This window comes from Nonomuraea sp. B1E8 (assembly GCF_039871515.1).
In the GTDB taxonomy this organism is placed as follows: domain Bacteria; phylum Actinomycetota; class Actinomycetes; order Streptosporangiales; family Streptosporangiaceae; genus Nonomuraea.
On record NZ_JBDPLS010000004.1, the window covers coordinates 113,386 to 170,147 of the forward strand.

Annotated in this window: 51 protein-coding genes (2 of these 51 only partly in view); 24 read left to right on the forward strand and 27 right to left on the reverse strand. The window is 71.3% G+C overall.

The window, feature by feature from the left end; translation table 11 throughout:
- From ABGA98_RS15490 to ABGA98_RS15505, 4 genes are all read left to right on the forward strand, one after another.
- Positions 1-48, forward strand: the end of a protein-coding gene (locus tag ABGA98_RS15490) for a glycoside hydrolase family 13 protein (protein ID WP_347618978.1). 1,422 nt of this gene lie to the left of the window's left edge; 48 of the gene's 1,470 nt are visible here — the last part of the coding sequence; its start codon lies beyond the left edge, outside the window; the stop codon is at positions 46-48.
- Entirely contained in the window at positions 45-1,070 is a 1,026-nt protein-coding gene (locus tag ABGA98_RS15495; RefSeq protein WP_347618979.1) for a LacI family DNA-binding transcriptional regulator, read from the forward strand. The genes ABGA98_RS15490 and ABGA98_RS15495 overlap by 4 nt, the downstream gene beginning before the upstream one ends.
- The gene (locus ABGA98_RS15500) at positions 1,067-1,933 is read left to right on the forward strand and encodes a PfkB family carbohydrate kinase (protein ID WP_347618980.1); all 867 of its coding nucleotides are present in this window, start codon (positions 1,067-1,069) and stop codon (positions 1,931-1,933) included. Before ABGA98_RS15495 ends, ABGA98_RS15500 begins: the two co-directional genes overlap by 4 nt.
- A gap of 138 nt (positions 1,934-2,071) precedes the next feature.
- The gene (locus ABGA98_RS15505) at positions 2,072-2,977 is read left to right on the forward strand and encodes a D-isomer specific 2-hydroxyacid dehydrogenase family protein (protein WP_347618981.1); all 906 of its coding nucleotides are present in this window, start codon (positions 2,072-2,074) and stop codon (positions 2,975-2,977) included.
- Positions 2,978-3,059: 82 nt separating this feature from the next.
- Here the strand turns inward: ABGA98_RS15505 and ABGA98_RS15510 are convergent, their stop codons facing one another.
- From ABGA98_RS15510 to zwf, 7 genes are all read right to left on the reverse strand, one after another.
- On the reverse strand, positions 3,060-5,087 hold the full coding sequence (locus tag ABGA98_RS15510; protein ID WP_347618982.1) for a protein kinase: 2,028 nt from the start codon (positions 5,085-5,087) through the stop codon (positions 3,060-3,062).
- Between the two features lie 151 nt (positions 5,088-5,238).
- Positions 5,239-6,384, reverse strand: a complete 1,146-nt coding sequence (locus ABGA98_RS15515; protein ID WP_347618983.1) for a cytochrome P450 — start codon at positions 6,382-6,384, stop codon at positions 5,239-5,241.
- 558 nt (positions 6,385-6,942) lie between these two features.
- Positions 6,943-7,761, reverse strand: coding sequence for an IclR family transcriptional regulator (locus tag ABGA98_RS15520; RefSeq protein ID WP_347618984.1), 819 nt, complete (start codon positions 7,759-7,761; stop codon positions 6,943-6,945).
- A gap of 194 nt (positions 7,762-7,955) precedes the next feature.
- Positions 7,956-8,570, reverse strand: coding sequence for a bifunctional 4-hydroxy-2-oxoglutarate aldolase/2-dehydro-3-deoxy-phosphogluconate aldolase (eda, locus tag ABGA98_RS15525; RefSeq protein WP_347618985.1), 615 nt, complete (start codon positions 8,568-8,570; stop codon positions 7,956-7,958).
- A gap of 97 nt (positions 8,571-8,667) precedes the next feature.
- On the reverse strand, positions 8,668-9,633 hold the full coding sequence (locus tag ABGA98_RS15530; RefSeq protein ID WP_347618986.1) for a glucokinase: 966 nt from the start codon (positions 9,631-9,633) through the stop codon (positions 8,668-8,670).
- Between the two features lie 132 nt (positions 9,634-9,765).
- On the reverse strand, positions 9,766-11,709 hold the full coding sequence (gene edd, locus ABGA98_RS15535; RefSeq protein WP_347618987.1) for a phosphogluconate dehydratase: 1,944 nt from the start codon (positions 11,707-11,709) through the stop codon (positions 9,766-9,768).
- Positions 11,710-11,800: 91 nt separating this feature from the next.
- Positions 11,801-13,336: a glucose-6-phosphate dehydrogenase gene (gene zwf, locus ABGA98_RS15540; RefSeq protein ID WP_347618988.1), complete on the reverse strand. Its 1,536-nt coding sequence runs from the start codon at positions 13,334-13,336 to the stop codon at positions 11,801-11,803.
- 141 nt (positions 13,337-13,477) lie between these two features.
- On the opposite strand from zwf, the gene ABGA98_RS15545 reads away from it, so the two are divergent.
- Positions 13,478-14,683: an ROK family transcriptional regulator gene (locus tag ABGA98_RS15545; protein WP_347618989.1), complete on the forward strand. Its 1,206-nt coding sequence runs from the start codon at positions 13,478-13,480 to the stop codon at positions 14,681-14,683.
- Between the two features lie 308 nt (positions 14,684-14,991).
- Here ABGA98_RS15545 and ABGA98_RS15550 read toward each other — a convergent pair whose 3' ends face one another.
- Together ABGA98_RS15550 and ABGA98_RS15555 are read right to left on the reverse strand one after the other, a co-directional pair.
- Positions 14,992-15,909 carry a hypothetical protein gene (locus tag ABGA98_RS15550; protein ID WP_347618990.1) on the reverse strand — a complete coding sequence of 306 codons (918 nt, stop codon included), beginning with the start codon at positions 15,907-15,909 and terminating at the stop codon, positions 14,992-14,994.
- 83 nt (positions 15,910-15,992) lie between these two features.
- Positions 15,993-16,694: a DUF2470 domain-containing protein gene (locus ABGA98_RS15555; RefSeq protein WP_347618991.1), complete on the reverse strand. Its 702-nt coding sequence runs from the start codon at positions 16,692-16,694 to the stop codon at positions 15,993-15,995.
- A gap of 79 nt (positions 16,695-16,773) precedes the next feature.
- Here ABGA98_RS15555 and rpsD point away from each other — a divergent pair, with 79 nt between their 5' ends.
- Positions 16,774-17,388 carry a 30S ribosomal protein S4 gene (gene rpsD / locus ABGA98_RS15560; RefSeq protein ID WP_347619455.1) on the forward strand — a complete coding sequence of 205 codons (615 nt, stop codon included), beginning with the start codon at positions 16,774-16,776 and terminating at the stop codon, positions 17,386-17,388.
- Here rpsD and ABGA98_RS15565 read toward each other — a convergent pair.
- The gene (locus ABGA98_RS15565) at positions 17,376-18,179 is read right to left on the reverse strand and encodes an ion transporter (protein WP_347618992.1); all 804 of its coding nucleotides are present in this window, start codon (positions 18,177-18,179) and stop codon (positions 17,376-17,378) included. The two genes, rpsD and ABGA98_RS15565, sit on opposite strands and share 13 nt — an antisense overlap.
- A gap of 113 nt (positions 18,180-18,292) precedes the next feature.
- Between ABGA98_RS15565 and ABGA98_RS15570 the strand changes: the two genes are divergently transcribed.
- Positions 18,293-18,595 (forward strand): DUF4190 domain-containing protein, encoded by a 303-nt coding sequence (locus ABGA98_RS15570; RefSeq protein ID WP_347618993.1) that lies wholly within the window; start codon positions 18,293-18,295, stop codon positions 18,593-18,595.
- Here ABGA98_RS15570 and ABGA98_RS15575 read toward each other — a convergent pair.
- Positions 18,592-19,227, reverse strand: coding sequence for a TetR/AcrR family transcriptional regulator (locus ABGA98_RS15575; protein ID WP_347618994.1), 636 nt, complete (start codon positions 19,225-19,227; stop codon positions 18,592-18,594). The genes ABGA98_RS15570 and ABGA98_RS15575 overlap by 4 nt on opposite strands.
- A 66-nt stretch (positions 19,228-19,293) precedes the next feature.
- Here ABGA98_RS15575 and ABGA98_RS15580 point away from each other — a divergent pair, with 66 nt between their 5' ends.
- The gene (locus ABGA98_RS15580) at positions 19,294-20,049 is read left to right on the forward strand and encodes an ATP-binding cassette domain-containing protein (protein WP_347618995.1); all 756 of its coding nucleotides are present in this window, start codon (positions 19,294-19,296) and stop codon (positions 20,047-20,049) included.
- On the forward strand, positions 20,049-20,774 hold the full coding sequence (locus ABGA98_RS15585) for an ABC transporter permease (protein ID WP_347618996.1): 726 nt from the start codon (positions 20,049-20,051) through the stop codon (positions 20,772-20,774). Before ABGA98_RS15580 ends, ABGA98_RS15585 begins: the two co-directional genes overlap by 1 nt.
- A 42-nt stretch (positions 20,775-20,816) precedes the next feature.
- Here ABGA98_RS15585 and ABGA98_RS15590 read toward each other — a convergent pair whose 3' ends face one another.
- Entirely contained in the window at positions 20,817-22,175 is a 1,359-nt protein-coding gene (locus ABGA98_RS15590) for a S8 family serine peptidase (protein WP_347618997.1), read from the reverse strand.
- Between the two features lie 183 nt (positions 22,176-22,358).
- Between ABGA98_RS15590 and ABGA98_RS15595 the strand changes: the two genes are divergently transcribed.
- The gene (locus ABGA98_RS15595; RefSeq protein WP_347618998.1) at positions 22,359-24,398 is read left to right on the forward strand and encodes a spermidine synthase; all 2,040 of its coding nucleotides are present in this window, start codon (positions 22,359-22,361) and stop codon (positions 24,396-24,398) included.
- Positions 24,399-24,628: 230 nt separating this feature from the next.
- On the opposite strand, the gene ABGA98_RS15600 is transcribed toward ABGA98_RS15595, so the two are convergent.
- On the reverse strand, positions 24,629-26,035 hold the full coding sequence (locus ABGA98_RS15600) for an LCP family protein (RefSeq protein ID WP_347618999.1): 1,407 nt from the start codon (positions 26,033-26,035) through the stop codon (positions 24,629-24,631).
- Positions 26,036-26,345: 310 nt separating this feature from the next.
- Positions 26,346-27,371, reverse strand: coding sequence for a neutral zinc metallopeptidase (locus tag ABGA98_RS15605; protein ID WP_347619000.1), 1,026 nt, complete (start codon positions 27,369-27,371; stop codon positions 26,346-26,348).
- Positions 27,372-27,960: 589 nt separating this feature from the next.
- Here ABGA98_RS15605 and ABGA98_RS15610 point away from each other — a divergent pair.
- Positions 27,961-28,830 carry a LysR family transcriptional regulator gene (locus ABGA98_RS15610; protein WP_347619001.1) on the forward strand — a complete coding sequence of 290 codons (870 nt, stop codon included), beginning with the start codon at positions 27,961-27,963 and terminating at the stop codon, positions 28,828-28,830.
- A gap of 339 nt (positions 28,831-29,169) precedes the next feature.
- On the opposite strand, the gene ABGA98_RS15615 is transcribed toward ABGA98_RS15610, so the two are convergent.
- Both ABGA98_RS15615 and ABGA98_RS15620 read right to left on the reverse strand, forming a co-directional pair.
- Positions 29,170-30,516 carry an ATP-binding protein gene (locus ABGA98_RS15615; RefSeq protein ID WP_347619002.1) on the reverse strand — a complete coding sequence of 449 codons (1,347 nt, stop codon included), beginning with the start codon at positions 30,514-30,516 and terminating at the stop codon, positions 29,170-29,172.
- Positions 30,509-31,183 (reverse strand): response regulator transcription factor, encoded by a 675-nt coding sequence (locus tag ABGA98_RS15620; RefSeq protein ID WP_347619003.1) that lies wholly within the window; start codon positions 31,181-31,183, stop codon positions 30,509-30,511. The genes ABGA98_RS15615 and ABGA98_RS15620 overlap by 8 nt, the downstream gene beginning before the upstream one ends.
- Before the next feature lie 126 nt (positions 31,184-31,309).
- Between ABGA98_RS15620 and ABGA98_RS15625 the strand changes: the two genes are divergently transcribed.
- The 3 genes from ABGA98_RS15625 to ABGA98_RS15635 are packed head-to-tail and all read left to right on the forward strand — an operon-like array spanning position 31,310 to position 34,453.
- Positions 31,310-32,464 (forward strand): DUF2092 domain-containing protein, encoded by a 1,155-nt coding sequence (locus ABGA98_RS15625; protein ID WP_347619004.1) that lies wholly within the window; start codon positions 31,310-31,312, stop codon positions 32,462-32,464.
- On the forward strand, positions 32,461-33,447 hold the full coding sequence (locus tag ABGA98_RS15630; protein ID WP_347619005.1) for an ABC transporter ATP-binding protein: 987 nt from the start codon (positions 32,461-32,463) through the stop codon (positions 33,445-33,447). The genes ABGA98_RS15625 and ABGA98_RS15630 overlap by 4 nt, the downstream gene beginning before the upstream one ends.
- Positions 33,434-34,453 (forward strand): ABC transporter permease, encoded by a 1,020-nt coding sequence (locus ABGA98_RS15635; RefSeq protein ID WP_347619006.1) that lies wholly within the window; start codon positions 33,434-33,436, stop codon positions 34,451-34,453. Before ABGA98_RS15630 ends, ABGA98_RS15635 begins: the two co-directional genes overlap by 14 nt.
- A gap of 99 nt (positions 34,454-34,552) precedes the next feature.
- Here the strand turns inward: ABGA98_RS15635 and ABGA98_RS15640 are convergent, their stop codons facing one another.
- Positions 34,553-35,281 (reverse strand): YcnI family protein, encoded by a 729-nt coding sequence (locus ABGA98_RS15640; RefSeq protein WP_347619007.1) that lies wholly within the window; start codon positions 35,279-35,281, stop codon positions 34,553-34,555.
- A 43-nt stretch (positions 35,282-35,324) separates the two neighbouring features.
- Positions 35,325-35,864: an MFS transporter gene (locus tag ABGA98_RS15645; RefSeq protein ID WP_347619008.1), complete on the reverse strand. Its 540-nt coding sequence runs from the start codon at positions 35,862-35,864 to the stop codon at positions 35,325-35,327.
- Positions 35,865-36,003: 139 nt separating this feature from the next.
- Between ABGA98_RS15645 and ABGA98_RS15650 the strand changes: the two genes are divergently transcribed.
- Positions 36,004-36,468 carry a hypothetical protein gene (locus tag ABGA98_RS15650; protein ID WP_347619009.1) on the forward strand — a complete coding sequence of 155 codons (465 nt, stop codon included), beginning with the start codon at positions 36,004-36,006 and terminating at the stop codon, positions 36,466-36,468.
- Here ABGA98_RS15650 and ABGA98_RS15655 read toward each other — a convergent pair.
- Genes ABGA98_RS15655 through ABGA98_RS15665 form a run of 3 tightly spaced genes read right to left on the reverse strand, consistent with a single transcriptional unit; the run spans position 36,465 to position 38,837 of the window.
- Positions 36,465-37,214 (reverse strand): ATP-binding cassette domain-containing protein, encoded by a 750-nt coding sequence (locus ABGA98_RS15655; protein ID WP_347619010.1) that lies wholly within the window; start codon positions 37,212-37,214, stop codon positions 36,465-36,467. The genes ABGA98_RS15650 and ABGA98_RS15655 overlap by 4 nt on opposite strands.
- Before the next feature lie 2 nt (positions 37,215-37,216).
- Positions 37,217-38,005 (reverse strand): ABC-2 family transporter protein, encoded by a 789-nt coding sequence (locus ABGA98_RS15660; protein WP_347619011.1) that lies wholly within the window; start codon positions 38,003-38,005, stop codon positions 37,217-37,219.
- Positions 37,998-38,837, reverse strand: a complete 840-nt coding sequence (locus tag ABGA98_RS15665; protein WP_347619012.1) for an ABC-2 family transporter protein — start codon at positions 38,835-38,837, stop codon at positions 37,998-38,000. Before ABGA98_RS15665 ends, ABGA98_RS15660 begins: the two co-directional genes overlap by 8 nt.
- Positions 38,838-38,979: 142 nt before the next feature.
- Between ABGA98_RS15665 and ABGA98_RS15670 the strand changes: the two genes are divergently transcribed.
- From ABGA98_RS15670 to ABGA98_RS15680, 3 genes are all read left to right on the forward strand, one after another.
- Positions 38,980-39,957: an alpha/beta hydrolase gene (locus ABGA98_RS15670; protein WP_347619013.1), complete on the forward strand. Its 978-nt coding sequence runs from the start codon at positions 38,980-38,982 to the stop codon at positions 39,955-39,957.
- A 97-nt stretch (positions 39,958-40,054) separates the two neighbouring features.
- Positions 40,055-40,891, forward strand: coding sequence for a siderophore-interacting protein (locus tag ABGA98_RS15675; RefSeq protein ID WP_347619014.1), 837 nt, complete (start codon positions 40,055-40,057; stop codon positions 40,889-40,891).
- A gap of 192 nt (positions 40,892-41,083) precedes the next feature.
- The gene (locus tag ABGA98_RS15680) at positions 41,084-42,631 is read left to right on the forward strand and encodes a protein kinase (protein ID WP_347619015.1); all 1,548 of its coding nucleotides are present in this window, start codon (positions 41,084-41,086) and stop codon (positions 42,629-42,631) included.
- 99 nt (positions 42,632-42,730) lie between these two features.
- Here ABGA98_RS15680 and aceA read toward each other — a convergent pair whose 3' ends face one another.
- Both aceA and ABGA98_RS15690 read right to left on the reverse strand, forming a co-directional pair.
- A complete protein-coding gene (aceA, locus tag ABGA98_RS15685; RefSeq protein ID WP_347619016.1) occupies positions 42,731-44,014 on the reverse strand; it encodes an isocitrate lyase in 1,284 nt (427 codons plus the stop codon).
- Between the two features lie 261 nt (positions 44,015-44,275).
- A complete protein-coding gene (locus ABGA98_RS15690; protein ID WP_347619017.1) occupies positions 44,276-46,210 on the reverse strand; it encodes a hypothetical protein in 1,935 nt (644 codons plus the stop codon).
- 150 nt (positions 46,211-46,360) lie between these two features.
- Between ABGA98_RS15690 and ABGA98_RS15695 the strand changes: the two genes are divergently transcribed.
- From ABGA98_RS15695 to ABGA98_RS15710, 4 genes are all read left to right on the forward strand, one after another.
- Positions 46,361-48,343: a hypothetical protein gene (locus tag ABGA98_RS15695; protein WP_347619018.1), complete on the forward strand. Its 1,983-nt coding sequence runs from the start codon at positions 46,361-46,363 to the stop codon at positions 48,341-48,343.
- A gap of 181 nt (positions 48,344-48,524) precedes the next feature.
- Complete coding sequence (locus ABGA98_RS15700) at positions 48,525-49,964, forward strand: helix-turn-helix domain-containing protein (RefSeq protein WP_347619456.1); 1,440 nt, start codon at positions 48,525-48,527, stop codon at positions 49,962-49,964.
- 33 nt (positions 49,965-49,997) lie between these two features.
- Positions 49,998-50,924 carry a glucosyl-3-phosphoglycerate synthase gene (locus ABGA98_RS15705; RefSeq protein WP_347619019.1) on the forward strand — a complete coding sequence of 309 codons (927 nt, stop codon included), beginning with the start codon at positions 49,998-50,000 and terminating at the stop codon, positions 50,922-50,924.
- Between the two features lie 75 nt (positions 50,925-50,999).
- Positions 51,000-52,208 (forward strand): acyl-CoA dehydrogenase family protein, encoded by a 1,209-nt coding sequence (locus tag ABGA98_RS15710; RefSeq protein WP_347619020.1) that lies wholly within the window; start codon positions 51,000-51,002, stop codon positions 52,206-52,208.
- 110 nt (positions 52,209-52,318) lie between these two features.
- On the opposite strand, the gene ABGA98_RS15715 is transcribed toward ABGA98_RS15710, so the two are convergent.
- From ABGA98_RS15715 to ABGA98_RS15730, 4 genes are all read right to left on the reverse strand, one after another.
- A complete protein-coding gene (locus ABGA98_RS15715; RefSeq protein ID WP_347619021.1) occupies positions 52,319-53,035 on the reverse strand; it encodes a site-specific integrase in 717 nt (238 codons plus the stop codon).
- Between the two features lie 40 nt (positions 53,036-53,075).
- Entirely contained in the window at positions 53,076-53,327 is a 252-nt protein-coding gene (locus ABGA98_RS15720; protein ID WP_347619022.1) for a transposase, read from the reverse strand.
- Positions 53,328-53,376: 49 nt separating this feature from the next.
- Complete coding sequence (locus ABGA98_RS15725; protein WP_347619023.1) at positions 53,377-53,856, reverse strand: CAP domain-containing protein; 480 nt, start codon at positions 53,854-53,856, stop codon at positions 53,377-53,379.
- A gap of 1,661 nt (positions 53,857-55,517) precedes the next feature.
- Positions 55,518-55,778: a hypothetical protein gene (locus tag ABGA98_RS15730; protein ID WP_347619024.1), complete on the reverse strand. Its 261-nt coding sequence runs from the start codon at positions 55,776-55,778 to the stop codon at positions 55,518-55,520.
- A 150-nt stretch (positions 55,779-55,928) separates the two neighbouring features.
- Here ABGA98_RS15730 and ABGA98_RS15735 point away from each other — a divergent pair, with 150 nt between their 5' ends.
- Positions 55,929-56,237: a hypothetical protein gene (locus tag ABGA98_RS15735; RefSeq protein WP_347619025.1), complete on the forward strand. Its 309-nt coding sequence runs from the start codon at positions 55,929-55,931 to the stop codon at positions 56,235-56,237.
- Between the two features lie 406 nt (positions 56,238-56,643).
- Positions 56,644-56,762 carry the 5' end (the start) of a hypothetical protein gene (locus tag ABGA98_RS15740; RefSeq protein ID WP_347619026.1) on the forward strand. It continues 484 nt past the right edge of the window, so 119 of the gene's 603 nt are visible here — the first part of the coding sequence; it begins with the start codon at positions 56,644-56,646; its stop codon lies off the right edge, out of view.

Genomic DNA, 56,762 nt, shown 5'->3' on the forward strand with positions numbered 1-56,762 from the left:
GGCGCAGCCGATTCGGCGGCGTGGTGGAAAGTAAAGTGTGTGGCATGAACGGTCACGCTCGCCTAGCCGACATCGCCGCCCAGGCCGGGGTGAGTGAGGCCACGGTCAGCCGGGTGCTCAACGGCAAACCCGGCGTCTCGGCCGCCACCCGCCAGGCGGTCATGACGGCGCTCGACCTCATGGGCTACGAGCGGCCGCCCCGGCTTCGGCAGCGCAGCAACGGGCTGATCGGCCTCGTGACGCCCGAGCTGGACAATCCGATCTTCCCCGCGTTCGCCCAGGCCATCGAGAAGGCGCTGACCCAGCACGGCTACACGCCGGTGTTGTGCACGCAGCTGCCGGGCGGCGCCCCCGAGGACGAGTTCACCGAGCTGCTCGTGGATCGCGGGGTCAGCGGCATCGTGTTCGTGTCGGGCCTGCACGCCGACACCACCGCGCGGATGGACCGATACACCCGCCTCACCGACCGCGGCCTGCCGATCGTGCTGGTCGACGGCTACAGCGAGCACATCGACGCCCCCTTCATCTCGCCCGACGACCGCCTGGCCGCGCGGCTGGCCGTCCAGCACCTGGTCGACCTGGGCCACGAGCGCATCGGCATCGCGCTGGGGCCCCACCGGTTCGTCCCCGTGATCAGGAAGATCGAGGGCTACAAGCAGGCCATGGCGCAGTTGCTCGCCACCTCCGACGTCGACGAGCTGATCGCGCACTCGCTGTTCTCCGTCGAGGGCGGGCAGGCGGCCGCCACCCAACTGCTGACCCGCGGCTGCACCGGCATCGTGTGCGCGAGCGACCTGATGGCGCTGGGCGCGATCCGAGCCTGCCGGCAGAAGGGGCTGTCGGTGCCGGGTGAGGTGTCCGTGGTGGGGTTCGACGACTCGCCGCTGATCGCGTTCACCGACCCGCCCCTGACCACCGTGCGCAAACCGATCGGCGCGATGGCCTCGGCGGCCGTGCAGACGCTGCTCGAAGAGGTCAACGGCGCCCCCGCCAGACACGTCGAGCTGATCTTCCAGCCGGAGCTCGTGGTCCGCGGCTCCACCGGCTCGGGCCCTCTGGTCAACCGGTGACCCGCGACGTCCTCGTCCTCGGCGGCGCCGGGGTCGACACCACGGTCTACGTGCCTGAGCTGCCGCTCCCCTACCGCGACACCTACCAGGTGCCGCCGGTCGTGGACCGGATCGGCAACACCGGCGCGGGGGTGGCGCTGGGCTGCCACGCGCTCGGCCTCGCGGTCGCGTTCGCCGACCTGATCGGCGACGACCCGCAGGGCGCGCTGGTCCGCCGGGCGCTGGGCGCGGTCGAGTGCCGCTGGGGGCGCGCCGAGGCGGGCACCCGGCGCAGCGTCCTGCTCGTGGGGCCCGACGGCCGCCGCACCTCGTTCTACGACGCCAAGGTCACGCCGGGCGAGCGCCTGCCGCGCGAGCTCTACGCGGACGTACGCCCCCGGCACGTGCACGTGTCGATCATGGACTTCTGCCGCCACGCCCTCGACGACTTCGACGGCGTCCCGATCTCCACCGATCTGCACGACTGGGACGGCGCCTCCGACTATCACAAGGACTTCGCCTACCGCGCCGACCTCGTGTTCATGTCGGAGGCCGCCCTGCCGGATCCGGCCGCGGCCATGCGCGACCTCATCGCGCGCGGGCGCGCCCACACGGTCGTGTGCACGCGCGGCGCGGGCGGCTGTCTCGTCCTGGCGCGCGGCTCCGGCGTGCGCGCCTTCCCGGCCGCGCCACTGCCCGGCCCGGCGGCCGACAGCAACGGTGCGGGCGACGCGTTCGTCTCCGGCTTCCTGTACGGCACGGTGCACGGCAGGCCGCTGGAGGAGTGCGTGCGGCTGGGTTCGATCGCCGGCGCGCACGCCTGCACGGTCACCGGCACGCACGAGTCGCCGATCACGCAGGCCCTGCTGCTCGCGAGAGCCTGAGCAAGGCGATCCTCGCCCCCCCCTGCCCGCCCGCCCACGCCGACGAGGTGCTGGAGGGCTGGGAGCTCACCCCGTACACTCCCGCTACGCTGATCACGAGGGCCGCTCTGAGCATCTCGGTTATCAGGAGGATCCATCATGACCGTCGCTGTCCATGTCGGCCCCGAGCCCGTGCCCGTCCTCGTCGAGGCCGTGGAGCGGGCGGGCGGCAAGGTCGTGCCGCTGGAGCGGGCCGAGGCGATCGTCTACTACGGCAGCGACGACCCCGCGGAGATCCGGGCGATGATCCACGGCGGCATCCGCTGGGTGCAACTGCCGCACGCGGGTGTCGAACGATGGGCGGCCGCCGGGGTCATCACCGAGCAGCCGGTCTTCACCGCCGCCGCGGGCGCCTACGGGCCGGCCGTGGCCGAGCACGCGCTGGCCCTGATGCTGGCGGCCGCGCGCGGCCTGCACCGGCACGCCAGGGCCACCTCGTGGGGGCCCAACACCTCGAAGGAGTTCGCCGGCTCGACGGTCTCGATCGTCGGCTTCGGCGGCATCGGGCGGGCGCTCATGCCGATGCTGGAGCCGTTCGGCTGCCGGGTCCTGGCGGTCACCGACAGGGGAGAGGCGCCGGGGGCGGCGGAGGTCGTGCCGCGCGCCCGCTACCGCGAGACGCTGCCCGAGGCCGACCACGTGGTCGTCGCGGCGCCCGCCACCCCGCAGACCCGGGGGATGTTCGCGGCGCGCGAGTTCGGCCTCATGCGCTCGGACGCCTGGCTGGTGAACGTCGCGCGGGGCGGGCTCGTGGTGACCGAAGACCTGGCGGACGCGTTGCGCGCGGGCGACATCGGGGGCGCCGCCCTCGACGTCACCGACCCCGAGCCGCTGCCGGACGGGCATCCGCTGTGGGAGCTGGACAACGTCCTGATCACACCGCACTGCGCCAACCCGCGCGGCGCCTACTGGCGCGGCCTGGCCGAACGCGTCACCGCCAACGTGCGCCGCTTCGCCGAAGGCGCCCCGCTCGAAGGCGTGGTCTCCCCCTCCCAGGGCTTCTGACCCCCTCCACCGGCGTCGCCGGGCCACCTGACCGCGGTCCCGCCATGGCCGCCCTCTGGCGCGGGCTCGTCAGGCGGGTGGGTCAGGCGGGCGACGGGTGGTGGCGGGTGCCGGGGGCGGCGGCGTCGGGCTGGTTGCGCAGGTTGATCCGCGCGCCCGCGCTCAGCCCCGAGTCGTGCACCTCGAGCCCCACGGGCGTGCGGCCCTTGGCCAGCTCGAACACCAGAGCGCCGGTGAACGACCGCCCGGCCTCGATCCTGACCGGCGTGATCTCCTTGCCCGCCGTGTCGAGCAGCCTGGTGCCGGCGTACGACGCGTCGTCCTCGTCGATCAGCTTCTGCTGCCCGGGGTAGAGCACGCGGGCGTCAGGGCCGACGTTGTCGATCTTCACGCCGATCCGGCAGACCCGTTCGGCCGCGGACTTCGCGGGCTTGGAACACTTCGTGCTCGTCACGGCGAACTTCAGCTTGCCGTCCTGCACGGGCCCGTCCGCACCGGCCGCGGGAGGAGGGCGGAACACCCAGGCCAGCATGGCCAGCAGCAGCACCAGCAGCACCGCCGCGACCACCAGGACGGTCAGGCAGCCGCCGACCACGCTGCGCTTGCGCTCGGGCGGCCGGTAGCCGGGCAGCGGGCCCTGCCCGGTGCCCTGCCCGGTGCCCGTGCCGGTGACGGTGCCGGTGACTGGGCCGGTGAAGGTGTGGTGCGGCGGCGCCTGGCCGGTCCGGTGGTGCGGCAGCGGACCGCGCCCGGTGGCGAGCGGGCCGGTGTGCTCGGGATGCGGCGCCTGCGGGCCGCGCGCGGTGTGCGGCAGCGGCCCCGTCCGCTCGGGATGCGGCAGGCGGCCCTGCCCGGTCGCCGTCGGCCCCGTGCGCTCCGCGGGCGGCGGTTGCGGGATGCGGCTGGAGCCGGGGGTGGGGCCCGTGCGCTCGGCGGGCGGGACCTGCTGCGGGCCACGGCCGGTACCGGGTGTGGGTCCGGTGCGTTCGGCGGGAGGGGGCTGGCTCGCCCGACCGCCCGCGCCGGGCAGCGGACCGGGCCCCGTGCGCTCGTGGTGGGCCTGTTGCGGGACACGGCCGTCCGGGCGCCGCGCCTGAGCTCCGTGGCCGGCCGCATCGGGCCGCGGGCCGCGGTGGGCGGCCTCGGGATGGCGGTGCGGAGGGGGCGAACCCGGCGCGGCACCGTCGGGCGGCGGGCGATGCGGAGCCTGCGGCATCAGCGGCCCGAACTCCGACGGGTTCCACGCGTTGGTCAGGTGCTTGGTCGCGGCCAGCTGCGCGGCCGGCTCGTCGGCCGCCTCCACCAGCTCCAGCAGCAGTTGCCTGGCCGCGGGCCGCCGCGCGGGGTCGGGATGGATGGCCGCCGCCACCAGCCGGTCGAGCGGGGCAGGCAGCCCCCGGAGGTCGGGAGGCGCGGTGCGGGCCCTGGCCGCCATCACGTAGGCGTCGCCCTCGCCGAACGGATGCCCGCCGAGCCCCGCGTACGCGATGAGCGAGCCCCAGGCGAACACGTCGCCCGCCGGGCTCGTGCGCCCTTCGAAGACCTGCTCGGGAGCGATCCACCCCGGCGTGCCCATCACCATGCCGGCGTTGGTGTGCCGGGAGTCGACGTGCGTCGAGCGCGCGAGCCCGAAGTCGATCACCCGCGGCCCGGCCAGCGTCAGCATCACGTTGGCCGGCTTGAGGTCGCGGTGCACCAGCCCGGCCGCGTGGATGGCGGTCAGCGCGGCGGCCACGCCGACGGCCGCGGCGTGCAACACCGACGGCGACAACGCGCCGTGCTCGATGAGGTGGTCCTCGAGGGAGATGCCGTCGATGAACTCGGTGACGAGATAGAGGCGGCCGCGGTCCTCGCCGTGGTCGAGCACCCGCGCCGTGCAGAACGACGCCACCTTGCGCGCGTTGGACACCTCTTCGTGGAAGCGCGCGCGGTAGACCGGGTCGGCGGTGAAGTCGCGCCGGATCGCCTTGAGCGCCACCCGTGACCCGTCGGCGGCCTTGGCGAGGTAGACCACCCCCATGCCGCCGGAGCCGAGACGGCTGAGCAGCTCATAGGGGCCGATCGCCGGCGGATCGTCCGGCTTCAGCGGAGAGCCAGCGGAGCGCCCCAACGTCGCCGTCCTCTCGCCGTCGTCATCCCGTCTCAACCCGACCCGATCCTCCGCCCCGGCCGGTCGTCATGCCGCGACCCGCACCGTTCCGCCGCACGGCATCCCGTTTGTACCCAAGACTCTAACGGAGGACGGGCCTACTCGTCGGCCACTAGGCGTGAGCGGGCTTGCGGCGCGCGGGGATCATCGTCACCCGCACCCGCGCGAGATCGAGCGCGTGGGGCAGCGGCCGGTGCGGCGCGATGAGCCGCCCGACCTGCTTGGGCCGGGAGCCGCGCAGGATGCCCGCCAGGAAGGCCGTGCCGACGACGAGCGTCAGGTGCACGCCCTCGCAGCCCGGTCTGGCCCACCACTCGCCGGCGGCGGTGCCGTCCAGCCAGATCTCGGGTGCGAAGGTGTTCGCGTACGGCAGGCGCGGGCTGCGCTGGTGGACGGCCATCGGCACCATGACGGTGGTGCCCGCGGGCAGGGTGGCGCCGTACCAGGAGGTCTCCACCGTGGTGAGGCGGGTCAGCGCCGGCACGGGCGGCCACAGGCGCAGGCCCTCGCGCAGGCAGGCGCGCAGATGGCAGGGGTCGGCGCGGGCCGCCTTGCGGTGTGCCGGGTGTGCGGCCAGCAGGGCGAGGGTCTGCATCAGGCCGGGCGCGGTCACGCCGAGCCCCATCAGCCAGAACGCCGCCTGCATGAGCCCGCGCGACTCGGCCTGCCCGGGGGTCTCGGCGATCAGCCCTGCCAGGCTGCCCGGCTCGGCGCGGCGCAGGTGGTCGATGATCCGGGCGTCGTACCGTCCGGACAGGAGCTGCTGGCGCCGCCTGGCCCGCAGCCGTCCCGCCCGCGTGAGGTCCGCCAGGAGCCGGGTGAGCTCCTCGTCACCGGCCGCGCCGTCCCCGTAGACGCAGCGCCGGGCGACGCGCTGCCAGCGGCCGTTGAGCCGCGCGTAGTCCACCACGCCCTCGGTGAGCTCCCTGGCCTCCTCGCGGGCGATCTCGATGAACGCCGGGCGCAGCACGTCCGTGGGCAGGCCCAGAGGGCGCGTCTCGACGGCCGGCGCGTACGCGTCGTCGTCCTCGGCCAGCACGCGCAGCGCGTCGCGCTTGGACATGATCAGCAGCGCCGGGCCGCGCGGGCCGCGGACCAGGACGGGGCGGCCGCCGTACCGGGCTTCGAGCTCCGGCAGCAGCGTGCGGGAGCGGAGCAGGTCGCGTCCGGGCGTGAGGTGGGGCGTGCCGGGCGGGACGAGGGCGGCCTTGAGGCGCAGGCTCTCCAGCGCGGTGGCCCTGGGCAGCCCTCTAGGCACGCGCGGCCTCCCGGAACCCGGCCGGCGCCCGCGAGGTCCGGGCCTGGTGGGCCCTCGGCCCTGAGCCCGCGGGCGCCTCCTGGATGGCCAGAGCGGGGAGGAAGTTCATCAGATGCCTCCGAGGAGACCCCCGCCATCAGGCGGGGGAGGAATCGGACCCCTGCGGAGCAGGACAGGGGTAGCCGGTTCGCCGCCAGGCGAACCGGTGTCAAAACGCCGCACGACATCGCACGGTTCGGTAGTGTGTTCGACGGTGGCGATGACCAAGCCACCGGACGAACGATCAGAAGCACCCTCGCCGCAGGGCTTGCGGAGAGGTGAAACGCCTGTGGAGCTGGTGTAAGACCTCAACGAGAGTTCCCTTTCTCGGGCGGGCGACCGGCGGTGAAGCAGGAAGGCCAGTCGGCGACGGCTGGAATCCCGGTCCTTTCAGGGCCGAGAGGATGTCAAATGCCGATGTGATCGCCGCGGGCCCCCGTTCGCAATCCGGGGTTCCGGTCAACGGAACACCTCCGGCGCGCGGCCGGAGGTGTTCCGTTGACCGGAACGCCTCCGGCGTCACGGGACGCGCGGCGGCCAGGAGCAGCTGGAGGGGGAGAGCGCGGCCGAGATGGCCTGGGCCGCGCCGCGCACGGAGATGCCGAGCCTGGCGAGCTGGGCCGCGTGTGCGGGCGCGGCCACGCCCAGCGCCATGCACACCGTGCCCGCGGGTCCGAACACGGGCGCGGCCACGCAGGCCACGCCCTCGGTGTACTCCTCCTGCGCGTACGCCACGCCGTGCCTGCGGACCTGGGCCAGCTCGCGTTCCAGCCCGGTCAGGGTGGTGACGGTGCGGCGCGTCCAGCGTTCGAAAGGGCCGCGCGCGATCAACTCGTGGCGCAGCCGGGGATCGAAGGCCAGCAGCGCCTTGCCCGTGGCCGTGCAGTGCAGCGGCGCCCGGTCGGTGCCGTCGGAGCGCGAGCCGACGCGGTTGTGACCGTGGAGGCGCTCGACGTAACGGGCCTCCAGGCCGAACGGCGCGGCCAGGTTCACCGTCTGCCGGGTGGCCTCGTACAGGTAGAGCAGGTACGGGAGCACCACCGCGCGGGTGCCAGGCACGAGGGCGCGGGCGGTGCCGGCCATCGTCTCCAGCAGCTCGCCGGGCACGTAGCCGTTGCCGACCCGTCGAGCCAGCCCGCGGGCGCACAGCACGCCGAGGATGCGGTGCGCGGTCGTCTTGGGCAGCCCCGTGCTGCGGCACAGCTCCGACAGGCTCACCGGGCGGGCGGCCACGCTGAGCGCGAGGAGGATGTCGATCCCGCGTTCCAGGCTGCCCGGTTGCGCCGCCCGGCGGTCGTCCGTGACCTGCTGCTCGTGACCGGCCGTCTGTGTCGGCATGACCGTCCTTTCGCTTTCCGAGGAGCGAAAGGGGCTTCCCGGGGCCGCGGTTGTGCATGCCTTGACCTACCCGTTGACCGCTCGTTGATACCCGGTCGACGCGGGTGGATGATCTTCGCGGATCCGGAAATGGCCACGTCACAGCGGTTCCAGGCCTTTGGCCGGGCCTGCACGCGTATGCCCGCTTCCGGGCGCTACTTCAGCGCGGCGGCCTCCGACGCGAGCTTCTCGATCCGGCCCCAGTCGCCCGCCGCGAGCGCGTCGGCCGGGGTCAGCCACGTGCCGCCGACGCAGCCCACGTTCGGCAGCGCGAGGTAGGCGGCCGCCGTGTCCGCCCGGATGCCGCCCGTCGGGCAGAACCGCACGTCCGGCAGCGGCCCGCCCAGCGCCTTGAGGTAGGGGACGCCGCCCGCGGCCTCGGCGGGGAAGAACTTGAGCTCCTTGATCCCGCGCTCGGCCAGCGCCATCGCCTCCGACACGGTGGCCGCGCCGGGCAGGTAGGGGACGCCGCTCGCGTCGAGCGCCTCGACCAGCGACAGGGTGGTGCCCGGCGAGACCAGGAACCTGGCCCCAGCCGCCACCGATGCTGAAATATCGGCAGAAGTCCGGATCGTGCCGGCGCCCACGGTCGCCTCCGGCACCTCCGCGGCGATCCTGGCGATCGCCTCACGGGCGGCCGGCGTGCGCAGGGTCACCTCGATGACCGGCAGGCCTCCGGCGACCAGCGCCCTGGCCAGCGGCACGGCGCTCTCCGCGTCGTCGATCACCACGACGGGGATCACCGGGGCGAGATCGAGCAGACTACTCATACGTTCTTCTCCTCGTCGGCCCCGTGCGGGACCTTCCGTACTGATATCTTCGGCCGGCGCCACCAGCGAGGCCGCCTGAGGCCCCGGGGATGCGGCCTCAACCCACCAGTTCCCTGCGCGCGCGCCGGCTCAGCCAGGCCGCGGCGCCCGTCAGCGCCGGCTGCGGAGCGACGATCAGCGCCGTCCCGATGGCGGAAAGGTAGTCCGCCATGTCGGGATTGGCGGTGAACCGCGTACGGAAGCCGCTGGCACGCACGCGCTCCACGATACGGGGCAGCACTCCGCCGCCCAGGTAGACCCCGCCCTTCGCGCCCAGGGTCAGCGCCACGTTCCCGGCGAAGCCGCCCAGCATCCCGCAGAACACCTCGACCGTCTCGGCGCACAACGAGTCGTCGAGCCCGGCCACGATGTCCGAGGCGGTCAGCTCGGGCGCGGCGACCCCGTTCACCTGGGCCAGCGCCCGGTGCAGCCGGACCAGGCCCGGACCGGACAGCACGTGCTCGGCGACGACGTGCGGCAACCCCTGCGACTGGAGGACCCGTACGATCTCGAACTCGCGCCGCTCCACCACCGGCACCGTGACGTGCCCGCCCTCGCCCGGGATCGGCGTCCAGCCGCCATCCGCCGGTACCAGACCGCCCACGCCCAGCCCGGTGCCCGGCCCCAGCACGGCCTTGACCCCGTGGCAGAGGCCGGGGCCGCCCAGGTGCACCAGGTCGCCGCCCTCCAGGTGCGGCAGCGACACCGCCAGCGCCTCGAAGTCGTTGAGCAGCCGCGCGTACGGGACGTCGAGGTCGCGCACGGACCCGGCCCACGGGGAGTTCGTGAGCCGGTAGCGGTCGCCGTCGATCGGCCCCGCCACGGCCAGGCAGACCGCCCCTGGCCGCGCCCCGGCCGCGTGCTCCGCGAGATAGGCCTCCACGGCTTCCGGCAGCGTGGCGTGCGCCGCCCCTGCCAGGACCGCGACGTTCGACGGCCGCGCCCCCACCGAGGTGACCAGGCCGAACCGGGCGTTGGTCCCCCCGATGTCAGCGACGAGCCAGGGAAGGTCAAAGGCACTCACGCATACCTCCGGCGGCCACGGGCGGCGTCAAGATCGCTCGCCTCACCCCGCAGGATGCCACGGTCGTCCGCGCCGTCCCAGACGGCCGCGCGCTCTCACCGTCCCGGACGACCGGGCGCCTTCGCCGGCTCGTCACCGGGCCAGTCCGGCGGGGCGGGCGGCCACGGGGGCGCCGGCCTCCAGGTGGGAGGAGCCCGCCTCGGCGGGGAACCCCAGCCCGGGGCCGTGGTGCGGCGACTCGGCGCCGCTCACCCCGAAGATCCCGGCACCCTGCTCCGCGTGCCCCGCCATCCGGCGGAAGGCGGCGAACAGCTCGCGTCCCGTCCCCACCCACTGCGCGTCGCTCAGCGGCCGACCCTCCGGCGTACGACCGGCCAGTTCCTCGGCGGGCACCAGCAGCTCCAGGACGCCCGCCGCCGAGTCGAGCCTGACGACGTCGCCGTCGCGCACCAGCGCGATCGGCCCGCCGTCGGCGGCCTCGGGAGACAGGTGGATGGCCGCGGGCACCTTGCCGGACGCGCCGGACATCCGCCCGTCGGTCACGATGGCCACCCGCTGCCCCCGGTCGAGCAGCACGGCCAGCGGCGAGGTCAGCTTGTGCAGCTCGGGCATGCCGTTAGCGCTCGGCCCCTGGTAGCGGATGACCGCCACGAAGTCCTGCCCGTCCAGCTCGCCCGCCTCGAACGCCTTCAGCAGATCGAGCTGGTCGTCGAAGATCTTGGCCGGCGCCTCGATCACCAGGTGCTCGGGCTTGACCGCCGACACCTTGCTGACCGCGCGGCCCAGGTTGCCCTCGACCATGTGGATCCCGCCGTCCGCGGCGAACGGCCCGGCGACGGGACGCAGCACGTCGAGGTCGGCGCTGCCGCCGGTGACCGGCGACCAGAGCAGCTCGCCGTCCACCAGGGCGGGCGCCTCGCGGTAGCGGTCGAGGCCGCGTCCGGCGACGGTGAGCACGTCGCCGTGGAGCAGCCCTTCGTCCAGCAGATCGCCGATGAGCACCTGCATGCCGCCGGCGTCGCGGAAGTGGTTCACGTCCGCCTGGCCGTTCGGGTAGACCTTCGTGAGCGAGGGCACCACCCGCGACAGCCCGGCCAGGTCGTCCCAGGTCAGCACGATGCCCGCGGCGGCCGCCATGGCCACCAGGTGCAGCGTGTGGTTGGTCGAGCCGCCGGTCGCCAGCAGGGCGACGCAGGCGTTCACGATGGCCTTCTCGTCGACCACCTCGCCGATCGGCGTGTACTCCCCGCCGTGCGCGGTGATCTGCACCGCCCTGCGTCCCGCGGCCCCGGTCAGGGCGTGGCGCAGCTCGGTGTGCGGGTTGACGAACGTCGAGCCCGGCAGGTGCAGGCCCATGACCTCCATCAGCGCCTGGTTGGAGTTGGCGGTGCCGTAGAAGGTGCAGGTGCCGGGGGAGTGGTACGACCTGGCCTCCGCGTCGAGCAGCTCGTCCCTGCCCACCTTGCCCTCGGCGAACAGCTGCCGGGTGCGCGCCTTGACCTTGTTCGGCAGGCCGGAGGTCATCGGCCCGGCCGGCACGAAGAGCGCGGGCAGGTGCCCGAAGTGCAGCGCCCCGATGAACAGCCCCGGCACGATCTTGTCGCACACGCCCAGCAGCAGCGTCGCGTCGAACATGTCGTGCGACAGCGCGATCGCGGTGGCCATGGCGATCACGTCGCGGCTGTAGAGGGACAGCTCCATGCCGGGCCGCCCCTGCGTGATGCCGTCGCACATCGCGGGCACCCCGCCCGCCACCTGCGCGACGCCCCCGGCCTTGCGCACGGCCGCCTTCAGCTCCTGCGGGTACGTCTCGTACGGCTGGTGCGCGGAGAGCATGTCGTTGTAGCTGGTCACGATGGCCACGCCCGGCTTCGCCGTGCCGCGCAGGGCGGGCTTGTCCTCGCCCGGCGCGCCCGCGAAGCCGTGCGCCAGGTTCGCGCAGCCGAGGTGCGCCCGCGCGGGGCCCTTCGCCCGCGCGGCCTCGCCGTCACGGCGGATCCGCGCGAGGTACGCGGTCCGGCTGGCGGCGCTCCGCTCGGCGATCCGGTCGGTGATCTCCTGAATGACGGGGTTCATGCACCCTCCTTCGTCGGGCCGGTGAACCCGAGGTCGCTCCGTGTGATGACCGGCCCGATGACCGGCTTGGTGGTCGGCCCGCCGCGCTCGTTCACGCGTCCTCCTCGTGCCACGCACGACCGCTGCGGCCGAGCAGTTCGTGGGCTCCCGCGGGGCCGGTCGTTCCCGCGGGGTAGGGCTCGGGCAGCCCGGCCCGTGACTCCCAGGCGTGCAGGATCGGGTCGATCCAGCGCCAGGCCGCCTCCACCTCGTCGCGCCGCATGAACAGCGTCGGGTTCCCGGCCAGCACGTCGGTCAGCAGCCGCTCGTACGCCTCCGGCACCCGCGCCGTGAACGTCTCGCCGAAACTCAGCGACAGCGGCACCGGCTTCGGCGTCACCTCGCCCGCGCCCGGCTCCTTGGCCATGATGTGCAGCCGGATGCCCTCCTCCGGCTGCAGCCGCAGCACCAGGCGGTTCGGTGCGCCGCCGGGGTAGATGGAGTGCGGCACGTCCTTGAACTGCACCACGATCTCCGAACGCCGGTACGGCATCCGCTTGCCGGTGCGCAGGTAGAACGGCACCCCCGCCCACCTCCAGTTCTTCACCTCGGCGCGGATCGCGGTGAACGTCTCCACCCGCCGCGAGGCCTCGGTCGGCGGCGTGGAGGCGGGCTCGTCGAGGTAGCCGGGCATGCCGTCCGCGCCGACGTACTGGCCGCGCACGGTGAAGCGGTCGACCTCGGTGCCCGTGATCGGCCGCAGCGCCTGCAGCACCTTGACCTTCTCGTCGCGCACGGCCTCGCGGTCGCTGCGGGCGGGCGGCTCCATCGCGGTCAGCGTGAGGAGCTGGAGCAGGTGGTTCTGCACCATGTCGCGCAGCGCGCCGGCGTGGTCGTAGTAGCCGCGCCTGCCGGGCGTCCCGACGGTCTCGGCCGCGGTGATCTGGACGTGGTCGATCCACAACGAGTTCCAGATCGGCTCGAGGAAGGCGTTGGCGAAGCGCAGGACCAAGAGGTTCTGGACGGTCTCCTTGCCCAGGTAGTGGTCGATGCGGAAGATCTGGTGCTCGTCGAAGATGGCGCCGACCTCGTCGTTGATGCGCTGCGCGCTCGGCAGGTCGTGGCCCAGGGGCTTCTCCAGGACCACGCGCGAGCGCGGCGTCACCAGCCCGGCCTGGTCGAGCTCGCGGCAGAACGGCCCGAACGTGCGGGGCGGGCTGGCCAGGTAGAACACGCGATCGCGCTGCTCGTGCCCGGCCAGCAGCCTGCCGAGCGCGCCCCAGCCCGCTCTGTCGGCCCCGCCGGCGTCTCGTCCGGTGTCCGCGCCGACGTCGATCGAGACGTGGTGCAGGCGGCCGAGGAACCGCTGCCACCCGGCCTGGTCGTCGGCCGGCACCTGGTCGCGCACCTCGGCGTCCACCTTGCCGCGGAAGTCGGCGTCGGTCAGCCCGCCCCTGGACATGGCGATGATGCGGGATTCATGGGAGAGCCGGCCGTCCCTGTCGCAGTGGTAGAGCGCCGGGATCAGCTTGCGCATGGACAGGTCGCCGGTCCCGCCGAAGACGACGAGGTCGGCGGTGTGCGCACCGGGGTGATCCGCGGGCTGATTCGTAGGGCGATCTGCGGGTGAGGTCGAGAGGGGGGACACGGTTGAGAGCTCCATGATCTACCAAGCAGGGACAGAACGGACAATAACCAGAGTTTGGTGCATGCACAAGCGGAGTTTTGGCATCTGAGATAAAAAAGTCTCGACTTTTCATTACCTAACCCCATGTGGTTCACTTAGCCGATGCCTCGACGTACTGCCGCGACCCTCGCCACAAGTGGTGAGGTGCTCCGCCTCATCCGCTCCGGAGAGGCCGTGACACGCGGCGATCTCGGCCGGGTGACCGGCCTGTCGCGTCCCGCGGTGCAGTTGCGCGTCGGCGAGCTGCTGGAACGCGGCCTGGTCGTGGAGCGCGCCGACGCCCCGTCCACCGGCGGGCGGCCGCCGGTCCGGCTGGAGTTCAACGCCTCGGGCGGCGTGGTGCTGGTGGCGGCGCTCGGGGCGAGCCGCACCAGCGTCGCCGTCTGCGACCTGGCCGGGCGCCAGCTCGACGGCCGCGAGTTCGCGATGGACGTGGAGCAGGGTCCCGACGTGGTGCTGCCGCTGCTCATGGACACCTGGGACGAACTGCTCGGCGGCCGTCCCCGCTCGATGGTCGCGGGTGTCGGCATGGGCGTGCCGGCGACGGTCGAGTTCGCGCAGGGCCGCACGGAGAGCGCCCGCGTGATGGCCTCGTGGACCGGCGTGGTGATCCCCCCGATCATCCGCGAGCGGTTCCCCGTCCCGGTGCTCGTCGACAACGACGTCAACGTGCTGGCCATCGGCGAGCACCGCGGCGCCTACCCCGACCTCGACGACCTGATGTTCGTGAAGATCTCGACGCGGATCGGCGCGGGCGTCGTCGCCGGCGGCGGGATCCTGCGCGGCGCGCTGGGCGCCGCGGGCGAGATCGGGCACATCCCCGTGCTCGACGGCGGCGACGTGTTGTGCCGGTGCGGCAACACCGGCTGCGTCGACTCCGTCGCCAGCGGCACCGCGCTGCTGCGCGACCTCCGGGCGCGCGGCAAGGACGTCACGACGATCGCCGACGTGACGGCGCTGGTGCGGGCGGGCGACGCCGAGACGATGGCCACCGTGCGCGAGGCGGGGCGCAGGATCGGCGAGGTGCTCGCCGGGGCGGTCAACATCCTCAACCCGTCGGTGGTGGTGCTGGGCGGCGACGTGGCCGAGGCGTTCGGGCCGCTCGTGTCGAGCATCCGCGAGGTCGTCTACCGCCGCTCCACCGCCCTCGCCACCCGCAGGCTGCGCATCGAGCCGAGCCGGCTCGGGGCGGGCGCCGGCATCAGCGGGTGCGCGGTGATGGTGCTCGACCACGTGCTGTCGCCCGAGGCCGTCGACGAGGCGATGACGCTCTCCGCCCTGCGCCCGGAGCGCGCGGCCTCCGGCTAGAGGTCCCAGCGTGGCTCGGAGCTCTCCGGCGGGCCTGCGAACGACCCTCCGCCGAGTGGGACACCACGTTCGCCGAAGGTCTCGGCTACCTCCTCGACGGGATGGAGCAGGCCGAGCGGGCGCGGCGACGCGAGACCGGCGGCCCCGGCTGGACCGGCTCGTAAAAAGCAGGGCAGAACGCTTCACGCCGGAGATGTGGCGGAGGATCGTTCGCGATACGGGCGACATGTCGCCACGGCGCACGGCCGGCAGGGCGCGTCGTCACGGCGAGCAACCCGTTGGTTTTCACGACTGGCCAGGACGGGCGGTCACGGGGGCGGCGCGTGCGGTGCCGCCGGCCTGCCGTAAGGGGAGGGGCTCGGCGTTCGCGGCGGGTGCGATGCGGTGAAGCGCGAGCCGGCCCCAGGCCCGGCGGTGTCCGCGTTGCCGGCCCGGCCGGCGGCGGATCCCGCCGAGCCGGACCGCGGCGCGGTGGAGCTCGCGCCGACGCGCTGCGCCGCGGCGGAGCGCGTGGCCGCCAGCCGGGAGTCGACGGACCTCGCGACGACGGACCGCGCGACGACGGGCCGGGCAGACGGGACTGCGGCGGGCGGGGCGTTGCGGGAGGCGAGCCGGGAGGTACGCGTGCCGGGGCGGGCGGTGCGCGCGTCAAGCCCGGGGGTGCGCGCGTCAAGCCGGATGGCGCGCGAGTCAGGCGGGGTGGCGCGCGAGCCAGGCCGGGAGGTGCGCGAGCCGGGTGGGGCGGTCCGCGCGTCGGGTGGGACGGGGCGCGCGTCGGACTGGGCGACGACGGGCTGGGCGACGACGGGCTGGGCGGGCCGGGTGGCGGGCCTGGTGGGCCGGGTGGCGCGCTGGGCGGGCCGGGTGGCGCGCTGGGGGGATGTGGGCGAGGCGAGCCGGGTGGAGGTGGGCCGGACCGGCTCGGCGGAGGCGAACTGGATGGAGGCGGCCGGCGTGCCGCCCGGTGACGGGGTGGCCGTGCGGGTGGCGGTGGGACGCTCCGTGACCGGAGGGAAGGGCGGGACGTCGCCGGGCACACGGTCGGAGACGGCGGGCCAGTGGAGCGGGTCCAGGTCGCTGGGGTACGGCGTACGCACCACCAGGATGGCGGCCGCGATCAGCATGACCACGCCGAGCAGGACGCCGGTGACCATCAGCGCCCGCCCGCGCCACCCGCCCTCGTCGGCGGGCGCGGCGGGCCCGGGTCCACGGCGCGGTCCAGTCATCCCTCACATGCTAGAGATGTGGCGGACCGATCGGGCAATGTGCTGGTAAATCACTAAAAATCCAGTGATGTCGGGTGGCGAGCTCAGCACGTGCACAGCAGCCCGCGCAGCGCCGTCTCCAGGCACAGGCCGGAACGCGCGGGACGCGGCCAGGGGAAACGCACGAGCGATTCGTCCACCCGTACGGTCGCCCCGAACCGGTCCAGCTCCCACATCCACACCTCGCCCGCCTGCTCGCCCAGCTGCCTGGACACGCCGGCCGTGAGCTGCGGCCGGTGCGAGGCGTTGACGTGGGCGAGCACCCGTTCGGCCGTCTCGGTGAGCGGGTCGGGCGCCGCGCCCAGGTAGTCGTCGGCGTCGAGCACCCCCGACTCCTGCCCGGTCAGGTAGACGACCTGGCCGACGTCCAGCCGCAGCAGCCGGGGAGCGTCGGGCCGCCCGTACCGCTCCAGCGCCTTGAACAGGCTCTCGTCCGGGCAGTGCGTGGCCACCGCGACCGCCGACGAGCGCGCCTCGCCCTCGGGAACGGCCTCCGCCCAGCCCTGCACCTCGATCAGCCCGCGCGGGTGGGTGGCGGAGCCCAGCTGCCGCATCGCCGTCAGGTTCACCGCCACGACGGCGTCCTCGCGCAGGCCGTGCAGCGTCTCCCCGGGCAGCACCAGGAGCACCGGACGTCCGCGCTCGTCAACTCCTCCGCGCGCGGGTGACGGGGCGCCGTCGACGGACAGCTTGGCGACGCCGGCGGTCGCGGCGAGGGTGCGGACCCGCTCGGGGATCGGCAGCATGACGCCTCCTTGAGTACGGATATCATGTGTTAGGTTAGGCAAGCCTAAGTAAGGGATACCTAATCACATCGAGGTGAACGTGCGCTACACCGGCCCGAAGGTGCGACTGTCACGTCGCGCCGGCGTCCCGCTGACCAGGAAAGCCGTCCGCTACTTCGAGCAGCGCCCCTACCCGCCGGGCGAGCACGGCCGTAAGACCAACCGCCGCAACACCGGCGACTACGGTCTGCGGCTGATGGAGAAGCAGAAGCTGCGCTGGTACTACGACGTGTCCGAGCGGCAGTTGCGCCGCTACTGGGACCTCGCTCTGCGCAAGCCGGGCGCGTCCGGCGCCGAGCTGGTCACGCTGCTGGAGACCCGCCTGGCCTCGCTCGTGCTGCGCGCAGGGCTGGCACCGTCCATCTACGCGGCCAGGCAGTACGTCAACCACGGTCACATCGCCGTGGACGGCCGCAAGGTGGACATTCCCAGCTACCTGGTCAGGCCGGGACAGGTGGTCACGGTCAGGGAGCGCTCGCGCAGGATGCAGCCGTTCGTGGCCGCCGCCGAGGGCGTGTACGCCGACGACCGGATCGCCCCCTACCTCGCGGTCGACCACGCCGACCTTCGCTGCACGCTGACGCACCGGCCGGAGCGCGAGCAGATCGACCTCCCGGTGGACGAGCAGCTCGTCGTGGAGTTCTACTCCCGGTAGCTCGGTCCAGGGCCCGCTGCGCGCAGCTCGGCCAGCTCCTTGCGCAGCTCGGCGAGCTCGTCGAGGATGCGCTGGGTGTGATCGCCGGTCTCCTCCCTGGCGGCGGCGCGCTCCTCGGAGTTCTCCTCGTCCATCGCGCTGACCACGACGGCGAGGAACAGGTTCAGCACGACGAACGTGCACACCAGGATGAAGATCGTGAAGAAGATCCAGGCCGACGGATGGCGATCCATCACCTCTTTGGCGATGTTGCCCCAGTCGTCACCCGTCATGGTCTGGTAGAGGGTGAACAACGACGTGGGCAGGCTGCCGAACCTGGTGGGGGCGGCCTGCCCGTAGAGCTTGGTGGCCATGACGGCGGCCACGTAGAGCACCAGGGAGAGCAGCACCACGATCGAGCTCATCCCCGGCAGGGCGCGCAGCAGCGCCGAGACGACGCGGCGCAGGCTCGGCACGACCGACAACAACCGCAACGCGCGCAGGATGCGCAGGGAGCGCAGCACCGACAGGCCGCCGGTCGCCGGGACGAGGGCGATGCCGACGATCACCGCGTCGAAGATGTTCCACGGGTCGCGGACGAACGCCGAACGCTCGACGTAGATCTTGGCCAGCAGTTCGACGACGAAGATGTAGAGCGCGACATGGTCGACGAGGGTGAGCAGGTCGCCGTGGCGCTGGACCATCTGAGGGAAGGTCTCGAGTCCCAGAACGGCCGCGTTGGTCAGGATGACCGCGATGATGAACCGCTGGAAGCGCCGGTGGGCGAGGAAGTCGCGCATGCGTTCACGCACGGGGGTAGGCTCCTAAGGCAATGATCGTGTTGCCCCACCATGATGGCGCAAGATGATCAAGTAGGAGACCGTGGTATAACCCACACGACCAGGCAGGGGAAGGGCCGGATCACATGTCCTATCCGCATTACGGCCCTTCCTTCTACGGCCCACCCCCTCAGAGCCACCCCAACGGCACCGCCATCCTCGTGCTGGGCATCCTGAGCCTGGTGGTCTGCAGCCTCCTCGGGCCCTTCGCCTGGGTGATGGGCAACAGGGCGCTGCGCGAGATCGACGAGAGCGGCTATTACTACGAGAACCGCGGCTCGATCCAGGCAGGGCGCATCTGCGGCATCATCGCCAGCGTCCTGATGATGCTCACGTTCGGGTCCGTCTTCTTCCTCCTGGGCATGGCGTTCCTGACCAGCGGCGCCTAGCGCCGCCGGCCGTAGTCGCCGAGGCCCGGCTCCAGCAGGTCGAACGCCTTCTCCGCCTGCGCTCTGAGGTCGGGTTCGATGCTCTCCCACTCCTCGCCGGCGAGCCTCCTGCTCACCGAATAGTCGGTGAGCAGCCGCGCCGTGGTGAGGATGTGCGCCGCGACGAGCCTGGGCCGGAGGTCGTCGGAATCCGCGTCGAGTTCGTCGGCGAGCGCTCGAGTCAGCACCTTCTCTCGCTGCTCGTGCACCTCGCGCATCCGGGCGACCAGCGCCGGGCTGGCGTCCACGATCCTGGCGAACACGTCGGTGCCCAGGTTGAACCCGTATCGCCAGTCCTGGGTGTCGATGGCGTGGAGCACGTCGCGCCGGAAGGCCCGCACCACGCTCTCGCCGGGCTCGCGCTCCCGCAGCACCCGCACGGGGTGGTCCACGGCCAGGTGCTGCCGGTCGGCGAACAGGTCCTCCTTGGTGCTGAAGTAGTTGAACACCGTGTTGACCGACACGTCGGCGGCCCGCGCCACCTCGGCCACGGTCACGTTGTCGAACCCCTTGGCCATGAACAGCCCCATCGCGATGTCGGCGATGCGCTCCCTGGTCTCGCGTTTCTTCCGCTCCCGCAGCCCTTCACCCATGTCACCATCGTACCCAAATTGCAGTCACACCAATTTTATGGTTACCTCAATTTTGGAGGCGATGAAATGATCAAGACTTCGGGTCTGAGCAAGACCTTCGACGGCGGCGTGGAGGCCGTCAGAGACCTCGGCATAGCGGTGGAGCGCGGTGAGATCGTGGGTTTCCTCGGTCCGAACGGCGCGGGCAAGACCACGACCATGCGCATGCTGACCACCCTGCTGCGCCCCACGTCCGGCACCGCCACGGTGGCCGGCCACGACCTGCGGGCCGATGCGAAGGAGGTGCGCAGGCACATCGGCTACGTCTCCCAGGGCGGCGGCATCCTGCCGACCACACCGCTCAAGGGAGAGCTCGAACTCCAGGGCATGCTCTACGGGCTGAGCCGCCGGGAGTCCGCCGCCAAGGCAGGTGAGGTCCTGGCCAGGCTGGACCTCGCGGGCCTGGAGACCAGGCCCGGCGGCGCGCTCTCCGGCGGCCAGCGCCGCCGCTTCGACATCGCGTTCGCGCTGCTGCACGACCCGGCGCTGCTCTTCCTCGACGAGCCGACGACCGGCCTCGACCCGCAGAGCCGGGCCAACCTGTGGGGCCACATCCGCGCGCTGCGCGAGGAGAAGGGCATGACGGTGTTCCTCACGACCCACTACCTCGACGAGGCCGACGCTCTCTGCGACCGGCTGTTGATCATCGACCACGGGCAGATCGTGGCCGAGGGCGCCCCGGCCGAGCTCAAGACCGGCGGGCGCACGCTCGACGAGGTGTTCCTCGACATCACCGGCAGGTCGCTCCGCGAGGAGAGCGAGCTGCCGGGGAAGGGCGTCTGATGCTCCGCGACACGTGGGTGCTGTTCCGCCACGGCGTGGGCGTCACGCTCCGGCAGAAGGTCGGCGTCCTCTTCGGCGCGGTCCAGCCGCTGCTCTTCCTCGTGCTGTTCGGGCCCATCTTCGCCACGTTCGGCACCTGGGAGACGCTCGTGCCGGGCCTGATCATCCAGCTCGGCCTGATGAGCATGGGGCTGGCCGGGTTCGGCATCGTCTTCGAGAAACGCTCCGGCGTGCTGGAGCGGATGCGTGTCACCCCCGCCAGCCGGCTGGCGCTGCTGCTCGGGCGTGTGCTCACCAACGCGGTCACGCTGATCCTGCAGACGCTGCTGCTCCTGGCGGTGGGCTTCGCCTTCGGCCTGCGCGCACCCGCACTCGGGCTGGCGGCCGGGTCCGTGCTGGTCGTCGTGCTCGGGCTGAGCCTGGCCGCGCTGTCGTACGCCGTCGCCCTGACGATGAACGAGCAGCTGTTCGCGCCGGTGATGTCCACGGCGGTGATCCCGCTCATCCTGCTGTCCGGCTCGTTCCTGCCGATGTCGATGGCGCCGGGCTGGCTCGACGCCCTCTCGCACGTCAGCCCGTTCCGGTATGTGCTGGAGGCCCTGCGCGACCTGTTCCACGGCCACTACCTGACGGGCACGGTCGGCGCCGGCGTGGCGGTGACCGCGGTCTTCGCCGTGGTCAGCCTCACCATCGGGACGCGCGTGTTCAACAGGGAGAACGCGTAAGGTGCGCGGCGTGGCCGGACCGCGCTCCGGCCACGCCGCGCGTCAGGCCGCGCTTCTGGCGCGGCGCTGCAGGGCCGTGATGACGCCCGCCGGGTCCACGATCCCGTAGCCGTAGCCGTAGTCGAACCCCACCTCGCTGCGGTCCTCCGCGGTGCGCCGCAGCAGCGCGCGCAGCTGGGCGGGCGACAGCCTGTCCGCCGGCCACATGGTGCGCACCGCCGCCACGAGCCCGGCCGCCACCGGCGTCGCCGCCGACGTGCCCGAGTCGGGCGAGCCGGGGCCCAGCGCCTGGGACCCGGAGAAATGTGTGTACGCGCAGAGGTCCGGCTTGCGGGCGGTCAGCCGTCCCGGCCCCTGCGAGGAGTAGCCCACCCGCTCGCCGTTGACGTCGATGCCGCCGATCGACAGGGCCTTCGGATGGGAGTTGGCGCCCACGATCGGCCGGGAGGGGAAGGCGCACCGGCCGTCGGGGCACTCGCGGCCGCAGTTGCCCGCCGCGAACAGCACGTCCGCGCCCGCCCGGTCCAGGCCGGCCACCATCAGGTTGAACGGGTGGGCGGCGTTGTCGGAGTAGTTGCCGGGATGCCCGACGGGAAAGTCCCACTCGGGCGAGAACGATCCCCACGAGTTGCTCACCACGAGCGCCCTGGATCCCGCGGGCTGGGCGTCGAGCACGTTGCGCAGGTGCGCGAAGGCCGACACCGCGTCCGACAGCAGCCCGTCCATCTCCGAGCCGCCCGGCCGGGTGGACAGCAGCACCGGGATGTCGACGAGCGACGCGTGTGGGGCCGCGATGAGGGCGTCGAACGCGCACATCGTGCCGTGGTCCACCTCGAACTCGCCCGGCGAGCCCGACACTCCCGGCGGGCTCCAGGAGCGCTCGGCGTCCAGCGTGACGCCCCTGCCGAGCTGCCTGGCCGTGTGGGCGGCGTTGATGCCGTTGTCGAGCACGGCCAGCGCGACCCCGGAGCCGTCGAGGCCCTCGGCGTGCAGCCCGGGGACGTGCAGCAGGCGTTCGACGTCGTGCCAGTCGCCGGCCGGCGGATCGCCCCCGCACACCGGCGCCGACCCGATGACCGGATCGGCGAAGATGCCGACCACGTCGGTCCTGATGCCGGGGAGCAGCGTGACCCTGGAGGCCAGCTCGTCGTCGGAGATCGTCCCCCGGACCAGGACCGACGCGTCCTCGGCGGCCAGCGAGAAGTCGAGCGGCTGATTGAGCGAGAGCGGGTCGCCGCCGGTCGAGGGGACGGGCCTGGGCACGGCCACGGGCACGAACGCCGAGTCGAGCTCGACTCCGGGCAACCCGTCGGCGACGTCGGCCGTGGTGGCGGCCTGGCCGGGGTCGGCGACGGCCGCGACCAGGTCGGGCGAGGGACGGAGCTGGATCAGGACCCGCATGTGTCACCACCAACGTGTGTGGGGGAGCGAACGTCCCAACATTCCTGCATCCGCCCGCCCGCGTCCAGCGGATCGCACCGGTTTTGACCTGCGGAAATGCGCTAATCGCCGCGAAGCGGACGACTTTTGTCCGCGGCTCGCCGGACTTCCGTGCCGGCGATCTTTTCACTACGGTGAGGCAGCATGACGCTGGAGGCCAGGAAGCCGGTCGACGACGGGGAGAAGACGCACTGGCTGGCGGTGCGGCCGAGGCTCATCCTCGCCAGCGCCTTCATGCTCTTCCTCGAGCTGGCACTGATCAGGTGGACCGGATCCAACATCGTCCACCTCAGCTACTTCACGAACTTCGTGCTGCTCGGCTCGTTCCTCGGCATCGGGCTCGGCTTCCTGCGCGTAGGCCGGTCGCGGCGGCAGCCCTACTACTCGCCCGTCGTGCTCGCCCTCCTGGTCGTGGTCGTGCTGACCTTCCCGGTGACCGTCGACAGGAACACCGAGGGCGTCCTCTACTGGACGAGCCTGTCCACCAGCGGCCCGCCCGCGTGGCTGATCCTGCCGGTGATCTTCTGCGCCGCCGCGCTGGTGCTCATGGGCCCCGCCGAGCTCGTCGGACGCTGCTTCCCCGAACTGCCGCGCCTGGAGGCGTACCGCTACGACCTGGTCGGCAGCCTCACCGGCATCGCCGCGTTCACCGCGCTGTCCTTCCTGAGCGCGCCGCCGGTGTTCTGGGGCCTGATCGCCGCGATCTGCTACGCGCTGCTGCTGGCGCCCCGGCCGCGCGCCCTCTACGTGGGGCTGGTGACCGTGCCCTCGCTGGCCGTCGTCGGGCTGCTGCTGGCCGAGACGCTGACCGCGGGGGCGATCTGGTCGCCGTACTACAAGGTCACGTCCAGGCAGCTCCAGCAGCTGGGCGTCGCCGTCACCGACATCGCGGTCAACGGCATCCCGCACCAGCAGGCCGTGCCCGCCGCCGCCCGGCTGCAGTGGGAGCGCCAGTACGGCCTGCCGTACGAACGGACCACGAAACCGCCCAAGGACGTGCTCATCGTCGGCGCCGGCAGCGGCACCGACGTGGCGATCGCGCTGTCCAAGGGCGCCGCCCGCGTCGACGCCGTCGAGATCGACCCCAAGCTGCGCGAGCTCGGCGGCTCCGTCCACCCCGACCGGCCCTACGACGACCCGCGCGTCACCACCCACATCACCGACGGCCGCGCCTTCCTGGAACGTACCGGCGAGAAGTACGACCTCATCCTCTTCGCCCTGCCCGACTCTCTCACCCTCGTCTCCGGAGCCAGCTCGCTGCGCCTGGAGAGCTACCTGTTCACCGAAGAGGCCATGCAGGCCGCCCGCGAGCACCTGAAGCCGGGCGGCGCCTTCTCGATGTACAACTACTACCGCGAGAGCTGGCTCGTCGACCGCCTCGCGGCCACCATGCAGAGCGCCTTCGGCCACAAGCCGTGCGTCGACGTCGTCAGCGTCGCCGGCCAGCAGGCCGTCATCACCGCCGGCCTGAGCGAGGCCGACCAGCGCTGCGGCGCCGCCTGGGCCGGAGCCGCCCCCGGCACCCCGGCCCCCGCCGACGACGACCGCCCCTTCCTCTACCTCAAGGACGCGACGATCCCGCCGATCTACATCATCACGCTCGGCCTGATCCTCATCGTCAGCCTCCTCGCCGTCCGCGTCGTCGCGGGCCCTTATGACCGGATGCGGCCGTACGCCGACCTGTTCCTGCTGGGCGTGGCGTTCATGCTGCTGGAGACCAAGAGCGTGACCGGGTTCGCGCTGCTGTTCGGCACGACGTGGGTGGTCAACGCGATCGTCTTCGCCGGCGTGCTCGTCGCGGTCCTCGCCGCCGTCGAGGTGACCCGCCGCTTCCGCACCCCGCCGCTGCCCGTCATGTACGGCGTGCTGCTCGCCGGCCTGCTGCTGGCCTGGCTGGTGCCGAACGCGTGGCTGCTGTCCCTGCCGCTGCCGCTGCGCGCGGTGGCCGCGGTGACCGTGGCCTTCCTGCCGATCTTCGCCGCGAACATCGTCTTCGCCAAGCGGTTCGCCGACACCGCAGACGCCACCACGTCCTTCGGCGCCAACCTGCTGGGCGCCATGGTGGGCGGCTGCCTGGAGTACGCCGCGCTGATCATCGGGTACAAGGGCCTGCTGATCGTGGCGGCCCTGCTCTACATCGGGGCGCTGGTGCTGCTGCCGGGGAAGAAGGCCGCGCCGGTGTGACGTGAGGGGCCGTCACCGGCCGCCTGACCGGGCTCGCCCTGGCGGCGCCGCCCGCGCAGCAGCCTCTGGCCGGGCCCGAGGGGGGGTGTACAGGACCTCGACGAGGCGTGCCGGGTCCAGGTGGGGCGTCTCGGCTGAGAGCGGGTGTGCCGGGTCCTCAGCGCGGCGTGCCGGGTCTCAAGCCGAGGTGTCCCGGTCTCAGCGCGAATGCCGGTGCGGTGTGCCGGGTCTCAAAGGCCGCAGAGTTCCTCGAGGGACTTGGCGTCGTCCCCCTTGCGCTTCTGGCTGTTCCTCGTCGGCGTCTGCGTCGGCTGGGCGGCCTGGGTCTTCACCGAGCTGGACGTGGTGGTCGGCGAGGCGCCCACGTGGGCCGTCTGCGCCTGCTTGGCCGGCCGGAGCGAGGAGGCGATCGCCTTGCGCGCCGCGGTGCGGATCTTCGCCCACTCGGGGTTGCCCGGCCAGAACTGTGGCGGTACGAACTGCAGGCTGGTGATCTTGGCGTCCTTGACCTTGACGGCCAGTTCCACCAGCGGCTGCACGAGGTGTTGCGGGATGTTGGTGCGCGCGAGCCGCTTGGCCGCACCGGCGATCTTGGTGAAGTTGGTGAGGATCACGGCGGGCGTGGCCTGCTGGGCGAAGGCGCCGATGACGCAGCGCTGGCGGCCCATGCGGGAGAAGTCGTCGCTGTTGACCCTGGACCGGCCGTACCAGAGGGCCTCCTCGCCGCTGAGCCGCCGGTAGCCGGCCTTGATCGTGCCCGCGGTGCCGTAGAGGCCGCCCCACTTGACGTCCTGCTCGACCCGGATCTTGAGGCCGCCGATGGCGTCGACCAGGTCCGCGAAGCCGTACATGTTCATCATCGCGTAGTAGTCGATCTTCAGGCCGAGCGTGTGGCCGATGGCGTCCATGAGGGCCCGCGGGCCCTTGTTCTTGCCGCCCATGATCTCGGGATGGTCGTTGGCGTACTGCCACACCTCGTTGAGCAGGCCGCCGTTGGGAAGCTCGGCCAGGTAGCCGTTCGGGAACTGGGCGTGCAGCGGCGACGAGGTGGGGAAGCGTACGTGCTGCAGGTTGCGCGGCAGGCTGAACAGGACGGTGGCGCCGCTCTTGATGTCCACGCTGGCCACCGTCATGCTGTCGGTCCGTACGCCGGTACGGTTGCTCGCCGCGTCGCCGCCGATCAGCAGGAAGTTCACCCGATCCCTGCCGTGCCAGGGGTCCTCGCCCTCCTTGGCCGCCGGCGGCACGTCGGAGTCGTCCGACGAGGGGAAGATGCCGTTGATGGTGCTGCGGAACGTCATCACGGTGTTGGCGGTGAGGGCGAACGGCGACATGACCGCCACGCACAGCACGCCGACCACGATGCCGGTGATCATCTGGCCCTGCTGGTTGAGCTTGCTCGGGCCGAGCGCGATGTACGAGGTCACCAGCAGCGCGAACCACGCCAGCGCGGCGAGCGAGGCGAGGACGACGATCGTCACCAGCATGCCGTCGCCGACGAGCGCGGCGGCGTTCTCCAGGTTGCCGGCGATGCTGAGCCCGTAGGCCAGGGCGGCGAGCACCAGCACCGCGTACACGCTGACGAGCACCAGCCCGATACGACGCTGCCCGGCCCGCAGGTGTGCGGCGCCGGGCACGATGGCGGACAGTGCGGTCCACCCGAGGACGGAGGCGGGGGTCAGCGGCTTGGCGAAGCGCGGCGGGGCGTTGCGCGATGTGGAGCCGGAGCCGCGAGGGGAAGCAGGGCGTGGGCGGCGAGCGGGGCGCCGTTTCCTGCCTCCTGGCACGGTTGCTTCCCCATCCCGATTGCGCACACCCGGCTCCCTACTCGCCTACCAGGCAAAACTGACGTTTGCCCCCCAATGGCCACAAGATTGCCAGGATTCTAGTCCCCATACTTGGACAACAACGACATGTGCCCAACCTGAGATGAATTCCTCATTGACTTCAGGAGGTCGCTGAGGACGACGCCATCCACGTGTTGCACTGGTGCGCCGTGCTCTTCGTCCAGCCCTGCCTGAACCAGCGGTGGTTGTTGACCGGCTTGCCGTGGTCGCGCGGATAGCCCGGATGGTCGCCCACCTGGCCGTAGAACGAGAACAGCCGGCTTCTGTTGGACGTGCTCACCGGGTACGACGACGCGACCGAGCGCATCCACATGCCGCCGAAGCACGTGGCCTGCAGCTCCAGCCGCCTGCTGAGGGCGAGCTTGGCGTTCCTGTTCGAGGTGTCCAGCGTGGAGCGCCACCACGAGTTCATCAGGCCCGTGATGTTCTGCACGTGGTGGCCGTACTCGTGGGCCATCATGCTGATGATCCCGCCGTGCCAGGAGATGATCTGCCCGTAGCCGCGGGCGTTGCCGTTGCCCCTGGCCATGGCCGAGGTGGAGGCGTAGATCGTGTTGTTCTGCGGGCAGTAGTACGGGACGATGTTCCCCGGCGACGGGTAGTCGCCGCACGCGCCCCTGCCCCGTCTGGCGGCGATGGCGTAGCCGGGCGGGCTGAACCTGATGCCCTGCTTCTCCAGGATGGGCTTCCACGCCCGGTCCATGCACTTGCCGGTCTTCAGGATCAGCGCCTTGAGCTGGCTGTGGCTGAAGATGCTCGCGTTGCCCGCCGGGCATCTGAGCCTGGGCAGGATGCCGGCACGGTACATCGTGTTGTTCTTCAGGCTCGTGTTGAGCGTGACGGTCCGCCGCGGCTCCTGCTCCGCCTCCTCCGTCTCCCGCTCCGTCGGCCGGCTCGTGGGCTCGCTGGTGGTGGGCTCGTCGGTCGGCTCCTGGGTCCGCGTGCGCTTGGGGAACGGCTCGTCGTCGTCGGTGGCGCGTTCCGAAGGCTCGTACGTCGGGATCGCGATCGGCCTCGAGGTCTCCGACCGCGACGTGCCCTTGAAGACCGCCGCCCCCACGACGATCAGCACGAACAGCGCCGCCACCGAGCCCAGCACGGCGCCGATCACCCCGACGGCGCCCATGCCGGACTTCTTGCGCGGCGGCGGATGCGGCCAGCGCAGCGTCGGCGGCAAGGGAGGCGGTGGCGGGGGCGGAGGGGGCGGCTGCCGGTGCGGCGGCTGCCCGTAAGGCGGCTGCTGCCCGTACGGCTGGCCGCCCTGCGGCGGACCCTGGTAAGGGGGGCCCTGAGGAGGGTGCTGAGGAGGGTGCTGAGGAGGGTGCTGAGGGGAGTGCTGCGGGGGATGGTGCGGGGGGCGCTGGGGCGGCGGTGGCGCCTGCGGCGGCGGGTACGGGCCACCCCCCTGCGGCTGCGGCTGGCGGTAGGCCGGTGGCGGCCACGGCAAGGACGGTGGCCGTTGTGGCTGCCCTGGCCCTTGTGGCGGGGGTGGATACTGCCCGTTCCCTGTCACCGTGTCTCCCCGTTCACGTGGTTGTCTGCTTTCAGTGGCTTTGCGCCGCGGCTTGGCGGACCTTTGCCAAATTTGGGGCAAAAGCATACTGATTTCTCACCCGTCACGGATGTAGCGGTACTCGGTTACGGTCCGAAATCATTCGAGGTGATCTCCGCTATCTTTCGGTCCCGACGGCAGGTGGTGTCCTAGCTTCTTTGGCATGAATCTCCAGCAGCTCCGCTATGTGGTCGCGACTGCGGAGCACCGCACCATGACCGACGCGGCAAGATCGCTCTACATCGCGCAACCCGCGCTCTCCCGCGCGATTCGCGATCTGGAGCGAGAGCTCGGCATGACGCTCTTCGCTCGCTCCGGCCGCGGCGTGGTCGTCACCGCGCAGGGTCGCCGGGTCGTCAAGCTGGCAAGGGAGGCACTCGACGCGGTTCACGAGATCGAGGGACTGGCCAACCAGGCCGGGACCACCGAGGCCGAGCTCCGCATCGCCGCCACACCCAGCCTCGAACCCGGTCTCGCGGGGCGGTTGTTGCCCGCCTACGCGGCACACCACCCGGGAGTGCGCGTGCACATCGTCCGCTGCGACGGCCGTGACGGCGTCGTCAGCGCCATCAGGGATCAGCGGGCCGATCTGGGGCTCACCGATCTCCCCGTGCCCACCGACCTCATCACCCACCCGCTCGAACGCCAGGAGATCGTGCTGATCTCCCCGCCCGGGCTCCAACTCCCCAACCCCGTGCCGATGGGCAAGCTGAACGGCATGCGCCTGGCGCTGCCCGCCCGTGGCAGCCTGCGCCGCAGGGAACTCGACGCGATGTTCGGCAAGTTCGCGGTGACGCCCGTCGTCGTGCTCGAAACCGACGAGCGCAACGGCTGGCTCAACGCGGTACGCGCCGGCCAGGCGTCCCTCCTGTGGTATCGCGGCATGGCCGAACAGGCCGGTCGCGCCGGTCTGGTGGTGCGCTCGCTCGACCCCGCCGTGCGCCGGGTCATCGCGGTCGTCCACGCCCGCCGCCGGTTGCCGCTCATCGCCCAGGACTTCCTGACCACCGCAGAGAAGGGGACCGCCGCCTGACCACTTCGGAACGCTCCATTTCCCTCCACGTCCATCCGACAGGGCCCGGATCATCCGAGCCCGGGGGCCCGGCGAGCACACCGCGCCATTGCAGGGCCCCTGAAGGCCGCAGACGACGTCGTCGCCGGCCCCTGATCCCCAGCACCTCCCGGAACCCCGCCGGCGTGTGCCTTCCCGGCACGTGACAGACGCCGTCCAGGCAGTCCCCGGCGAAGCACGCCTGACGTGGGCGTCCTCGCGTACGACGCGGCGCAGGGCTCCGGCAGGACCACCCGCGCCGCCTGACACGCGCACCCGGCCCCGGCAGGGCCGTGGCCGCTCAGGTCCGGCGGGACAGGCCTAGCGGGACACCGGCAGCCGCACCACGGCCCGCAACCCCGGGCCGGCGTCCTCCAGCGAGACCGTGCCGCCATGTGCCCGCACGGTCTCGCGGACGATCGCCAGCCCGAGGCCGGCGCCGCCCTCGTCGCGGCTGCGCCCGGAATCGAGCCTGGTGAAGCGGTTGAACACCCGATCGCGGTCCTGCTCGGAGATGCCGGGGCCGTCGTCGGTCACCGTCAGCACGCCGTCGGCGGTCAGCGCCACCTCGATCTTGGAGGTGGTGTGGCGTACCGCGTTGTCCATCAGGTTCGTCAGCACCCGGCTCAGGTCGAGGGCGTCGCCGCGCACCACGACCGGGTCGCACACCGTCAGCCGCGCCTCGCCGTACCGGTCGACGACCTGGCGCACCACCTCGTCGAGGTCGACCGGCTCGCGCCTGGCGGGCACGCCGCCGCGCTCGTCCAGGCGGGCCAGCGCCAGCAGGTCCTCGGCCAGCCTGGACAGCCGCATCGTGTCCTCGAGCACGCCCTCGGCGGTCTCCTGCCAGTCCTGGCCGTCCGGATGCCCGAGCGCCACCTCCAGCTGCAGCCGGATGCTGGCCAGCGGGCTGCGCAACTCGTGCGCGGCGTCGGCGACCAGCGCCCGCTGGCGCTGCTCCGCCTCCTCCAGCCTGGCCAGCATGTCGTTGAGCGTGGTGGCCAGCGAGTGCACCTCGTCCCGCGACTGCGGCACCGGCAGCCGCCGCGACCTGGCCGTGTGCGTGACCTCCGAGGCGCCCCTGCGCAGGGCGGCGATCGGCTGCAGCGTCCGGCCGATCATCAGCCAGCTCGCCACCGCGAGCAGCACGACCAGCGCGGGCGTGCCGACGAACAGCACCCTGGCCGCCGTGCCGAGGCTCGTCTGGATCTCGCTGACGGGCCTGGCCGCCACCACGGTCTGGCCGCGGTCCGCGCGCAGCACGATCACCCGCAGGAACCCCGGGATCGCGTACGGCCGCCCGTCCAGCAGCGTGGCCTGCCCGTCCGCCAGCACCTTCTCCCTGGCCTCCGCGTCGAGCAGCGGCACCAGCCGGTCGGCTCCGTACGTGACGTGCGTGATCCGCCCGCGGTCGTCGATGACCTGCACGATCGTGCCGTCGTGGGTGGTGATCGGGCTGGTGAGCGTCCCGGCGTCGGCCGCCACGCGAACGGCCTGCGCCTGCGCCCTCGTCGACTCGTCCACGGTGTCGATCAGGGCCCGGTCGAGCACGCTGAGCAGCACCGACGCCGAGACCGCGAGCGCCAGCGCCAGCACCGCGGCGGCCGCCACCGTGAGGCGGAACCGCAATCCCTGCCGCCGCCACCAGTCCAGCGGCGAGTCAGCCACCGTCGCCCGCCAGCCGGTAGCCGGCGCCGCGCACGGTCTGCAGAGCGTTCCTGCCGAAGGGGGCGTCGATCTTGCGCCGCAGGTAGCCGACGTACACCTCGACCACGTTGGGGTCGGTGTCGAAGGTGTCCCACACGTGCTCGAGGATCTCCGACTTCGACACCACCTCGTCGCGCCTGCGCATGAGGAACTCCAGCAGCGCGAACTCCCTGGGCGTCAGCTCGACCGGCCGCTCGCCCCGCTCCACCCTGCGCCGCGCCGGGTCCAGCGACAGGTCGCCCGCCACGAGCACCGACGGCCGCCGCCCAGAGTCGCGCCGCAGCAGCGCCCGCAACCTGGCCACCAGCACCACGTACGAGAACGGCTTGGTCAGGTAGTCGTCGGCGCCCAGGTCGAGCCCGTCGGCCATGTCGTACTCGCCGTCCTTGGCCGACAACATGAGGATGGGCACCCAGTTCTCCTCGGCGCGCAGCCGCTTGCACACGTTGTAGCCCGACAACCTCGGCAGCATGATGTCGAGCACCACGACGTCGTAGTCGCCGTGCCGGGCGGCGTGCAGTCCCTCCTCGCCGTCGTGGGCGAGGTCCACGGCGAACCCCTCCGCCTGGAGCCCCCGCTGGAGCGCGGCGGCCATCCGCCGCTCGTCCTCGACGACAAGCACTCTCATGTGGCGATTCTCCTGTCCTTGGCTGAGACGGCGCTGAGAAGGCTGAGAGCCGTCTCAGAAAGTCTCAGGTCCGCCTAAGGATGCATGACGCAGGCTCTGAGCATCGACATACGGTAAAGGAGTGACATGCGTAGAGGAACGTACGTGAGGTGGGGGGTCCCGGTCGCGGTTGCGGCCGTCATCGGAGCGGCGATCGGCGCCGGCCCCGTGATCGCCGCCGTGAGCGGCGATCCCGTGCTGCCGGAGCGCTCGGCCCAGCAGCTGCTGGCCGACGCGGCGGCGGCCAACAGCAGGGCGGGCGGCGTCCCGCCGATGTCCGGGACCGTCCAGCAGACGGCGTCGCTCGGCCTGCCCGCGCTGCCGCAGGCCGCCGACACCTCGCCGCTCAGCCTGCTGTCCGGCTCGCACGAGGTGAAGGTCTGGTACGGCGCCCACGACAAGATGCGCCTGGCCATCCCGACCCAGCTGAACGAGACCAACCTCATCCTCAACGGGAAGCAGGGCTGGTACTGGGACAGCTCGACCAACACCGCCACCAGGCTGACGGTCAAGGAGGGCGCCGGCCGGGAGCACAGGACGCCGATGCCCCAGCCGAGCGATCTGACGCCGCAGCAGGTGGCGGAGCGGCTGCTGGCCGACGCCGAGAAGTACACCGACATCCGGGTGATCAACACGGCGGAGGTGGCGGGCCGCCCGGCCTACCAGCTCGTGCTGGCGCCCAAGGCGGAGGGCTCGCTGGTCCAGGAGGTGCGCATCGCGCTCGACGGCGAGACGTACGTCCCGCTTCAGGTCCAGGTGTACGCCAAGGGTTCGGCTGAGCCGGCGTTCCAGGTCGGCTTCACGCAGGTGACGTTCACGCCGCCGGCGCCCGAGAACTTCGCCTTCACCCCGCCCGCGGGCGCCAAGGTGGAGGAGAAGACGCTCGGCGAGCAGTCCGGCGAGCGGGCGGAGAAGCGTGCCGAGAAGGCCGAGGACGTCAAGGACCGCGTGAAGGTCGTCGGCGACGGCTGGGCGAGCGTGGCGGTCCTGCCGTTCGACCAGAAGGAGCTGGCGGCCACGGCCGAGCGGACGCCGGAGAACGGCGAGCGGTTCGGCGGCGACGCCGACCCGGGCGCGCTGCTCGACAGCGTGCTCAAGTCCGCCACCCCGGTGAGCGGCCCGTGGGGCTCCGGCAAGCTGATCAAGACCAAGCTCGTCACGGCCCTGCTGACCGACGACGGCCGCCTCCTGGTCGGCCCGGTCACCCCGGAGGAGATCACCAAGGCGGCGGGCATCAGGTGACCACCGTCACACAGGAAGCGGGGGCGCCTCTCGGGGCGGCCCCGCCCCCGGGGGACGACTCCGGGGAGGGCGCCATCGTCACGCGCGGCCTGACGAAGCGTTTCCGCGGGGGCCAGGTCGCCGTGGACGCGCTCGACCTGACCGTGCCCCGCGGCTCGGTGTTCGGCTTCCTCGGGCCGAACGGCTCGGGCAAGACCACCACGATCCGCATGCTGCTCGGCCTGGTCGCGCCCACGTCCGGCGACTACTCCGTGCTCGGCCTGCCCCTGGCCCAGGCGCTGCCCAGGGTCGGCGCGGTGGTCGAGGGCCCGGCCTTCTACCCGTACCTGTCGGGTGAGGCCAACCTGCGGCGGTTCGACGCCGCCGACCCGACCGCGCGCGGCGGCTCCGCCGGGCGGCGCATCGCCGAGGCGCTGGAGCGCGTGGGTCTGTCGGCCGCCGCGGGCAAGCGCTACCGCAACTACTCGCTCGGCATGCGCCAGCGCCTGGCCATCGCCGCCGCCCTGCTCGGCCCGCGCGAGCTGCTCATCCTGGACGAGCCGACCAACGGCCTCGATCCGCAGGGCACGCGCGAGGTCCGCTCGCTGGTCAAGGAGATCGCCGCGGACGGCACCACGGTCTTCGTCTCCTCCCACCTGCTGGCCGAGGTCGAGCAGATGTGCACGCACGCCGCGATCATGCGGACCGGCCGGCTCGTGGCGCAGGGCACGATCGCCTCGCTCCGCAGCGGACTGGTCGCCCGCGTCCGGGTGGAGACGCCGGACGCCGGCGACGCGGCACGGGTGCTCGGCGCGCTGGGCCTGGCCGACGTGCGGCGATCCGGCGCGGAGGTCACGGCCGAACTGGACGGGCGCCCGCCGGAGCAGATCAACGCCGCGCTGGTGGGGGAGGGCGTGGCCGTGCGCGGGCTGGCGGTGATCCGCCCCAGCCTTGAGGACGTGTTCGTCGGACTGACAGGGGAGGGCTTCGATGTCGACGGCTGAATCGACCGCCGAGTCGACGGCCGGAACGACCGCAGAGTCGACGGCCGGGACGACGGCCGGGACGACGGCTGGGACGGCGAGCGGGTCGCAGACCAGGCGCACGCCCGGGCTCGTGCCGGTGAAGGAGACCCTGCGCAGCGCCGAACGCCGGCCGCGCCATCCCGCTGAGCCCGGCACGCCGCCCGCCCGGACGCCGTGGTCGTTCTGGCGGCTGCTCCGCTCGGAGCTGGGGCTCACCTTCCGCCGGCCGCGCAACCTGCTGATGCTGGCCGCGCTGGGCGTCGTGCCGGTCGTCATCGGCGTCGCGCTGCGGGTCGTGGCCGGCGAGGACGGCATGGGCGGGATCATCGAGGACGTCGCGGGCAACAGCCTCATGCTGACGTTCGTCTCGTTCTCGTTCCTCGTGCTGCTGCTGATGCCGGTCGTCGTCAGCGTGGTGGCGGGCGACTCGATCGCGGGCGAGGCGGGGGCGGGAACGCTGCGCTACCTGCTGGCCGCGCCGGCCGGGCGCACCCGGCTGCTGGCCGTCAAATATCTCAACGCGGTCGTCTTCGCGTACGCCGTCACCGCGGTGGTGGCGCTGTCGGCGCTGGCGACCGGGCTCGCCCTCTTCCCCGCCGGGGATGTGACGCTGCTGTCGGGCACCACGATCCCGATGGGCGAGGGGCTGCTGCGCATTCTCATCGCCGTCGGCTACGTGGGCGCGGGCATGGCCGCCCTGGCCGCCGTCGCGCTGGCCCTGTCGACCTTCACCGAGGTGTCCATCGGGGCCATCGCCGCCACCATCGTGCTGATCATCGTCTGCCAGGTGCTGCGCGCGATCCCGGAACTCGGCTCGATCACGCCGTACCTGCTGCCGACGCGGTTCACGAACTTCGACGCGGTGCTGCGCAGCCCCATCGACACGGCGGCGCTGGGGGAGGGGCTGCTGGCGTTCGGGGCGTACATCGTGTTGTTCGGCTCGATCGCCTGGGCCAGGTTCTCCGGCAAGGACATCACCTCCTGACACCCGCGCCCGGCCCGGCCGCTCTGCGCGGCCCGGGCCGGAGCACGTGCGCCGGGCGGTCCGACCGGCCGCGGGCGGAGGGGACCCGCGGCCGGGCCGCTAGGAGGTGGGGCGGCGGCGCAGGCCGAGGAACCCGACCACCACGCCGGCCACGCCGGCCACCAGACCCGCGCCGCCCAGCAGGCGGGCCGTCCCGTCGGACGACGACGCGGCCGCCACGGGGGCGACCGACGGCGTGGCGGCCGCCCCGGCGGTGGATGCCGCCGCTGACGGCGAGGCGGAGGCCGCCCCGTCGCCGGCGGCGGGCACGAGCTTGAGCAGCGGGGCGGGGTGCTCGGCCTCGGTGCCGTCGGCCTTGGGGGCCTCGGACCAGTCGACGACCTCGCCCCCCGAGTAGGTCTGCTTCGTCGGGAACATCAGGGAGTCGGTGCCGGTGGGCAGCTGACCCATGGACACCTCGAACTCCTGGAACTGGCCCGGCTCGATCGTGCCGCCCGACCAGACGACCTTGGTGACGGCCTCCTCGAGGTCGCCGTATTCGGTCTTGACCGGCGCGGGCAGCTTGCCCTCGGTGACCTTGACGTCCCACCCGGGCACGGGCTTGACCGACACGAAGGCCAGGGGGTGGTCGGTGGGGAAGGAGACCTCGATCCTGGTGGTCGAGGCGTCATCGCGCTCGTTCGGCACCCGGAAGGCGACCTTGGTGAACGAGCCCTGCTCGGCGGTGCCGGGCTGGACGGTGACGTGAGCCAGCGCGGGCAGGGCGAGGCCGGCGGTGAGAGCGGTGGCGGCGGCGAGCACGGTCGCCGCACGGCGTACGAAGGACATGCGGAATCTCCACTTGGTCGAAAGGTGATGGGGCGTCAGAGGGTCAGGCGGGAAGTGGAGGACCACGCCTGGCCACGCAGTGCCGGAAGCCCGGCTGGAGCGGCACCACCCGGGTGCGGACGATCGGTGCGGCGGGCCGCGCGGAGGGCACGACCGCGGGCGCGAGCAGCAGCACGAGCCCGCGGCCGATGCGGCGCAGCAGCGACCAGATGGCGGCCTCGCCACGCGAGAGCCACAGGCCCGTGATCAGCGTGGCCGTCAGGTGCGTGAGCAGCATGCCGGTGCCGACGGCCAGGCCGCCCTGGGCGTGGCCGTGCACCGAGACGTAGGAGGCGCCCTCGCCCGCGAACAGCTCGTGCAGCCCGAGTTGCGCGCCGACGAGCACGAGGTTGATCGTCGGCGCCGAGCGCTCCTTGCCGCACAGCGCCAGCCCCAGCGCGGACACGCCCGCGAGCCCGAGCGCGGCGGTCCACGGCGCGGGGGCCGCGCCGCCGCCCAGCACGTGGGCCAGGGCGGCGAGGGTCACGCAGACGGCGGCGAAGGCGGCCGTCCGCGCGAGCCTGAGGGGAAGTCGCGCGCGCATGAGTGTGCCCCATGGTCTCACGGGGCGGGGGCGTATGAGGTCCTGAGGCCGAAGCTGTGCAATGCCTGGGCCGAATATGGCTTTTGTCGCTAGGGTCGTGCCCACCACGTCGACATTGAGGTGAGAAACGTTGCGGCACTTGGCTGGATTGCTCATCGGAGTGGTGGTGACGGCGGCTGTGCTGGCCGGTGGGGGATGGGCCGTCCAGCAGGCGGCCGGAAATTCCGTGGCGACCGCACCCGACAGCCAGACGTTGTGGATCGCGCTGGGCTCGATGGCCGCGGTCGGGCTGGTGGTCGGCCTCGTGGTGGCGGGCCGGGTCTCGCCGCTGGCGACGTTCCTGCCGTCGATGGTGCTGCTGGCCTGGACGGTCGTCTACGCGCTCGACGTGAACAGGGCGCTGTCGTTCGTCCCGGCCGAACCCTCGATGCACCAGCTCGTCAGGGAGGCCGGCGCCGGCGCCAGGACGCTGCTGACGACAGGGGTCTTCGCCCTCCTCGGCGTGGCCCTGTTCATCCCCGTGCTGATGCCGTCGCGCTGGTCGCGGCGGGACGACGACCTGGACGAGGAGTACGAGACCACGCCGGAGAGCAGCTACTACTAGGTGGCGCCGCTGCCGGTGTAGAGGCGGGCGACCACGTCCTCGATGCTGGACTGGTCGGGGGCCGTGGCCATCAGGTCGCCGAGCGTCCCGTCGAACGCCAGCTGCCCATGGTCGATCAGCATGACCCGGCGGCACAGGCGCTCGATGTCGCCGAGGTCATGTGTGGTCAGCAGCACGGTCGTGCCGCGTTCGGCGTTGAGCCGCTTGAGGAAGTCGCGGATGCCGGCCTTGCTGACCACGTCGAGCCCGATCGTCGGCTCGTCGAGCACGAGTACGTCGGGCGCGTGCAGCAGCGCCGCCGTGAGGTCGCCGCGCATGCGCTGCCCGAGGCTGAGCTGGCGCACCGGCGTGCGGATGAACGCGCCGAGGTCGAGCGTGTCGGCCAGCTCGGCGAGCCTCGAACGGAACACGTTGCGATCTACTTTGTAAAGGTGCCGGATCAGCTCGAAGCTGTCGGCCAGCGGCAGGTCCCACCACAACGTCGTACGCTGCCCGAACACCACGCCGATCCGCCGGGCCAGAGTCGTGCGCCTGCGCGACGGGTCCAGGCCCGCCACCCGCACGGTGCCCGAGGTCGGCGTGAGGATGCCGCACAACATCTTGATCGTGGTGGACTTGCCGGCGCCATTGGGGCCGAGATAGCCGACGAACTCTCCCGGCGACACGGTGAACGACAGGTCCCGCACGGCGTGGACGAATTTTCTCTTCACCTTGAACGAGCGCCCGGCCCGATCGAGTTCGATCATGGTCAACTCCCCGTGGATCGGTAGTGCCTGATGCCCTGCCGCCAGGCCAGCGCGGCCGCCAGGGCGAGGGCCAGCGCGGCGGCCGGCCCGAGAAAACGCATGAACTCGGGCGTGCCGAGGGGGTCGCCCCTGTCCAGGACGTACAGGCCCGGTTGCCAGTTGACGAAGGCCATCGGCAGCCCGTAGGTCACGCCTCTGACCAGGTCGCGGCCGTAGATGCTGAACGGGTACTGGGTGAGCTGCTGGCCGCCGTAGGTGAAGGCGTTGGCCAGCTCCGGCGCGTCCGTGAGCACGAACTGCACCGCGCCGGCCAGCGTCCAGAGCGCGGCGAAGATGACGAACCCGGTGACCACCATCACGGGGATCATCCAGGCGCGCCGCCACTCGAGGCCGAGCGCCGCGACGGCGTAGCCGAGCACGAGCCCCGCCTGCAGGACGCGGCCGATCCTGTTGGCGTTGAAGCGGTCGGCGGTGAGCTGCAGCCACGCGCTCACCGGTCTGATGAGGAACGTGTCGAAGGTGCCGGCCTTGATGTGCTGGCTGACCCGGTCGATGTTGCTGACGAACATGTCGCTGAGGGCGAAGGACACGCCCGCGGCGCCGTACAGGAAAAGGACCTCGTCGCGGGAGAATCCGGCGAGGGTGGTGGTGTTGGCGAAGATGATCAGGACCACGGCGAGTTCGAGCCCGGTCGTGACGAAGCCGAGCACGGTCATCAGCGCGAACGAGGCGGGGTATGCGGCGGCGGCGCGGGTCCAGGTCCAGGCCAGCCGGACATAGGTGCTAACCACCCTGGATCACCACCTTGTGGCGGATCGCCCTGGTGGCGAGCGCGCCGAGCCCGAGCAGGACCGCCGCCCAGAACGCCTGGAACGCGAGCGTCTCCATGACGGGGGCCTTGCCGAGGTAGAGGTCGGTGGGCAGTTGGACCATGGCGGCCCACGGCAGGGACCTGGCGACGTCGGCCAGCCAGCCGGGGAAGATGTGCAGGGGCACCATCATGCCGCTGAAGAACGTGGTGAGCACCATCGACAACACGGCCACGCCGCGGTCGTCGATGAGCCAGCAGACCGACAGCGCGATCAGATAGCGCCAGCCGAAGCTGACGACGACGGCGAGCGCGAAGCCGGTCATGAAGGCCGCCCACCTGCCGGGGTCGCCGGGGACGACGACGCCGAACACGGCCGCGCCGACCAGCATGGGCGGGATGCCGCGGACCAGGAAGAGGTAGGCGGCCCTGCCGACGTCCTCGGCGAGGGCCCAGGCCTGGAGCGGGGCGGGGCGGACGAGGTCGAGCGCGATGTCGCCGCTGCGGATGCGTTCGGGTATGCCGAGGCCGCCGCCGAACAACTGCATCGGCGCGATGAACGCCTGGGTGACGAAGCAGTACGTGACGGCGTCGGCGATGTCGTAGCCGGCCAGGCCCGGGCGGGCCTGCCACAGCGCGATGAGGATGTAGGCGCGCAGGATGCCGAACACGCTGTTGGTGAAGGCGCCGGCGAGCGCGGCTGCGGCGTAGGTGGCGTGTTTTCTGAAGCCGTACCGGACGAGCCGGGCATAGAGCGGTATGGTTTTGCACCTCCGGAGGGTGATGACACGGTGGCACAACGTGTCCGGACCCATGCACGGGTCTGCCGATGAGAAGCAGGAAATTATCCGTTGGGGTCCCGGCGGTTCGCAACGCGTTTTAGCGCTGCGGGGATCAGTTGCTTACTGGCCGGTAGGAGCGGGCGAGAGGGGGAAGGGAACGTATCGGAGGACCGATATGCGGATCGACGGGGACGTAGTTCCTGAATACCCTCTGAGCTGGCAGGCCCGCGCGCTCACCGGTTTCATGCGCGGCACGTTGAAGCCCGCGTCCCTCCTGTTCATGCGCCATCCGCTGGCGCTGGTCTGCGCGGCCAGGCTCGGGGATCTCGCGCGGCTCGTGCAGATGCCGTATCCCGAGCATGTCGCGATCGCGCCGGCGTCGCTCTCGTCGTGCGGCGGCGAGTGGGTGCGCGGAGGGGAGGGGCTCGACGAGCGCAAGGTGGTGCTCTACTTCCACGGCGGCGGATACTTCTCGTGCTCGCCGGGCACGCACCGGCCGATCACGTGGCGGCTGTCGGCGGCGGCCGGGCGTCCGGTGCTGGCGCTCGACTACCGGCAGGGGCCCGTGCACACGCTGGCCGACTCGCTGGCGGACGCCATGGGCGCCTACGACTGCCTGCTGGGGCGCGGCCACGAGTCCGGGGACATCGTGCTCGCGGGCGACTCGGCCGGCGGTCACCTGACGCTGGCGACCCTGCTCGCGCTGCGCGACCAGGGGCTGCCGCTGCCCGCGGCGGCGATCTGCCTGTCGCCGTGGACGGACCTGACCGACGCTCCGCGCCAGGCGAACCGCTGGCAGGACCCCATGCTGCCGGCCGGCCGGGTGCGCTGGCTGGCCCGCAGATGGACCGCCGGGCTGGATCCGCGGGATCCGCTGGTGTCGCCGGTGCACGGCGACTTCACGGCCCTGCCGCCCCTCATGATCGTGACGGGGTCGACGGAGGTGCTGCGCGACGAGGGCAAGCGTGTTGCCGAGCGGGCGCGCCAGGCCGGGGTGCCGGTCAGGTACGAGGAATGGGACCGCATGCCGCACGTCTTCCCGATCCTGGCGGACGTGCTGCCGGAGGCGCGGCTGGCATTCCGGCACATGGCGACGTTCCTGGGGGAGGTGGCCGGCCGGCCGGGTTCGCTGGGGGATCCGGCGGCGGCTTGAAGAGTGTCGCGTCCTTTTTTCCGGCGATCGGCATGCGGCGGCAGATCGACACCATGTAAGGTTAGGTATACCTAACCTGAGTCAGGGGGCTGTGCGCATGGCTGAGAAGCCCGCAGATCATCATAAGGGCGTCGTCCTGCGGACCGAGTGGATCTCGCGGCACATGGTCCGCGTCGTGCTCGGGGGCGACGGGCTGTCCGGCTTCGCCACCGCGGGGCTCACCGACCACTACGTGAAGCTGGTCTTCCCGTACGAAGACGTCGACTATCCCGAGCCGTTCAGCGTGAAGACGTGCCGCGAGACGATGCCGCGCGAGCACTGGCCACGGCTGCGCACCTACACCGTGCGCGCCTGGGACCCCGACGTGCGCGAGCTGACCCTCGACTTCGTCGTGCACGGCGACGAAGGACTGGCCGGGCCGTGGGCCGCCGCGGCGAAGCCGGGCGACGTCCTGCTCATGCTCGGCCCCGGCGGCGGCTACGCGCCCGACTCCGAGGCGGGCTGGCACCTCCTCGTGGGCGACGAGAGCGCGCTGCCCGCGATCGCGGCCTCGCTCGAGGCGCTGCCCCAGGGGGCGCTCGCGCACGTCCTGGTGGAGGTGGACGGGCCCGGCGACGAGCAGAAGCTCGACACCGCCGCCGACGCGCGGATCCTGTGGCTGTATCGAGGCGACCGTCCCGTGGGCCACGCGCTGGTGCGGGCGGTGCGGGAGCTGGACTTCCCCGAGGGCGACGTGCACGCGTTCGTGCACGGCGAGGCGGGGTTCGTGAAGCAGCTCCGCCGGCACCTGCGGCTCGAGCGGGGCGTCCCGCTGGACCGGCTCTCCATTTCCGGCTACTGGCGCGCGGGGGTGGACGACGAGGGCTGGCGGGCGGTCAAGAAGGACTGGAACCGCCAGGTCGAGGCGGAAGAGGCGGCCGCGATCGCCTCCTGATCCTCAGGGGTGTGACGCCACTCCCGTCACACGGCTTCCTCACCTCGGAGGAACGAACGCCTTACCTCTGATACCGCTTATGCAAGACATGCGGAAAGCCTGCCTGGATGCGGTCACAGTGTGCTGTGCCGTGTTCCAGACAGGAAGGGCGAAACCCGGATGGCGCGTGGTGCGAGCGATCTGCCTGCCGGCGTGCGACCGCTTACGGTGGGCGACCCGGTCATCATCGGGCGATATCTGCTGCTGGGCCGCCTCGGCGTGGGCGGGATGGGGATCGTCTATCTGGCCGAACACCCTCGTGCCGGCCTGGTGGCGCTCAAGACACCACATGCGGTGCATCTCAACGATGCCACGTTACGCGCCCGCTTCGCCGGGGAAGTGGCCTTCTCGCGCAGACTGGTGCCGTTCTGCACGGCGGCCGTCGTCGAGGACGGCGCCGACCAGGGCCGGCCCTACCTGGTCACCGAGTACATCCCGGGCCCCGCGCTCTCCCAGGTCGTCCTGGCGGAGGGTCCGCTGACGCCCGACCGCGCCTACGGCGTGGCGCTCGGCGTCGCCGCCGCGCTGGTCGCGGTCCACGAGGCCGGGCTCGTGCACCGGGACCTCAAGCCGGGCAACGTGCTGCTGTCCACGAAGGGGCCGCGGGTCATCGACTTCGGCATCGCCCGCGACGTCGACACGCTGTCCGCCCACACGCAGGCCGGGCAGGTCATGGGCAGTCCCGGGTGGGTGGCGCCGGAGCGGCTAACGGGCCGGCCGGCGGGCATGGCCGCGCTGCCGGCGTCCGACGTGTTCGCGTGGGGGTGCCTGGTGGCGTTCGCCGCCACGGGCCACCACCCGTTCGGGAGCGGGGAGACGGATGTGCTGACCCGGCGCATCCTGTTCGAGCCGCCGCGGATCGAGGGCGTGCCCGCCCTGCTGCGGCCCGCCGTCGAGGCGGCGCTGGCCAAGGATCCCGCCGGCCGGCCCGGGGCCGCCGACCTGCTGCGGGTGTTGCTGGCCGCCGGCGGCGTGGGCGACCCGTGGGATCTGCGCCAGGCGGTCGACGAGGTACTGACAGAGATCTGGACCCCCGTGCCGTACCCGCCAGGAGGGGGGCGGGTACGGCACGGGGGCGCCGGGACGGGGTCCGGCGAGCTCGCCGCGGAGGCAGGGCTGGAACGATCCCGCAAGCGCCGGAGAGCCAGGGCTGGAGCCAGCCTGTCGCACGCCAGCTTCGCCGCGCTGGCCACGGTCTCGATCGCGGCCATCACGGTGATCGCGGCGTCGGGGGCGGACGGCGCTCCCGTCGGTGGCGGTTCGCTGTTGCCCGGTGACCCGCCGCCCGCCGTGCGGCCGGAGGGCAGCGGCGCGTCCACCACGCGCCCCGTCGCCACCCCGGCAGGGCGCGTGCCGCCCATCCGGACCGTGCCGGCGACGACGCCCGCCACGCCCACGGTGTTCGTCACGCGCACCCGTACGAAGGAGGGCGTGCGCAGCCCTTCGCCCCATCGGTGGGACACGTTCCGGCCGCCGGGAGGCCGCCCGTCCGGCGCTGCCAGGCCGGAGGAGCCCCGCGAGGACGGCCCCGGCGCGTGCGCGGACCCGGCCGGCAGGAGGCGCGGCCCCATGGCCAGGCGGGACTGCCCGCGGCCGTCGTCGTCGATCACCACGATCCCCCAGGACGGCCCCGGCGAGTCGCCGGGGCCCTCCACCCCCGGCCAGGACACCCCGACGCCGACGCCCACAGGCTCCTCATGAGGAAAGGCCGCGCCGGTGCTGGGGAGGACCGGCGCGGCCTTTCCTGTGGACGCCGGGGAACCCTCCCATGCCCTGGAGGTGGCCGGCGCGTTCAGGTGCTCAGCGGGCGAACTGCTCCTCCTCGGTGGAGCCCTTGAGCGCGGTCGTCGAGGAGTCGGGAGCCACAGCCGTGCTGACCAGGTCGAAGTAGCCGGTGCCGACCTCGCGCTGGTGCCGGGTCGCGGTGTAGCCGCGCGCCTCGGCGGCGAACTCCGCCTCCTGCAACTCCACGTACGCCGGCATGCCGTCGCCGGCGTACCCCTGGGCCAGGTCGAACATGGAGTGGTTGAGCGAGTGGAACCCGGCGAGCGTGATGAACTGGAACTTGTACCCCATGTGCCCCAGTTCCCGCTGGAACTTGGCGATCGTGGAGTCGTCCAGGTGCTTCTTCCAGTTGAAGGACGGAGAGCAGTTGTAGGCGAGCATCTGCTCCGGGTGCTCGGCCTTGATCGCCTCGGCGAACTCGCGGGCCACCTGCAGGTCGGGCGTGCCGGTCTCCATCCAGAGCAGGTCGGAGTACGGCGCGTACGCCAGGCCGCGCGCGATGCACGCCTCCAGGCCGTTCCTGACCCGGTAGAAGCCCTCCGCGGTGCGCTCGCCGGTGGTGAACGCCTGGTCGCGCGGGTCCACGTCACTGGTCAGCAGCGTCGCGGCCTGGGCGTCGGTCCGCGCGATGATCAGTGAGGGGACGCCGCAGACGTCGGCGGCGAGGCGGGCGGCGTTGAGCGTCTTGATGTGCTGGCCGGTGGGGATCAGCACCTTGCCGCCGAGGTGGCCGCACTTCTTCTCGGAGGCGAGCTGGTCCTCCCAGTGCACGCCGGCGGCGCCGGCCGCGATCATGGCTTTCATCAGCTCGAAGGCGTTCAGCACCCCGCCGAACCCGGCCTCGGCGTCGGCCACGATCGGCGCCAGCCAGTACGGGCTCTCGACGCCCTCCGACCAGGTGATCTGGTCGGCCCGCAGCAGCGCGTTGTTGATCCGGCGCACGACGGCCGGCACGGAGTTGGCCGGGTAGAGGCTCTGGTCCGGGTAGGTCTGCCCGCCCAGGTTCGCGTCGGCGGCGACCTGCCAGCCGGACAGGTAGATCGCCTTCAGTCCCGCTCTCACCTGCTGGACGGCCTGGTTGCCGGTCAGCGCGCCGAGGGAGGCGACATAGTCCTCGGTGTGCAGCAGGCCCCACAGCCGTTCGGCGCCGAGCCGGGCGAGCGTGTGCTCTTCCTGGACGCTGCCGCGCAGCCGGATCACGTCCTCGGCCTTGTAGGTGCGCTCGATGCCCGCCCAGCGCGGGTCCCCGTCCCATTCGTCCTGCAGCTGCTCCGCAGCTCCCTTGAGGCGATCCTTCATGATCACTCCTTCGTCGTCCCCTGGGGCTTACGCCGAGTCTCTGCCCCCGGACACCCGGTCGAAAGTCGGTGACGACGATAAGATTCAAGGAAATTTCCGAAAACTGCACTACTTGCCAGTATTCTGCGGAGAAAAAATCACGAGTTTTCGCTGAGCCCGGTCACCTCGTGGTTGTTCGCGATCTTCGGTGCTGCGGCGGACATGAGGACGGCCACCACGTGCTCGGTCAGAGCCGGATCACGTGGTGGCCGATGGCCGGTGTCACTCCTCGCCGATGGCGATGCGCACCAGATTGCGGCCCTTGACTCCGTACAGGGCGCGTCGGGACGGGTCGAGGGCCAGCTTGGGCTCGCCGCCGAACCACTGACCCGCCAGCCCGGTCACGATGGCCTTCGCGGTGAACCCCGCCAGGTCGATCTTGTACACCTTGTCGCCGTCGCCGCAGTACGCCACCCGGCCCACGACGAACAGGTCCCCGCCCTTCGCGCCGACCTGGAGCGTACGGGTGACCTTCCGGGTCCGCGGGTCGAACTCGAAGACCAGCCCCGTGCTCGCCATGCCGTACACGTGCCTCGGGCCGAGCGCGAGCGCGGAGATGTAGCGGGCGCCGGGGACGGGCTCGACCTCCCACAACAACGCGCGCGCCGACAGGTCGTAGGCGGCCAGGCGCGCGGTGGAGGTGACCGGCGGCAGGCCGAGTCCCTCCTGGGTGAGGGTGCCGAGATAGGCGATGCCCTTCCGGGTGACGACCGAGTAGACCGTCTGGCGCTCGACGGCGGGGCGCTGGGTGACGTACTCGCCGGTGCGCGGGGAGTAGAAGGACAGCGCGCCGTTCATGTGGCCGGGCTCGGGCTGGGTCGGCATCACGAGCACGCCGGTCCGGTCGTCGTAGGCGAGGTCGCGCGGCCGGTCCTGCTGGTTGCCGGTGCGCGCGAGCAGCTTGGCCTCGGTGTCGCCGGCGCGGTGGGAGTAGAGCGCGGCCTGCGTGTAGACGCCGAGGTAGGTGGTGCCCGCGACGGTGAGCATGGTCTTCGGCTCGCCGGGGATGGACAGCCGGGTGACCGCGCCGGTGGCCAGGTCGTGGATGTCGGCGCCGCTCTTGCCGCCGACGTAGACACGCTCGCCGTCGGAGTGCACCGACATCGGCTCTTCCGCCGCCGCGCGGAAACCGCGCTGCACCAGGTTGCGGTACTCCAGCGCGCCGGTCGCCGGATCGTAGACGAACACCGCGTTGTCCTGCACGCCGTAGATCCGGCCCTCATGGGCCAGGATGCGGTGGGTGGCGGCCTCGAAGTACGGCACCCCGAGGACCTCCAGCTCGCCGGTGTCCAGCCGGCAGCGGTAGAAGGTGCCGGTGGGGCGCCCCGCGAAATAGACGTGGCCGTCGTGGATGAGGACCGAGACGATGTACTTCTCGCCCGGGGCCGTGGCCTTGACGACCCTGTGGTCGGACGGGTCGGCCTTGTTCAGGATGATCAGCTCGGCCAGCGAGTTCATGCCTCCGGCGATGTGGGTGTCGGAGACGTGCATGCTCGACACCCAGTCGCGGTCGGCCAGCTCGGAGGGCAGCAGGTCGCGCCGCTCGCCGGTGGCCCGGTCGATCGCGATGAGATGGGCGTTGGCGCCGACGCCGGCGTAGACGTGCGTGTCGTCGGCCTGGACGGCGCGTACGTACGCCTCGCCCGGCACGGCCTCGCCCAGGTCGCGGACGGCGCCGGTGGCGGGGTCGTACTCCTTGACCTTGCCCGGCTCCGACGTGCCCAGGTAGACCTTGCCGTCGGGGGCGGCGGCGAGGGTCCAGATGAAGTGGTCGGGAACGGAGGCGACCTTGGTGACCGAGCCGGCCACCGTGTCGAGCTTGTACAGGTCCGACTTGGCGTGGGTGCCGACGTAGACGTCGGTGCCGACCCTGCACATCGCCCATACCCCGATGCCCGTAGGGATGTCGAAATGGGCGGTGACCGAATCCTCGGCCAGGTCGTAGGCGCCGACCACGTTGGGCGACAGCCCGCGCGATCCGGCGTAGAGCACGCCGCCGACGAACTCGGCGTTGCCGAGAGGGCTGGCGACGCTGGCGGGGCCCAGGTCGGTGAGCGTGCCTTCGGCGGGTGTGGCGGCGTGGGCGGCTGTGGCCGGCAGGCCGGCGGCCACCGTGGCGACGGCGGCAGCCTGCAGGAATCGACGGCGGGGGATCATGTGCGGCTCCCTGGTGCGGTTTCGCCGCACGTTATAACGGCCTGGGCCGTAATGTCCAGATCGCGAACGGCCCTCCGTTGTTGACGGAGGATGCTCACAAGGTTACGGTCTGGACCAAAATGAAGCATGAATGAACGAGAGGTCCTGGGTATGCTCCGATCCCTGCTTGTCGTCGTGGCGGGCCTGTTACCCGCTCTCGTCTCGCCCGCCGCCGCCTCGGCCGCCCCCTCGCGGTGCGGCGGACAGGCGGTCACCACGTACGGACCGGCCTCGGTGACCGGGGCCGTCGTCGGCGCCGCCGTCCACGAGGGCCACGCCTACGTCGTCACCCGCGGCCCCAAGCCGCCCGTGCTCGCCGAGATCGACCTGAGCACCCGCCAGGTGGTCAGGAGCGCGACGCTCCCCGACGGCCCGGCCGACGGCGAGCCCGAGGGCGGCTGGGCCGTCGCCGTGTCCGGCGGCAAGGTCTATGTCGGCACCTATCCCGTACCGGACCTGTACGGCTTCGACATCGCCACAGGAAAGGTCGAGCACCTGCACTCCTTCGGCAAGGCCGGAGGTTTCGTCTGGAGCCTGGCCGCGGCCCCCGACGGCACCCTGTACGCGGGCACCTCCCCTGACGGGCGCGTGTGGGAGTACGTCCCCGGCACCGGCGCGGTCCGCCGCTACGACGTGCCGGCTCAGGGCGAGCACAACGTGCGCGCGGTGGCGGCCGACGACCGCTACGTCTACGCGGGCCTGCTGGAGAAGCGGCTGCTCGTGCGTATCGAGCGTGAGAGCGGCGCCGTACGGCAGCTCGCGGCCGGCGGCGCCGCGATCGGCGTCGTCGCGCTCAACGGTGACCGGGTCCTGGCCGCCGCCGGCGGCGAGCTGATCGACGTCCGCAAGGACGGCACGGACCTGCGGCGGGTCACCGTGGAGTCCGGGCTGCTGGACGCGCTGACCACCGCCGCGGACGGCTCCGTCTACGCCGCCTCCCGCCCCGACGGGACCGTCTACCGCTACCGGACCGGCGACACGGCGCTCACCAAGGTCATCGCCCCGCCGTCCTACGGCGACGAGACCCGCCTGCTCCACGTGACCGGCGAGAACACGCTGCTGTCCGTCGCCGGCAGCGGCGGGTTGTGGTCGCTGGACGCGGGCACCGGCGCGGCCGAGTTCACCGACCTGATCGACGCGGGCCTGCCGCCCGGCGCCGAGCGCACGCAGAGCATGCTGCTCGTCCCCGGCCGAGCCGTGTACGCCGGCGGGCACTTCGCCATGGAGATCCGCGACCTGCGCACCGGCGAGAAGCGCAGGATCCGGGTGCCGGGCGAGCCCAAGGCCATGGTCGGCGACGGGAACAAGGTCTACGCCGCCATGTACCCCACCGGCGAGATCATCTCCGTCGACGTGCGCACCGACGAGGTCCGCAGCCTCGGCTACCTCGGCCACGACCAGAAGCGGCCCTGGGACATCGAGTACGACCCCCGCTCCGGCAAGCTCCTGGTCGCGACCGCGTCGTTGTCGGCGAGCATCAGCGGCGCGCTGTCGGTGGTCGATCCGCAGACCGGCGACATGGACGTGTACCAGGGGGTCATCCCCGGCCAGAGCCTCATGAGCCTGACGCTCGACGCCGAGCGGGGCGTGGTCTACCTGGCCGGCGACGTGTTCCGCACCAGCGCGCCGTCCGCCTCCATAGCCGCCTTCGACCTCGCCCGCCGTACCGTCCTGTGGCAGGCCGAGCCGGTGCCGGGCCACCGCACCTTCCAGGACGTCAAGCTGCACGGCGGGTTGTTGTACGCGTCGTACAAGCGCGACTCGGGAGCCTGGATCGCCTGGGACCCCGCGACCCGGCAGGTCGTCCGGCAGGGCACGCTGTCCGGCTACGGCGAGCTGACCGTGCACCGGGGCCGCCTGTTCGCCTCGGTCTTCCGCGGCGGCGGCAACGCGTACGAACTCGACGCCGAGCGCGGGGCCACGCTGCTGGCCACCGGGATGGGCGACGAGTGGCACACCAACCCGCAGCTCCACTTCGAGCCCGGTTCGTGGAACGCCTGGGCGATCGTGGGCCGCGACCTGGCGCGGATCCGGCTGGACCCGCGCTGCCCGCCCGTGACCGTCCCCGCTCCCGGGACCGAGGTTCCGGCCTGAGCCGGGACGTGTCGTGGGTTCCGCGCCGGCGGGTCGGCTCCGCGCCGGCCCGCCGGCGCGGAAGGCGTGCGCGAGCCGGCCCTCTTGGGCTGGCGGCAGCAAGGCGAAGGCTAGAAAATGGCTCGTTTTTCTGCCTAAGATGCCGGACATGGGGCCGTTGCTCGGTGAAGAACCGCTGTCTTTGACGCAGGAGCTGGATCTGATCGCCTTCGGCCAGCGGCTCCGCCACCTGCGTAAACAGCGCGGCCTCACCCTGTCCGACCTGGGATCGCGCGTCGGCAGGGCGCCCAGCCAGCTGTCACTGCTGGAGAACGGCAAGCGCGAGCCCAAACTGTCGCTGCTCAAGTCGCTGGCCTCCGCCCTCGGCGTCCCCGTCGAGGAGCTGCTGCGCCGCCAGCCGCCCAACCGCCGCGCCCAGCTCGAGATCGCGCTGGAGGAGGCCCAGCGCGACCCCATCTACGCGGGGCTCGGCCTGCCGCGGCTGAAGGTCTCCGCGCGCGTGCCGAACGACGTGCTCGAACACCTCCTCGGCCTGTACGGCGAGCTGCGCGCCCGGCAGGCCCGCGGCACCGCCACCCCGGAGGAGGCCAGGGTCGCCAACGCCGAGCTGCGCCGCCGGCAGCGGGAGGTGGGCAACTACTTCCCCGACATCGAGAAGGCCGCCGCCCAGGTGCTCGACGCCGTCGGCTACCGTACGGGCGCCCTGTCGCAGAGCATGATCCAGGGGCTGGTCACGCACTTCGGCTACACCGTGCACACCGCCCAGGACCTGCCGCGCTCCGTGCGCTCCATCACCGATCTCCGCCACCGCCGCATCTACGTCAAACACGAGCAGCTCGGCATGCACACCCCGCGCACGATCCTGCTCCAGACGCTCGGCCACCTCGCGCTCGGCCACGACAAACCCCGCGACTTCGCCGACTTCCTGCGCCAGCGCACCGAGGCCAACTATTTCGCCGCCGCCGTGCTCGTCCCCGAGCGGGCCGCCGCGCCCTACCTCCAGGAGGCCAAGGCGCAGCGGGCGGTGTCGGTGGAGGACCTGCGCGACGTGTTCGCGGTGTCGTACGAGATGGCCGCCCACCGCTTCACCAACCTGGCCACCCACCACCTGGGCCTCGTCTGCCACTTCGTGCGCAACGACGCCGGAGGCATCATCTACAAGGCGTACGAGAACGACGGCATCGTCTTCCCCGCCGACGAGCAGGGGGCCATCGAGGGGCAGCGCATGTGCCAGCAGTGGTCGGGGCGGCAGGTGTTCGCCTCGCCCGACCGGTTCTCGGTGTACTACCAGTATTCCGACTCGCCCACCGGGACCTACTTCTGCTTGGCCCACGTCGATCCGTCGCGCGAGCGGGACTTCGCCATCACGCTGGGGGTGCCGTACAAGGAGTCGCGCTGGTTCCGGGGGCGCGAGACCACCAACCGCACCCGTTCCGGCTGTCCCACCGGTGACTGCTGCCGCCGCCCGCCCGCCGGGCTGGCCGAACGGTGGGAGGGGTACGCCTGGCCGTCCGCCCGCGCCAACTCCCACGTCCTGGCCGCGCTGCCGCCCGGGTCGTTCCCCGGCGTGGACGAGGCGGACGTCTACACCTTCCTGGAGCGCCACGCCACCACCCCTTAAGCTGAAATGTGGGGATACGGGGGGAGGGGTCGCATGCTGCCTGAGGTGCGTGGATGGTTGCGACGCCGTACTTCGTGCGTCACGGACTGGCCGCTCGGGGACCTGGTGGCCGCCAAGGGGACGACCACGGTGAGCGTGGTGCTCCCGGCTCGCGACGAGCGGGAGACCGTGGGGGAGATCGTCACGGTGATCCGGCGGGAGCTGGGCGGGCTCGTGGACGAGGTCGTGGTCATCGACTCGCGTTCCACCGATGACACGGCGCTGGTTGCCGCGCGGGCCGGCGCCACGGTGCACGCTCAGGACGAGATCCTGCCGCAGCTCAAGCCGCTCGACGGCAAGGGGGAGGCGCTCTGGAAGTCGCTGGCGGTCACGTCGGGGGATGTGCTGGTGTTCGCCGACGCCGATATCCGGAAATTTCATCCTTCACTGGTATTCGGGCTGCTCGGACCGATCCTCGCCGACCCGAGCGTGGTGTACGCCAAGGCCTGTTATGACCGTCCCCTGAACGGCTCCTCGAACGGCGGCGGCCGCGTCACCGAACTGGTCGCCCGCCCGCTGATCAACCTCCACTGGCCGAGGCTGGCCGGGTTCGTGCAGCCGCTGGCGGGCGAGTACGCCGGCCGGCGCTCCGCCCTGGAGCGGGTGCCGTTCCTGACCGGGTACGGCGTGGAGCTCGGGCTGCTGATCGACCTTCTCGAACTGGCAGGGCTGGACGCGTTCGCGCAGGTGGATCTGGGCTCGCGGGAGCACGCACCGCAGTCGACGGAGGCCCTGGGAGGGATGGCATCCCAGATCATGCTGGCCGCGTGGTCACGGCTGGAACGCCAGGGCAAGATCGAGGCCTGCCATGTGCCGTCGCTCCGGCTGGCGCAGTTCCGCAGGGCGGCGGACGGGCACGACGTCCTGCTGACCGACATCGGCATCGCCGAACGCCCGCCGATGATCACGATGGCGGCCTGAGTCCCTGATCGACGGCTTCCTGATCGGCCTACCCGCCGGTAGGGTGTTACCGGCGGTAACGAGCAAGGGGTCTGCATGAGCGCTTTCTGTCCCGAGCCCAGCGACGACGTGGCCGAGGTACGCGACTGGGTGCACGCGTTCGCCCGCGACGTGATCCGCCCGGCGGGCGCCGAATGGGACGAGCGCGAGGAAACCCCGTGGCCGGTCATCCAGGAGGCGGCCAAGATAGGGCTCTACTCGCTCGACTTCTTCGCCACCCAGTGGTTCGAGGAGAGCGGGCTGGCGCTGCCGGTGGCGTTCGAGGAGGTCTTCTGGGGCGACGCGGGCATCGGCCTGTCCATCGTCGGCACCGGGCTGGCGGCCGCCGCCCTGGCCGGCAACGGCACGCCCGAGCAGGTGGGGGAGTGGCTGCCGCAGATGTTCGGGTCAGAGAGCGACGTCAAGCTGGGCGCCTTCTGCGCGTCGGAGCCCGACGCCGGGTCCGACGTCGGCGCCATCCGCACCCGTGCCGTGCCCGACGGCGACGACTGGGTGCTGGACGGCGTCAAGGCGTGGGTCACGAACGGCGGCATCGCCAACGTGCACGTGGTCGTCGCCTCGGTCGACCCGTCACTCGGCACCCGTGGCCAGGCCTCCTTCGTCGTCCCCCCGGGCACGCCCGGCCTGTCCATGGGCCAGAAGTTCCGCAAGCACGGAATCCGCGCCTCGCACACGGCCGAGGTCGTGCTCGACCGCGTACGCGTACCGGGCTCGTGCCTGCTCGGCGGCAAGGAGAAGCTGGAGGCCCGGCTGAGCCGGGTGCGTAACGGCGAGCGGGCGGGGGAGCAGGCGGCGATGCGCACGTTCGAGACCACCCGCCCGGCCGTCGCCGCGATGGCCGTGGGCATCGCGCGGGCGGCCTTCGAGTACGCCAGGGACTACGCCCGCGAGAGGGAGCAGTTCGGCCGCAGGATCGGCTCGAACCAGGCGATCGCCTTCCTGCTGGCCGACATGGCGACCCGCGTCGACGTCGCCCGCCTGCTGACCTGGCGAGCCGCCTGGATGGCCAGGAACGGCAGGCCCTTCGAGCAGGCGGAGGGCTCGATGTCGAAACTGGTGGCGGGAGAGACGGCGGTGTGGGTGACCGAGCAGGCTGTCCAGATCCTGGGCGGCGCCGGCTACACGCGCGACCATCCGGTTGAACGCTTCCACCGCGACGCCAAGATCTTCACCATCTTCGAGGGCACGTCGGAGATCCAGCGCCTCATCATCGGCCGAGCGGTGACCGGCCTGCCCGTTCGCTAAGAACTCCGCACGTCAGAGCGCGGCGTGGCCGCAGCACCATCATCGCGACACGCCACCTCCCACCAGTCCCTAAGCCAGTGCGCGGATCTCAGTTCTGCCTCAGTTCTGCTTCAGGAAGATCTGGCCGCCGGACTGACGGTCGATGGCTTCGCGTACCCGGTCGTGCGACGAAGGTCGATGGCTTCGCGTACCCGGTCGTGCGACGAAGGCGGCATGTGAGCGTAGACACTGAGAGTAAGCGCCGGGTCGGCATGCCCCAGGTACTCGGATAGATCCTTGATGGTCACGCCACCTGCCAGCGTGACGCTGGCGAAGTAGTGGCGGAGTTGGTGCGTACCTTGCTGGCGAGTCGTGAGATACCTTCGCCTGCCCCTTGCGTCCTTGACTGGCTCCGGGATGACCCCGGCCGCAACGAGTGCAGGCTTCCAGACAGTCTCGTCGTAGTTGCGGTGCCAGTCGTCAGTCGCCCACCGGAACAGCAGGTTATGCGTGCGGGGCTTCCCGCTGGTTTTCTCCCGGGGCAAGGTGTACGGCCGGGGCTCGTGGGCGTCGAGGTGCATGCGTAGATGCTCCGCGACCCATTGGGACATGGGGATCGTGCGCTCCTTGTCCCTCTTCGGCAGAGCGAACACGAACTCGCTATTCAGCTTCTTGATCTGGCGCCGCACGTGGATGACCATCTCGTCGAAGTCCACGTCTTGGAGCGCCAGGCCGAACCACTCGCCCGCCCGCATGCCGCATCCAGCACCGAGGCCCGGCATAGCACGCAGATGCTCAGGATGGGCGGCGTTGATCGAGAGGACCACCAGATCCGGCCACGGGACCACCTTCTTGTACTGTCAATCCCCTCAAACCGTGGAGACGGTCCTATGCCACAGCGGCCCTCAGCAGCGGAGTGATCCGCGGTGAGCCGTACGTGTCGCCCGAGGCCGCAAACAGCCGCTGGATCTCCGCATCCAACCGGGCCCGCCGCTGCTCACGGACGGTTGGAGCCTCCACCCCGATGCGGTTCTTCCACTTGTAGAACCACGACGGGGAGACCTCCAGCGCCCGGCAGGAGATCGCGTGGTCGACGCCGTGGCCGGTCTTCTGGGAGCAGATGAAGGCCGCCACGCCCACCGGCCCATCGCCTCTTTGACCCGCTCTGCGGGAAGCGCTCCACCATCGGTCAGCGCGCTCCAAACATCATCGTGAAGGTCGCGCCGTTGGGGCCGGCACCCGGGGTGTAGCGGCCGACTCCCGGACCAGCATCCCTGAAGTCTGGGTTAAGAATGGCAGCGCGGTGCAGGTTCTTGGCGTAGTTGTTTGCCGGGTCGTGATTCATCCACCAATACACGGCTGTTCTGGCAGTGCCCCAGGTGTATCCGTCAGGGACTACTTGGTCGCCAAAGGCTGTTCCGAAGACACCCCACTGGGTGTTCTCGGCATACTTAATATGGCCGATCGGTCCATATTTCGAGAAGCGCTCCTCCGGCCAAGGAAATTCTGGTCGAGAGTCCCAGTGGCCACAAAACTGCCATTCCGAGTTGAATGGGCAAGGTCGCGTCGGGTTGGTTGCCCAGTTCTCCGAGTGCGCTCGAGCCTCGGCTGCGAGCTGGTCGTTGTAGCAGAGCGGTGGCAAACTTTTCAGACTCCGCTCCTGGTTCACCAGGTAAAGCAGAGCGTGCTCGACTGCATGAACGTCGGCGGGAGTTTGAGGGGTCAACCCCACATAGGCCGCATACGGTGCCTCCGCCCCCTGGCAATTCGAGATTGGAACAATGGGCGCCTCGGTGTCTCGCCATGATGAGAATCCTTCGTACCAGAATGTATGCCGCAGTGGCAGACCTGGTCCGATCCAAAAAACCTCCATGGTGTTTGGCGTGCGGGAGACGGCAGCGATACCTGACTGGGGATTGGCGACCCCCAGCTGGAGCTATTTTTGGTTGGTTACCTTGTGTCCACCTGATGCCCTCGTACCAGAACGCGTGCTGAATCGATCCGTCGCGGCCGACCCAGAACACCTCCATGGTGTTGGGCCTGCGCGAGAGAGCAGTGAGGCTCGTCACCTGCGAGGCAACCCGGGCCCCGGTAATTTTGGACTGCGGTTCCAGCTTCCAGCGCCTGTCGCCCTGCTCGTACCAGTAGGCATGCCGGATGGAATGGTCGGGGTCGACCCAGAACACTTCCATATGGTCAGGCCTGCGCGATACAGCAGCGATTCCTGCCTCCCGGACGGCGGAACCAACCGGAGCGATTCTCGGTTGGTTGCCTTGTGTCCACCTGATGTGCTCGTACCAGAACGCGTGCTGAACTGATTGATCGTAGCTGACCCAGAACACCTCCATGGTGTTGGACTTCCGCGAGAGAGCAGCAATGCTTGTGGTAGGCGCGGCGGCCTCAGCGTCGGTGATCTGTGGCCCCAGCTTCCAGCGCCTGTCGCCCTCGTCGTACCAGTAGGCATGCTGGATGGCGAAGTTGTGGTCGACCCAGAACACTTCCATATGGTCGGGCCTTCGCGAGACAGCAGCGATACCCGCGTGCGGGAAGGCAGAGCCAGGCGGAGCGATTCGGCTACCGTGAGTCCATGCGGTGTCCTCGTACCAGAACGCGTGCTCAACTGATCCGCCGGGGCCGACCCAGAACACCTCCATGGTGTTGGGCTTGCGCGAGAGAGCAGCAATGCTCGTTCCTGGCTCGATGACCTGCGAGCCGGTGATCTTAGACTGGGGTTCCAGCTTCCAGCGCCTGTCGCCCTGGTCGTACCAGTAGGCATGCCGGATAGATCCGTCAAGCTGGTTGACCCAGAACACTTCCATATGGTCGGGCCTGCGCGACACAGCAGCGATGCCGGGTAGGGGAGCCGTCATTCTTACCTCCGGAGGGACCGCACACGTCGAGACGTGGAAATTCAACCTTCGCTGATTCCTTTTATGCTGGTTAGCGACTAGGCATTTTGCTCGGGTCATCGCAATGAGATTGGCTCATATGCCACCTTGCCCTACCTTGCAAATGACACCTTCCCTGTCGTGTTCTCACCTCACGCAAGCAGAACATTGCAGGGCTAACTCGGCCCGTATCCTTGTCGGCGCTTCACCCTTGCTGGCCACAGCGAGAACCTTCCATTGCATGCCTTGACCTCGATGACTCATGAGGTGGTCGTCCCTCCTGATCGGTTTCGGCTGCTGGAGATTCTCGCCTGATCGTCCCGTTCAGCTCCGGCGGGTGACACGGCGGCCTACCCGAGACGCTCGGGCGGACGGCGGTTCCACGAGCCGCGATGAGACCGGGTCACTCCTTTCTAGGGTCGGCGGAAGGCGTTCGCGCTGGTCAGGTAGGTGCAGGCAGAGTGCACAGGCGCCGCCAGCAGGTCAGGAACGCTTCTCTCCATGGCCAGGTGGCGCTGATCTTCAGCATGCGCTGCCGCGCGTGGGAGATGAGCCGGGCGGGCAGGCGCCACAGGCAGTAGCGGAGGGTTTGAGGTTCGGCGCGGGCCAGTTCGGGGTCGTCGTGCAGGCCGAGCAGCCGTGTCCAGGCGTCGAGGTCGGCGTCGAGGTTGGCGGCGAGTACCCAGCCGACGTTGACGTCCATGTCTTGGACGGCAGGTTGCGCGGTCCTATCGCTTTGTTGCAGCGGACGCGGTCCTCGAGCTCGGCGTGGTCACGGTGGACGGCATCGATGAAGGCCAGTTGATGGCTGCCGGGAATGCCACGCAGCCCGCGGGGGCCGAGGGTGGTGGCGATGATGGCGTACTTCCAGCCGGTTTTGTTTCTCCAGCGCGGTGAGCTGCCGCTGATCGCGGGCCGAGGGCAGGACCTGGCGGACCAGCAGGCGCACGCCCCAGGCTGTGGCGCGTTGGTCCAGGCTGGTCAGTTCGGCCACGCCGGCGTGTTCGTGCAGGTGTCCGTCCTGGCGGACGGCGGCCTGCCAGGCGCCTGCGGGGAGCCTGGCGATCGCGGCCTCGTCGGCGTCAGTGATCTTCCAGCCGACGGTGAACCGGACCGTCCGCCGGGTGGTGCCAGTGGACCTGTGATGATCGTTCGGAAATAAGTGAACTCGCTGGATCGGGCGAGCACGCGGATGGTCCGCTTGACCAGCCCGACGGCAGCACGCAGCCGTTTGTTGTAGCCGGCTGCTGCGGCAGATACGGGAACAGGCCGGCCAGGTGCTTGCGGGTGTAGCGCAGCCAGTGAGTCTCGGAGGTGAACCCGAGCAGCGCTTGAGCGACCGCGACGCAGACCAGTTCGGAGTCGGTCAGTACCGGTGGCGTGCCCGTCCATCGCGGTCCTCCCAACTTCATCGTCGATCTTCACGTAGAGTGCAGTGAGAAGGGTCTCGATGTCGTTCGTCACAAAACGATCATGGAGGCCCTTCCCCTATACACCGCAAGCCTTCGGACTTACTCGTCTAGTACGACCGGGCGATTGAGTGGGCGCAGGAAGGCGACGACGCCCCCATGCAGGGCTACGTGCTCCTGCGCAAGTCTCAGCTCGCCTATGACCGGCAGGACCCCCTGAAGGTGCTGACCCTCGCTGAGGCCGCTCAGCACAGCAGCACGCGGCTCCCGGCGGGGGT

Coding starts and splice junctions, on each gene's coding strand:
- ABGA98_RS15495 (WP_347618979.1), top strand. CDS start 45: ATGAACGGTCACGCTCGCCTAGCCGACATCGCCGCCCAGGCCGGGGTG.
- ABGA98_RS15505 (WP_347618981.1), top strand. CDS start 2,072: ATGACCGTCGCTGTCCATGTCGGCCCCGAGCCCGTGCCCGTCCTCGTC.
- ABGA98_RS15520 (WP_347618984.1), bottom strand. CDS start 7,761: ATGCCGACACAGACGGCCGGTCACGAGCAGCAGGTCACGGACGACCGC.
- eda (WP_347618985.1), bottom strand. CDS start 8,570: ATGAGTAGTCTGCTCGATCTCGCCCCGGTGATCCCCGTCGTGGTGATC.
- edd (WP_347618987.1), bottom strand. CDS start 11,709: ATGAACCCCGTCATTCAGGAGATCACCGACCGGATCGCCGAGCGGAGC.
- ABGA98_RS15545 (WP_347618989.1), top strand. CDS start 13,478: ATGCCTCGACGTACTGCCGCGACCCTCGCCACAAGTGGTGAGGTGCTC.
- ABGA98_RS15550 (WP_347618990.1), bottom strand. CDS start 15,909: ATGACTGGACCGCGCCGTGGACCCGGGCCCGCCGCGCCCGCCGACGAG.
- ABGA98_RS15555 (WP_347618991.1), bottom strand. CDS start 16,694: ATGCTGCCGATCCCCGAGCGGGTCCGCACCCTCGCCGCGACCGCCGGC.
- ABGA98_RS15570 (WP_347618993.1), top strand. CDS start 18,293: ATGTCCTATCCGCATTACGGCCCTTCCTTCTACGGCCCACCCCCTCAG.
- ABGA98_RS15575 (WP_347618994.1), bottom strand. CDS start 19,227: ATGGGTGAAGGGCTGCGGGAGCGGAAGAAACGCGAGACCAGGGAGCGC.
- ABGA98_RS15580 (WP_347618995.1), top strand. CDS start 19,294: ATGATCAAGACTTCGGGTCTGAGCAAGACCTTCGACGGCGGCGTGGAG.
- ABGA98_RS15585 (WP_347618996.1), top strand. CDS start 20,049: ATGCTCCGCGACACGTGGGTGCTGTTCCGCCACGGCGTGGGCGTCACG.
- ABGA98_RS15590 (WP_347618997.1), bottom strand. CDS start 22,175: ATGCGGGTCCTGATCCAGCTCCGTCCCTCGCCCGACCTGGTCGCGGCC.
- ABGA98_RS15595 (WP_347618998.1), top strand. CDS start 22,359: ATGACGCTGGAGGCCAGGAAGCCGGTCGACGACGGGGAGAAGACGCAC.
- ABGA98_RS15605 (WP_347619000.1), bottom strand. CDS start 27,371: ATGGGCGCCGTCGGGGTGATCGGCGCCGTGCTGGGCTCGGTGGCGGCG.
- ABGA98_RS15610 (WP_347619001.1), top strand. CDS start 27,961: ATGAATCTCCAGCAGCTCCGCTATGTGGTCGCGACTGCGGAGCACCGC.
- ABGA98_RS15620 (WP_347619003.1), bottom strand. CDS start 31,183: ATGAGAGTGCTTGTCGTCGAGGACGAGCGGCGGATGGCCGCCGCGCTC.
- ABGA98_RS15625 (WP_347619004.1), top strand. CDS start 31,310: ATGCGTAGAGGAACGTACGTGAGGTGGGGGGTCCCGGTCGCGGTTGCG.
- ABGA98_RS15635 (WP_347619006.1), top strand. CDS start 33,434: ATGTCGACGGCTGAATCGACCGCCGAGTCGACGGCCGGAACGACCGCA.
- ABGA98_RS15640 (WP_347619007.1), bottom strand. CDS start 35,281: ATGTCCTTCGTACGCCGTGCGGCGACCGTGCTCGCCGCCGCCACCGCT.
- ABGA98_RS15645 (WP_347619008.1), bottom strand. CDS start 35,864: ATGCGCGCGCGACTTCCCCTCAGGCTCGCGCGGACGGCCGCCTTCGCC.
- ABGA98_RS15655 (WP_347619010.1), bottom strand. CDS start 37,214: ATGATCGAACTCGATCGGGCCGGGCGCTCGTTCAAGGTGAAGAGAAAA.
- ABGA98_RS15665 (WP_347619012.1), bottom strand. CDS start 38,837: ATGGGTCCGGACACGTTGTGCCACCGTGTCATCACCCTCCGGAGGTGC.
- ABGA98_RS15670 (WP_347619013.1), top strand. CDS start 38,980: ATGCGGATCGACGGGGACGTAGTTCCTGAATACCCTCTGAGCTGGCAG.
- ABGA98_RS15675 (WP_347619014.1), top strand. CDS start 40,055: ATGGCTGAGAAGCCCGCAGATCATCATAAGGGCGTCGTCCTGCGGACC.
- aceA (WP_347619016.1), bottom strand. CDS start 44,014: ATGAAGGATCGCCTCAAGGGAGCTGCGGAGCAGCTGCAGGACGAATGG.
- ABGA98_RS15690 (WP_347619017.1), bottom strand. CDS start 46,210: ATGATCCCCCGCCGTCGATTCCTGCAGGCTGCCGCCGTCGCCACGGTG.
- ABGA98_RS15695 (WP_347619018.1), top strand. CDS start 46,361: ATGCTCCGATCCCTGCTTGTCGTCGTGGCGGGCCTGTTACCCGCTCTC.
- ABGA98_RS15705 (WP_347619019.1), top strand. CDS start 49,998: ATGCTGCCTGAGGTGCGTGGATGGTTGCGACGCCGTACTTCGTGCGTC.
- ABGA98_RS15710 (WP_347619020.1), top strand. CDS start 51,000: ATGAGCGCTTTCTGTCCCGAGCCCAGCGACGACGTGGCCGAGGTACGC.
- ABGA98_RS15730 (WP_347619024.1), bottom strand. CDS start 55,778: ATGGACGTCAACGTCGGCTGGGTACTCGCCGCCAACCTCGACGCCGAC.
- ABGA98_RS15735 (WP_347619025.1), top strand. CDS start 55,929: ATGATGGCGTACTTCCAGCCGGTTTTGTTTCTCCAGCGCGGTGAGCTG.